Annotated in this window: 58 protein-coding genes, 1 tRNA gene and 2 pseudogenes (2 of these 61 running past the window's edge); 30 read left to right on the forward strand and 31 right to left on the reverse strand. The window is 59.1% G+C overall.

What is annotated here, in order from left to right; genetic code table 11:
• From ACR3EN_RS14730 to ACR3EN_RS14760, 7 genes are all read right to left on the reverse strand, one after another.
• Positions 1-1,776: the 5' portion of an AMP-dependent synthetase/ligase gene (locus tag ACR3EN_RS14730; protein WP_480822208.1), read on the reverse strand. 105 nt of this gene lie to the left of the window's left edge; only the first 1,776 of its 1,881 coding nucleotides appear in the window; it begins with the start codon at positions 1,774-1,776; the stop codon falls past the left edge of the window.
• A gap of 5 nt (positions 1,777-1,781) precedes the next feature.
• Entirely contained in the window at positions 1,782-2,555 is a 774-nt protein-coding gene (locus tag ACR3EN_RS14735; protein WP_480822210.1) for an ABC transporter ATP-binding protein, read from the reverse strand.
• The gene (locus ACR3EN_RS14740; protein WP_480822212.1) at positions 2,552-3,316 is read right to left on the reverse strand and encodes an ABC transporter ATP-binding protein; all 765 of its coding nucleotides are present in this window, start codon (positions 3,314-3,316) and stop codon (positions 2,552-2,554) included. Before ACR3EN_RS14740 ends, ACR3EN_RS14735 begins: the two co-directional genes overlap by 4 nt.
• Positions 3,313-4,410 carry a branched-chain amino acid ABC transporter permease gene (locus ACR3EN_RS14745; protein WP_480822214.1) on the reverse strand — a complete coding sequence of 366 codons (1,098 nt, stop codon included), beginning with the start codon at positions 4,408-4,410 and terminating at the stop codon, positions 3,313-3,315. The genes ACR3EN_RS14740 and ACR3EN_RS14745 overlap by 4 nt, the downstream gene beginning before the upstream one ends.
• A gap of 5 nt (positions 4,411-4,415) precedes the next feature.
• Entirely contained in the window at positions 4,416-5,291 is an 876-nt protein-coding gene (locus tag ACR3EN_RS14750) for a branched-chain amino acid ABC transporter permease (protein WP_480822216.1), read from the reverse strand.
• Between the two features lie 42 nt (positions 5,292-5,333).
• Positions 5,334-6,362, reverse strand: coding sequence for a zinc-binding dehydrogenase (locus ACR3EN_RS14755; protein WP_480870769.1), 1,029 nt, complete (start codon positions 6,360-6,362; stop codon positions 5,334-5,336).
• A 183-nt stretch (positions 6,363-6,545) separates the two neighbouring features.
• Entirely contained in the window at positions 6,546-7,100 is a 555-nt protein-coding gene (locus tag ACR3EN_RS14760; protein WP_480822220.1) for a hypothetical protein, read from the reverse strand.
• Positions 7,101-7,168: 68 nt separating this feature from the next.
• On the opposite strand from ACR3EN_RS14760, the gene ACR3EN_RS14765 reads away from it, so the two are divergent.
• Positions 7,169-7,309, forward strand: a complete 141-nt coding sequence (locus ACR3EN_RS14765) for a hypothetical protein (RefSeq protein ID WP_480822222.1) — start codon at positions 7,169-7,171, stop codon at positions 7,307-7,309.
• A 27-nt stretch (positions 7,310-7,336) separates the two neighbouring features.
• Here the strand turns inward: ACR3EN_RS14765 and ACR3EN_RS14770 are convergent, their stop codons facing one another.
• Positions 7,337-8,179, reverse strand: coding sequence for a class I SAM-dependent methyltransferase (locus tag ACR3EN_RS14770; protein ID WP_480822224.1), 843 nt, complete (start codon positions 8,177-8,179; stop codon positions 7,337-7,339).
• Positions 8,180-8,298: 119 nt separating this feature from the next.
• A tRNA-Ser gene (locus ACR3EN_RS14775) sits at positions 8,299-8,388 on the reverse strand.
• A 123-nt stretch (positions 8,389-8,511) separates the two neighbouring features.
• Between ACR3EN_RS14775 and ACR3EN_RS14780 the strand changes: the two genes are divergently transcribed.
• The 9 genes and pseudogenes from ACR3EN_RS14780 (at position 8,512) to ACR3EN_RS14820 (ending at position 15,969) form a co-directional block, all read left to right on the forward strand.
• On the forward strand, positions 8,512-9,345 hold the full coding sequence (locus ACR3EN_RS14780; protein WP_480822226.1) for a DUF2059 domain-containing protein: 834 nt from the start codon (positions 8,512-8,514) through the stop codon (positions 9,343-9,345).
• Complete coding sequence (locus ACR3EN_RS14785; protein ID WP_480822228.1) at positions 9,345-10,151, forward strand: DUF2059 domain-containing protein; 807 nt, start codon at positions 9,345-9,347, stop codon at positions 10,149-10,151. Before ACR3EN_RS14780 ends, ACR3EN_RS14785 begins: the two co-directional genes overlap by 1 nt.
• Before the next feature lie 220 nt (positions 10,152-10,371).
• The gene (locus ACR3EN_RS14790; RefSeq protein WP_480822230.1) at positions 10,372-10,983 is read left to right on the forward strand and encodes a 50S ribosomal protein L21; all 612 of its coding nucleotides are present in this window, start codon (positions 10,372-10,374) and stop codon (positions 10,981-10,983) included.
• A gap of 11 nt (positions 10,984-10,994) precedes the next feature.
• Positions 10,995-11,263, forward strand: a pseudogene (rpmA, locus tag ACR3EN_RS14795) (50S ribosomal protein L27).
• Positions 11,264-11,358: 95 nt separating this feature from the next.
• Positions 11,359-11,967 (forward strand): LysE family translocator, encoded by a 609-nt coding sequence (locus tag ACR3EN_RS14800; protein ID WP_480822232.1) that lies wholly within the window; start codon positions 11,359-11,361, stop codon positions 11,965-11,967.
• Positions 11,964-12,500, forward strand: coding sequence for a GNAT family N-acetyltransferase (locus ACR3EN_RS14805; protein ID WP_480822234.1), 537 nt, complete (start codon positions 11,964-11,966; stop codon positions 12,498-12,500). The genes ACR3EN_RS14800 and ACR3EN_RS14805 overlap by 4 nt, the downstream gene beginning before the upstream one ends.
• A 38-nt stretch (positions 12,501-12,538) precedes the next feature.
• Complete coding sequence (obgE, locus tag ACR3EN_RS14810; RefSeq protein ID WP_480822236.1) at positions 12,539-13,573, forward strand: GTPase ObgE; 1,035 nt, start codon at positions 12,539-12,541, stop codon at positions 13,571-13,573.
• Entirely contained in the window at positions 13,561-14,667 is a 1,107-nt protein-coding gene (gene proB / locus ACR3EN_RS14815) for a glutamate 5-kinase (protein ID WP_480822238.1), read from the forward strand. The genes obgE and proB overlap by 13 nt, the downstream gene beginning before the upstream one ends.
• 39 nt (positions 14,668-14,706) lie before the next feature.
• Complete coding sequence (locus ACR3EN_RS14820; RefSeq protein ID WP_480822240.1) at positions 14,707-15,969, forward strand: glutamate-5-semialdehyde dehydrogenase; 1,263 nt, start codon at positions 14,707-14,709, stop codon at positions 15,967-15,969.
• On the opposite strand, the gene ACR3EN_RS14825 is transcribed toward ACR3EN_RS14820, so the two are convergent.
• Positions 15,966-16,562, reverse strand: coding sequence for a histidine phosphotransferase family protein (locus ACR3EN_RS14825; RefSeq protein ID WP_480822242.1), 597 nt, complete (start codon positions 16,560-16,562; stop codon positions 15,966-15,968). The two genes, ACR3EN_RS14820 and ACR3EN_RS14825, sit on opposite strands and share 4 nt — an antisense overlap.
• 43 nt (positions 16,563-16,605) lie before the next feature.
• Between ACR3EN_RS14825 and ACR3EN_RS14830 the strand changes: the two genes are divergently transcribed.
• The 5 genes from ACR3EN_RS14830 to tsf all read left to right on the forward strand — a co-directional run bounded on the left by ACR3EN_RS14830 (position 16,606) and on the right by tsf (position 20,411).
• Positions 16,606-16,788 (forward strand): DUF3553 domain-containing protein, encoded by a 183-nt coding sequence (locus tag ACR3EN_RS14830; RefSeq protein WP_010440107.1) that lies wholly within the window; start codon positions 16,606-16,608, stop codon positions 16,786-16,788.
• A gap of 105 nt (positions 16,789-16,893) precedes the next feature.
• On the forward strand, positions 16,894-17,649 hold the full coding sequence (olsB, locus tag ACR3EN_RS14835; protein ID WP_480822425.1) for an L-ornithine N(alpha)-acyltransferase: 756 nt from the start codon (positions 16,894-16,896) through the stop codon (positions 17,647-17,649).
• Positions 17,639-18,490 carry a lyso-ornithine lipid O-acyltransferase gene (gene olsA, locus ACR3EN_RS14840; RefSeq protein WP_480918435.1) on the forward strand — a complete coding sequence of 284 codons (852 nt, stop codon included), beginning with the start codon at positions 17,639-17,641 and terminating at the stop codon, positions 18,488-18,490. The genes olsB and olsA overlap by 11 nt, the downstream gene beginning before the upstream one ends.
• A 168-nt stretch (positions 18,491-18,658) precedes the next feature.
• A complete protein-coding gene (rpsB, locus tag ACR3EN_RS14845; RefSeq protein ID WP_480822247.1) occupies positions 18,659-19,459 on the forward strand; it encodes a 30S ribosomal protein S2 in 801 nt (266 codons plus the stop codon).
• Between the two features lie 76 nt (positions 19,460-19,535).
• Positions 19,536-20,411: a translation elongation factor Ts gene (gene tsf, locus ACR3EN_RS14850; protein WP_480822249.1), complete on the forward strand. Its 876-nt coding sequence runs from the start codon at positions 19,536-19,538 to the stop codon at positions 20,409-20,411.
• A 373-nt stretch (positions 20,412-20,784) separates the two neighbouring features.
• Here the strand turns inward: tsf and ACR3EN_RS14855 are convergent, their stop codons facing one another.
• The 3 genes from ACR3EN_RS14855 to ACR3EN_RS14865 all read right to left on the reverse strand — a co-directional run bounded on the left by ACR3EN_RS14855 (position 20,785) and on the right by ACR3EN_RS14865 (position 23,115).
• Positions 20,785-21,537 (reverse strand): autoinducer binding domain-containing protein, encoded by a 753-nt coding sequence (locus ACR3EN_RS14855; protein WP_480822251.1) that lies wholly within the window; start codon positions 21,535-21,537, stop codon positions 20,785-20,787.
• Positions 21,534-21,983 carry a type II 3-dehydroquinate dehydratase gene (gene aroQ, locus ACR3EN_RS14860; RefSeq protein WP_480822253.1) on the reverse strand — a complete coding sequence of 150 codons (450 nt, stop codon included), beginning with the start codon at positions 21,981-21,983 and terminating at the stop codon, positions 21,534-21,536. Before aroQ ends, ACR3EN_RS14855 begins: the two co-directional genes overlap by 4 nt.
• A 130-nt stretch (positions 21,984-22,113) precedes the next feature.
• Positions 22,114-23,115: an NADPH:quinone oxidoreductase family protein gene (locus ACR3EN_RS14865; protein ID WP_480822255.1), complete on the reverse strand. Its 1,002-nt coding sequence runs from the start codon at positions 23,113-23,115 to the stop codon at positions 22,114-22,116.
• Between the two features lie 112 nt (positions 23,116-23,227).
• Between ACR3EN_RS14865 and ACR3EN_RS14870 the strand changes: the two genes are divergently transcribed.
• Genes ACR3EN_RS14870 through ACR3EN_RS14885 form a run of 4 tightly spaced genes read left to right on the forward strand, consistent with a single transcriptional unit; the run spans position 23,228 to position 27,236 of the window.
• A complete protein-coding gene (locus ACR3EN_RS14870; RefSeq protein WP_480822257.1) occupies positions 23,228-24,046 on the forward strand; it encodes an SDR family NAD(P)-dependent oxidoreductase in 819 nt (272 codons plus the stop codon).
• Positions 24,047-24,070: 24 nt separating this feature from the next.
• Positions 24,071-25,099 (forward strand): phosphotransferase family protein, encoded by a 1,029-nt coding sequence (locus ACR3EN_RS14875; RefSeq protein ID WP_480822259.1) that lies wholly within the window; start codon positions 24,071-24,073, stop codon positions 25,097-25,099.
• A 3-nt stretch (positions 25,100-25,102) separates the two neighbouring features.
• Positions 25,103-26,320, forward strand: a complete 1,218-nt coding sequence (locus ACR3EN_RS14880) for a serine hydrolase domain-containing protein (RefSeq protein ID WP_480870771.1) — start codon at positions 25,103-25,105, stop codon at positions 26,318-26,320.
• Positions 26,321-26,369: 49 nt separating this feature from the next.
• Positions 26,370-27,236: an acyl-CoA thioesterase gene (locus ACR3EN_RS14885; protein ID WP_480822263.1), complete on the forward strand. Its 867-nt coding sequence runs from the start codon at positions 26,370-26,372 to the stop codon at positions 27,234-27,236.
• On the opposite strand, the gene ACR3EN_RS14890 is transcribed toward ACR3EN_RS14885, so the two are convergent.
• Positions 27,233-28,000 (reverse strand): SDR family oxidoreductase, encoded by a 768-nt coding sequence (locus tag ACR3EN_RS14890; protein WP_480822265.1) that lies wholly within the window; start codon positions 27,998-28,000, stop codon positions 27,233-27,235. The two genes, ACR3EN_RS14885 and ACR3EN_RS14890, sit on opposite strands and share 4 nt — an antisense overlap.
• 119 nt (positions 28,001-28,119) lie before the next feature.
• Positions 28,120-29,349 carry an acyl-CoA dehydrogenase gene (locus ACR3EN_RS14895; RefSeq protein WP_480822267.1) on the reverse strand — a complete coding sequence of 410 codons (1,230 nt, stop codon included), beginning with the start codon at positions 29,347-29,349 and terminating at the stop codon, positions 28,120-28,122.
• A 96-nt stretch (positions 29,350-29,445) separates the two neighbouring features.
• On the opposite strand from ACR3EN_RS14895, the gene ACR3EN_RS14900 reads away from it, so the two are divergent.
• Entirely contained in the window at positions 29,446-30,357 is a 912-nt protein-coding gene (locus ACR3EN_RS14900) for a LysR family transcriptional regulator (RefSeq protein ID WP_480822269.1), read from the forward strand.
• Here ACR3EN_RS14900 and phoB read toward each other — a convergent pair.
• From phoB to ACR3EN_RS14950, 10 genes are all read right to left on the reverse strand, one after another.
• On the reverse strand, positions 30,354-31,043 hold the full coding sequence (phoB, locus tag ACR3EN_RS14905) for a phosphate regulon transcriptional regulator PhoB (protein WP_480822271.1): 690 nt from the start codon (positions 31,041-31,043) through the stop codon (positions 30,354-30,356). The two genes, ACR3EN_RS14900 and phoB, sit on opposite strands and share 4 nt — an antisense overlap.
• 12 nt (positions 31,044-31,055) lie before the next feature.
• Positions 31,056-31,757 (reverse strand): phosphate signaling complex protein PhoU, encoded by a 702-nt coding sequence (gene phoU / locus ACR3EN_RS14910; protein WP_480822273.1) that lies wholly within the window; start codon positions 31,755-31,757, stop codon positions 31,056-31,058.
• A gap of 16 nt (positions 31,758-31,773) precedes the next feature.
• Positions 31,774-32,571, reverse strand: coding sequence for a phosphate ABC transporter ATP-binding protein PstB (gene pstB / locus ACR3EN_RS14915; RefSeq protein ID WP_480822275.1), 798 nt, complete (start codon positions 32,569-32,571; stop codon positions 31,774-31,776).
• Between the two features lie 12 nt (positions 32,572-32,583).
• Entirely contained in the window at positions 32,584-33,915 is a 1,332-nt protein-coding gene (gene pstA, locus ACR3EN_RS14920; protein ID WP_480822277.1) for a phosphate ABC transporter permease PstA, read from the reverse strand.
• Positions 33,912-35,384, reverse strand: coding sequence for a phosphate ABC transporter permease subunit PstC (gene pstC, locus ACR3EN_RS14925; protein WP_480822279.1), 1,473 nt, complete (start codon positions 35,382-35,384; stop codon positions 33,912-33,914). The genes pstA and pstC overlap by 4 nt, the downstream gene beginning before the upstream one ends.
• A gap of 87 nt (positions 35,385-35,471) precedes the next feature.
• On the reverse strand, positions 35,472-36,512 hold the full coding sequence (locus ACR3EN_RS14930; protein WP_480822281.1) for a substrate-binding domain-containing protein: 1,041 nt from the start codon (positions 36,510-36,512) through the stop codon (positions 35,472-35,474).
• Between the two features lie 148 nt (positions 36,513-36,660).
• Positions 36,661-37,692: a sensor histidine kinase gene (locus ACR3EN_RS14935; protein ID WP_480822283.1), complete on the reverse strand. Its 1,032-nt coding sequence runs from the start codon at positions 37,690-37,692 to the stop codon at positions 36,661-36,663.
• Between the two features lie 6 nt (positions 37,693-37,698).
• The gene (locus ACR3EN_RS14940) at positions 37,699-38,220 is read right to left on the reverse strand and encodes a gamma carbonic anhydrase family protein (RefSeq protein WP_480822285.1); all 522 of its coding nucleotides are present in this window, start codon (positions 38,218-38,220) and stop codon (positions 37,699-37,701) included.
• Positions 38,217-38,858, reverse strand: coding sequence for a guanylate kinase (gmk, locus tag ACR3EN_RS14945; protein ID WP_480822287.1), 642 nt, complete (start codon positions 38,856-38,858; stop codon positions 38,217-38,219). The genes ACR3EN_RS14940 and gmk overlap by 4 nt, the downstream gene beginning before the upstream one ends.
• Before the next feature lie 16 nt (positions 38,859-38,874).
• A complete protein-coding gene (locus ACR3EN_RS14950; RefSeq protein WP_480822289.1) occupies positions 38,875-39,765 on the reverse strand; it encodes a YicC/YloC family endoribonuclease in 891 nt (296 codons plus the stop codon).
• Positions 39,766-39,997: 232 nt separating this feature from the next.
• Between ACR3EN_RS14950 and ACR3EN_RS14955 the strand changes: the two genes are divergently transcribed.
• Positions 39,998-40,672 carry a PAS domain-containing protein gene (locus tag ACR3EN_RS14955; protein ID WP_480822291.1) on the forward strand — a complete coding sequence of 225 codons (675 nt, stop codon included), beginning with the start codon at positions 39,998-40,000 and terminating at the stop codon, positions 40,670-40,672.
• Positions 40,673-40,723: 51 nt separating this feature from the next.
• Here the strand turns inward: ACR3EN_RS14955 and ACR3EN_RS14960 are convergent, their stop codons facing one another.
• A complete protein-coding gene (locus tag ACR3EN_RS14960) occupies positions 40,724-42,094 on the reverse strand; it encodes a class II 3-deoxy-7-phosphoheptulonate synthase (RefSeq protein ID WP_480822293.1) in 1,371 nt (456 codons plus the stop codon).
• 169 nt (positions 42,095-42,263) lie between these two features.
• Here ACR3EN_RS14960 and ACR3EN_RS14965 point away from each other — a divergent pair, with 169 nt between their 5' ends.
• Positions 42,264-43,268 (forward strand): GlxA family transcriptional regulator, encoded by a 1,005-nt coding sequence (locus ACR3EN_RS14965; protein WP_480822295.1) that lies wholly within the window; start codon positions 42,264-42,266, stop codon positions 43,266-43,268.
• Positions 43,269-43,275: 7 nt separating this feature from the next.
• Here the strand turns inward: ACR3EN_RS14965 and ACR3EN_RS14970 are convergent, their stop codons facing one another.
• A complete protein-coding gene (locus ACR3EN_RS14970; RefSeq protein WP_480918436.1) occupies positions 43,276-44,364 on the reverse strand; it encodes a PQQ-dependent sugar dehydrogenase in 1,089 nt (362 codons plus the stop codon).
• 155 nt (positions 44,365-44,519) lie between these two features.
• Between ACR3EN_RS14970 and ACR3EN_RS14975 the strand changes: the two genes are divergently transcribed.
• From ACR3EN_RS14975 to ACR3EN_RS15005, 7 genes are all read left to right on the forward strand, one after another.
• Positions 44,520-45,701 carry an ABC transporter substrate-binding protein gene (locus ACR3EN_RS14975; RefSeq protein WP_480529161.1) on the forward strand — a complete coding sequence of 394 codons (1,182 nt, stop codon included), beginning with the start codon at positions 44,520-44,522 and terminating at the stop codon, positions 45,699-45,701.
• Positions 45,702-45,828: 127 nt separating this feature from the next.
• Entirely contained in the window at positions 45,829-46,617 is a 789-nt protein-coding gene (locus tag ACR3EN_RS14980; RefSeq protein ID WP_480822299.1) for an ABC transporter ATP-binding protein, read from the forward strand.
• Positions 46,614-47,444, forward strand: a complete 831-nt coding sequence (locus ACR3EN_RS14985; RefSeq protein ID WP_480822301.1) for an ABC transporter ATP-binding protein — start codon at positions 46,614-46,616, stop codon at positions 47,442-47,444. The genes ACR3EN_RS14980 and ACR3EN_RS14985 overlap by 4 nt, the downstream gene beginning before the upstream one ends.
• Before the next feature lie 2 nt (positions 47,445-47,446).
• Positions 47,447-47,869: a hypothetical protein gene (locus ACR3EN_RS14990; protein WP_480822303.1), complete on the forward strand. Its 423-nt coding sequence runs from the start codon at positions 47,447-47,449 to the stop codon at positions 47,867-47,869.
• Positions 47,869-48,879: a branched-chain amino acid ABC transporter permease gene (locus tag ACR3EN_RS14995; protein WP_480822305.1), complete on the forward strand. Its 1,011-nt coding sequence runs from the start codon at positions 47,869-47,871 to the stop codon at positions 48,877-48,879. The genes ACR3EN_RS14990 and ACR3EN_RS14995 overlap by 1 nt, the downstream gene beginning before the upstream one ends.
• Positions 48,876-50,189, forward strand: coding sequence for a branched-chain amino acid ABC transporter permease (locus ACR3EN_RS15000; protein ID WP_480822307.1), 1,314 nt, complete (start codon positions 48,876-48,878; stop codon positions 50,187-50,189). The genes ACR3EN_RS14995 and ACR3EN_RS15000 overlap by 4 nt, the downstream gene beginning before the upstream one ends.
• Positions 50,190-50,375: 186 nt before the next feature.
• Positions 50,376-50,630 (forward strand): hypothetical protein, encoded by a 255-nt coding sequence (locus ACR3EN_RS15005; RefSeq protein ID WP_480822309.1) that lies wholly within the window; start codon positions 50,376-50,378, stop codon positions 50,628-50,630.
• A gap of 40 nt (positions 50,631-50,670) precedes the next feature.
• On the opposite strand, the gene ACR3EN_RS15010 is transcribed toward ACR3EN_RS15005, so the two are convergent.
• Positions 50,671-52,218 carry a helicase HerA-like domain-containing protein gene (locus tag ACR3EN_RS15010; protein WP_480822311.1) on the reverse strand — a complete coding sequence of 516 codons (1,548 nt, stop codon included), beginning with the start codon at positions 52,216-52,218 and terminating at the stop codon, positions 50,671-50,673.
• Between the two features lie 443 nt (positions 52,219-52,661).
• Here ACR3EN_RS15010 and ACR3EN_RS15015 point away from each other — a divergent pair, with 443 nt between their 5' ends.
• Positions 52,662-53,255, forward strand: a complete 594-nt coding sequence (locus ACR3EN_RS15015; RefSeq protein ID WP_480822313.1) for an invasion associated locus B family protein — start codon at positions 52,662-52,664, stop codon at positions 53,253-53,255.
• Positions 53,256-53,303: 48 nt separating this feature from the next.
• On the opposite strand, the pseudogene ACR3EN_RS15020 reads toward ACR3EN_RS15015, so the two are convergent.
• The 3 genes and pseudogenes from ACR3EN_RS15020 to lpxD all read right to left on the reverse strand — a co-directional run.
• Positions 53,304-54,510: pseudogene (locus ACR3EN_RS15020) on the reverse strand (beta-ketoacyl-[acyl-carrier-protein] synthase family protein).
• A 9-nt stretch (positions 54,511-54,519) separates the two neighbouring features.
• Positions 54,520-54,777, reverse strand: a complete 258-nt coding sequence (locus ACR3EN_RS15025) for an acyl carrier protein (protein ID WP_480822317.1) — start codon at positions 54,775-54,777, stop codon at positions 54,520-54,522.
• 32 nt (positions 54,778-54,809) lie between these two features.
• A protein-coding gene (gene lpxD / locus ACR3EN_RS15030) for a UDP-3-O-(3-hydroxymyristoyl)glucosamine N-acyltransferase (RefSeq protein WP_480859294.1) crosses the window boundary here: on the reverse strand, positions 54,810-55,397 show its 3' portion. The gene runs 504 nt beyond the window's last position; 588 of the gene's 1,092 nt are visible here — the last part of the coding sequence; its start codon lies off the right edge, out of view — the gene reads right to left on this strand; its stop codon occupies positions 54,810-54,812.

The following is a 55,397-nucleotide window of genomic DNA, read 5'->3' on the forward strand; positions in this document are numbered from 1 at the left end:
ATCGATCAGGCGGAAATCCTTGATCTGCTCGACCCGCGCGAACTCTTTGTTTACGCTGTTAATTTCCGCGCTGATCAGGTCGGTCACTTCGGGCGCGGCGCAGAGCGAGGCGAAGTTCGAGAAGGGAATCTTGCGCTCCTGCGCGAATTTCTCGACGTTTTCCTGATCGATCATCACCAGCGCGGTCAGATACTTGCGCCGATCTCCTATGATCACCGCGTCCGAGATATACTGGCTGAATTTCAGCCCGCTTTCGATCTCGGCCGGCGTGATGTTCTTGCCGCCTGCGGTGATGATGATGTCTTTCAGGCGACCAGTGATGGTGACGAAGCCATCCTCGTCAATATGCCCCATATCCCCGGTGCGCAGCCAGCCGTCGCAGGTGAAGGTCTCGGCGGTTTTGGCGTTGTTGCGCCAGTAGCCCTGAAAGACGTTCAGGCCTTTGACCTGAATCTCGCCGTCTTCCGAGATGCGGATGTCATTGCCCGGTACCGGCTTCCCGATCGTCCCGACCTTGTTGGCCACAAGCGTATTCAGTGCGGCAATACCGGCGGTTTCGGTCATGCCGAACCCCTCGACGATGGGCACACCGATTGCCCAATACCACCTGAGCAAATCCGGTGAGATCGGGGCCGCCCCCGAACCACCGCGCCGTATCTGGTCGAGGCCGAGCATGCGGCGCAGGTTGCGCAGGACCAGCCGGTCCCACAGCCAGAACCGCAGGCTGACAGTCGCGGGCACAGGCTTGCCTGCAAGGATGCAGTCGGCCCGCGCCATGCCTGCCTTCAGCGCCTGCGCAAAGGCGAAACGCCCGGTCGGTGTGGCCTCTTTCGCCATGAACATAACCTGCGAATAAATCTTCTCCCACACGCGCGGCACGGCGGTGAAGGTGTCAGGTGACACCTCTTGCAGGTTTGCAAACACGGTCTCTGGGCTTTCGGCGAAATTCACGGTGCTTTTCGTGGCCAGCGGGTAATAGATCGACACATCGCGTTCCAGGATATGGCAGAGCGGCAGGAAACACAGCTGTTCGTCTGTCGCGAGCGAGGGCAGGGCATGCGATCCGCTTTCGATGGCGGCCATGATGTTTTCATGGCTCAGCATCGCGCCCTTGGGGTTGCCGGTCGTGCCAGAGGTATAGACCAGTAGGGCGGTATCCTGTGGGGAGGCAAGGGCGATCTCGGCCTCGAACGCACCGGGGTCGTCGGCTTGCTGGCCAAGGGCATACAGATCTCCGATCATCATGCAACGGGGATGGTCAAGGTCATGCAGCCCTTCGTCTTCAAGGATGATGACCTTCAGCAGATCGGGCAGGTCCGCCTCGACCTCAAGAAACTTGTCCAGCTGTTCTTCGTCCTCAACGATCAGGAAGCGGCTATCGCTGTCATTGATCAGGTACTTCAGCTGGCTGGCGGAATCCGTGGTGTAGATGCCCGACGCGATCCCCCCGACACATTGGATGCCCATGTCGAACCACGCCCATTCCTTGCGGTCCTCAGACAGGATCGAGACGACCTCGCCGCGCTGCAAACCCAGTTTGCGCAAGGCCAGCCCGATACATTTGGCGTGTTGCCAGTAGTCGGCCCACGAGTAAGATTTCCAGATGCCGAAATCCTTCTCGCGATGCGCGGTCCGCTCACCTAGTTCGGCACAGCGTTTCTGGAACAGCTCGCAGATTGTAGTGCAGCCATCGACGCGCAAGGGGCGCTGTCCGGGCGTTGCGTTGAACTGCACGCCATTGATCGTGGTTTGCGGGGGCAGGGGTGTTGCGTCCATCCGGCTTACCTCCACGTCTTCTTACGCTTCCAGCGGCGGTTCTCCCGCGCGCCTTCTTCCTGAACACCCAGATAGAAATTCTGGATGTCCTCGGATTGCAGCAGGGTTTCCGCCGCGCCATCCATAACGATCCGCCCGATCTCCATCACATAGCCATGATGGGCCAGTTCCAATGCGGCATTGGCGTTCTGTTCCACCAGCATCATCGTCATGTTCTGTTCATCGTTCAGACGTTTGAGGATGCCGAAAATCTCCTGCACCAGAAGCGGGGACAGACCCAGCGAAGGCTCATCCAGCAGCATGATGCGCGGGTTTGCCATCAGGCCTCGCCCGATGGCAAGCATCTGTTGCTGCCCGCCGGATAAGGTTCCTGCCTCTTGGCCGCGACGTTCTTTCAGAACCGGGAAATAGGAAAACACCAGATCGCGGTCATGGTCGATCTGGCCTTTGTCCGTCAGGGTATAGGCCCCAAGGCTTAGGTTTTCATCCACGGTCAACAGCGGGAAAACCTCGCGCCCTTCCGGGACATGCACGATGCCTTGCTGCACGACCTTGTGGGGCTCGGCCCCCTGTATCTGTTGGCCGTCGAATGTAATGGTGCCTTTCTCGGGGTCCATCACGCCCGAGACGGTCTTCATCAGCGTCGTCTTGCCCGCGCCATTTGCGCCCAGGATCGAGACAATCTGGCCCTGATGCACGTCCACAGACACGCCGCGAATGGCCATGATCGGGCCATAGAAGCTTTCGATATTGCGGATGCTGAGGATCGGCTGGTTCATGAGGCTTTGCCCAGATAGGCCTCGACCACCGCCGGGTGGGACTGCACCTCAGCCGGGGTTCCCAGCGCCAGCTTTGCGCCGTCAGCCATCGCCAGCACCCGGTCGGACACGCCCGAGACCAGCCCCATATCGTGTTCCACCATCAGCACGGTGATCCCCATCTGCCGGCGGATGTCGTCGATCCACCAGCGCATATCGGTGGTCTCTTCCACCGACAGTCCCGAGGCGGGTTCGTCCAGCAACAACAGTTTCGGATCGGTGGCCAGCGCACGCGCAACTTCGACCACCTTGCGCACGCCATACGGCAGGCCCGAGATCATCTTGTCGCGGAAGGCCTGCAGGTCGAGGAAATCGATGATCTCTTCAACCTTCTCCCGGTTTTGGATTTCCTGCCTGCGGGCGGCGGGCGTGAACAGGATCTCCGAGATCAGGTTGGTTTTGCGATGCCGGTGTCGCCCGACCAGCAGGTTCTGCAGAACGGTCGCGTGTTCGAACAATTCGATATTCTGAAAAGTTCGCGCGACACCATAGGCTGCCACGCCTGAGGGTTTGACGCGCAGCAGGTCGTGCCCATCGAACCGGATCGCCCCGGCGAAAGGATCGTAGAACCGCGAGATCAGGTTAAAGACGGTCGACTTGCCCGCGCCATTCGGACCGACAATGGCGAACACTTCGCCCTGTCGCACATCGAAAGACAGATCATCCACCGCTGTCAGGCCACCGAATTTCAGGGTGACGTTGTCGAACTCCAGCAGGCTCATCTCAGACGCTCCGTCTTGAGATAGGATTTCTGCCGTTTGAACATATCCTTGCGGTAGAACGGAAACAGCTCAAACCAGGTTCGGATTTTCAGCCATCGGCCATAGAGACCCATTGGCTCGAACAGTATGAAGGCGATGAGGATCATGCCGAAGATGCCGAACTCCAGCCCCGGTATAGCGACGGTATTGCCGCCGAACAGGGCGGCTGCGTATTCCTTCGAGATCGAGAGGAACTGCGGCAGGAACCCGATCACGATTGCCCCCAGAAACGCGCCATGGATCGAGCCCAGCCCGCCGATCACGATCATCATCAGCAGTTGGATCGAGATCACGACGCTGAATGTCTCGTTGTTGAACGCCCCGGAGAACATTCCCATCAGCGCGCCTGCCAGCCCGGTAACGGCACAAGATAAAGCGAAAGAGATTGTCTTGGTGCGCGCGATATCCACGCCCATCGCTTGCGCCGACACTTCGGAATCGCGCACGGCGATAAAGCTGCGGCCCAAGGGCGCGCGCAGCAGGTTGATATAGCCCAGCGTCACGATCACGGCGACAGCCAGCACCAGCCAGAAGAAAAAATCAGGCGTCGTCCAACGGTCGACCAAGACACCGAAGATTTCCACACCGCCCAGAAACTTCCCCCCGACGCCGCCTGTTATGGGTTCGGCCAGCACGATGATGTCGTCCATCAACACCGACAGCGCCAGTGTGAAGATCGCCAGATAAATGCCGTGTAGGCGCAGGGCAGGGATGGCGACCGTCGCGCCCACAATGCCGGTCAACAGGCCCGCCAGCGGAAAGGCCAGCAGAAAGGGCACCCCGGCCTCGATCAGGATGACATTGGCATAGCAGCCAACCGCCAGAAAAGCCGCGTGGCCCAGACTGGCCTGTCCGGTATGGCCGGTCAGGATCATCAGGCCCAGCCCCGCGATGGCCCAGATCAGGACGTTGGTCAGCTCGCCCAGATAGAAATCATCCAGCCACCAGGGCGCACCAGCGACCACCGCCAAAAGGATCAGATAGAGGCCAAGCTGATAGCTGTCCTTCCAAGGGCGGATGTCCTGCATGTAGTTGGTTTTGAACACGATCCGCATGGCAATCAGACCTTCTTGACCCGCACTTGGCTGAACAGCCCGTGCGGTCGAAAGATCAGTACCGCCAGCAACAACGCATAAGGCGCGATCTGGCTGTATCCGGCGGCAATATAGCGGCTTGCGAAAGGTTCTATGACGCCGACGATCAGCCCTCCGGCCAGTGCGCCGGGCAGGCTGCCGAACCCTCCGATCACCGCAGCCGCGAAGGCCTTGATGCCCAGCAACCCGGTGGTCGGATCGACGGATCCTTTGGCCGCGAACAATATCCCGGCAATCCCCGCGACAACGCCAGCCAAGGCCCAGATGAAACCCTGCACACGCTTGACCGGGATACCCATGTAATAGGCCGCCAACTGGTTCTGCGACGCGCCCTGCATCGCAAGCCCCAGCTTGGTTCGACTGAAGAACACGTAAAGCCCCCAGGTCAGCAGGATGGTCACGACGATGACGGCGACATCCTCCATCCCCAGCACCAGCCCTCCAAACCGCACCTCTTTCCCGGCCAGAGGGTTCTGCAGCGTGTGCGGCTCATGCCCCCAGATCAGACCGGCGACGAAGCGGATCACAAAGCCCAAGGCGATGGTCAGGATCACCACGGCGGTCTGGCTTTCGCCAAACAGGCGGCGGATGATCAGCCGATCGACCAGATAGCCAAGCGCCCCCATGATCCCCAGCGAGATCGGCAGCGCCAGCCAGAAGGGCAGCCCCATATATTCAGCATTGGTCAGACCGATCGTCACGAACGCGCCCAGCATCATGAAATCGCCCTGCGCGAAATTCACAGCCTCGGTCGCCTTGTAAATCAACACAAAGCCAAGTGCGATCAGGCCATAGACACAGCCATTTGCCAGCCCGCTGATTAGCAGCTGTGCGTTATCCAATCTCACCCTCCCTCAGCCGGTTAAGTCCGGCGCTTTGTTCTACTATGGCGTGATGATCACCTTGCCGTCACTCTTTTTCAGCGCATCCGCGAGATTTGGCAGCACGTCCCGCAGCGAAAGCCGGGCCGAGACGTCGGTTTTCCAGCGGCCATCGGCAAACCGGGCTTGAACTTCGGCCACAACGCGCATCTGGTCGGCAGGCGGAGTGTCCATCATCCAGCGGGTCAGCCAAAAGCCTTCGATCCGCTTGCTCATGAAAATCAGCTGACCCATCTGCGTGAGCCGGGGCAACTCGGTGCTGAGCTTGCCATAACACACCCAACGCGCGCCGTTTGGCATGGCGCAGAAAAGTTGCTCGGAGAGTTGGTCCGCCACGGCATCCAGAAAGACGCGCGGTTTCAGGGTCGCGCTGAGATTGCCGAACCTGTCCGAGATGTCCGGATCGCCGGTGACCAGCACCTCAGCGGCCCCAAGCTCTTTCAGAGTTTCCACCGTCTCTGCCCGACGCACCAGTGCGATCGGCTTCAGCCCCAGATCCCGCCCCAGACTGCACATCAGCTTGCCCAACTGGCTGGTCGCGGCTGAGACAACAAAAGCCTCTCCGGCATTGCGCGCGACATCCACCATCGCCATTGCCGTCAGCGGGTTCACGATCTGCGCCGCACCATCCTCGTCCGAGATCTCGGGCCTGAGGGGGATGCACATCTGCGCCTGCGTCACAACATATTCAGCCCATGCGCCGGAACCCGCCGCGACAAAGGCGACGCGCTGACCTTGCAAGGCTTCGGCCCCGTTTCCCGTTGCGACCACATCGCCGCAGCCCTCAAACCCGGCAGCGATACCCTTGACGCGGGGCTGGCCATATTCGCCTTTGATGAAGTGAATATCCGACGGGTTGACCGATGCTGCGCGCAACCGGATCAGAACCTGCCCCGGTCCCGGAGCGGGCACCGGCAGTTCGGCCTCAGCCAGCCATTCGGCGGCATCCGTCAGAGTTGGCCCCGTGGCAGTGCCCGAATACCCCTCGTGGGTCTGAACAACAGCAAACATCGAGGCGGGCAGGGCGGTCATAGGGTGATCCTTTGGTTTGAGCGTTGAGAGCGCCGGTGTGCGAGGAACTCTCTGACAATTCAGCGCAATTCCACAGTCTTTACGAGATGAGCCAAGCAAAAGGGCGGCGCGAGGTCAATCGCACAGGGGAATAACGTCGCGGCATCGGTGGGCCGGCGTGGGTCCGCCGGCCCGGTGTCGCGATTATTGCTGCGACAACAAGGTGCGCAGGTCCTGAATCTTGGCCACCACTGTCTCGGGTGCGGCTTTGATGTCGTCGAGGATCTGGATCACCTGGGTTTTGACGCCTTCAGCCAAGGTACTGTCCTGTACGGACTGAACCATCGCGTCATAGTCAAAGTTCTGTGCGGTCAGCATTCCGTCCTGCACCCAGCTGTTCAGCAGCTCCTGCCCCTGATTTGCGAGTGAAGCCAGCTGGTCTCCGGCTTGAGTCGCGGCCTCACCGGCCTGCTCGGCAAGCGCGGTGGCCTCTTCGCTGGCTTGTTCGGTAACCGAAGAGGCGGCCTCACTTGCCTGATCCGCCAGAGAAGATGCCGCCTCGGACGCTTGTTCAGTTGCTGTATTCACCGCATCGGTCGCGGCTTCCTGCAGTGCCGAGGCTGCTTCGCCTGCCGCTTCACCGGCATCTTCAGCAGCTGCCTGCAGCTTCTCAGCAGGCGTTGGCTCTGGCTTGGTGGCGTAGTAATATGCGCCCGCGCCGATGGCGGCGATGGCAACGATAAGCAATAGACGTGACATGACTGTCTCCTTCAAATGATCTGTCGCCGAGATGGGATGAAAATAGCCCGCCGCAAAGGGGAAAACCCGTGAAATTTCAGCACAATCCGGGTTTGGGCCGCTGTACGCTGATGACGCGCGATTCAAGTGGCGGGTTCATGCCGCCACCGGGCTTTGGTGTCGATTTTCAGACCGGGGGACTTGAAAACGCCATTGCTCAGCACGGCTGATTGTGTGCCGCAGCCTGCGCAATTAAGTCAGCGTTTTTTCGCAATAACCGCAAATTCAGGGTGCTGCGCCGAAAACGGCTGCCCACAGACATCCTGATAGGTATGCGTCACCGCAAAGCCGCTCTCGGCCAGTTCGCTGGTCAGGCTGTCCGGGCTGAAATACTGCAGCCAGTTATACACGGTTTCCTGCCTGCCGCTTTCGGTGAAGATCGAGTACTTGTCCAGCACGACGGCCTCGGCATCGTATTTGAATGTGTTCACGAAGCAGTAGTACTCTTCCTCGCACCAGAAGTGGTCCAGTTGGTTGCGCTCGTAAGAACTGACTTCTTCGCGGGTATCGAAGGCCGCCATCGAATACACGTCCAACACCAGTCCACCGTCGTCGCGAAGACATTCGCGCACTTTGGCCAAAAGCGTTTTCCGCTGAGGTCGACTGAGGGCGCAGAAATCACACATGATCAACGTGACAAGATCGAACCGTTCCGCAGGCGTGAACTGAAGGTAATTCGCTTGCACATAATTGATGTTCAGCCCGTCGCGTTCGGCCTGATCCCGTGCATGACGCAAAGAGCTTTGCGAAATATCTACTCCGGTCACCTGTGCACCCGTCGCTGCGAAGCGAGAGGTATAAAGCCCCGGCCCGCAACCGAAATCACAAACAGACTTGCCCGCATCCAATTGAAAGCGCTCGGCGAACCAATTGGCGGATCTGTCGATGAACTCGTGGTTGCGGGATGCAAGATCCAGCGTCTCGTTCAGATGAAACGCCAACATCTGACGCGCGCGATAGGCATCAGCCCAAAGCGCATCGACGGTGTTATGGCCAAAAAGCGCTGGCCTTTCGTTTATCGCCTCAAGCTGCTGAAACATAATCCTAACCTCCTTCAAGGTGTTCACGCGGAACAGGGCAAGCCGCTTCGCCACCTTCATGTGCTGGATAGAGTGGATCAAGTCTTGCAGACCGCCTCAAGATCGAAACAGCGGCAAAGTGGCGGAGAGACAGGGATTCGAACCCTGGGTGGGCTTGCACCCACAACGGTTTTCGAGACCGCCCCGTTCGACCACTCCGGCACCTCTCCGCGGGGGTCTGTGAGGGGGGGATTTAGTGAGGAACGCGCAGGGGTGCAAGCAGAAAATTCCTCAATTCAGTGATCGCGGGATTTTCCATTGCCAGAGCGCCGAAAACACCTAGGCTATTTCCTATGACCTATACTCTGCGCCATATCGCCTGTTGCCTTCTCGTGCCTCTTTTAGTTGCCGCCTCGGCTGCAAACGCCGCCAATCGCGACCGGATCGAAGCCTTCCTGACCACGACAGGCTTTGATGTCGCGCTTGAGAGTATCGCGCTGGCGTCCGCCTCGGCGCCCCAGATGCTGGGGATCGATGCGGACGGGTTTGGCTCGGACTGGGCGCGCCTGACCGAAGAAGTGTTCGATACCGAAAGCATGCATGAAACCGCCGTTGCGATTCTTGAACAGACGCTCAGCGACGAAGCGCTGACACACGCGGTGGAGTTCTATGCCTCGGATCTGGGTCAGCGTCTGGTCGTGGCCGAGAACGCCGCGCATCTGGACGAAGATGACGCAAGCAAGCAACAACAGGGGCAAGAGATCGTTTCCGAGCTCATCCGGACCGGCTCGGCGCGTGTCGAGAGTTTGAAGCGGATGAACCGCGCCGTGGATGCCAGCGGGACCTCGTTACGGGCCTTGCAAGAGATCCAGGTCAGGTTCCTGATGGCCGCCAGCGCGTCAGGCATAATCGAACTGCAACTGAATGGCGATGAACTGCGCGAGATGTTGAGACGCAACGAAGGCGAAATGCGCCGATCGTTGCAGATTTCAGCGCTGGCGGGGGCGGCGCATACCTACAAGGATTTCTCGGACGCCGATGTTGATGCCTATGTCGAAGCGCTGGAGCAGCCCTTGATGCAAGAGGTTTATGAGCTGCTGAATGCGATCCAATACGAGATCATGGCCATGCGGTTTGAGGTTCTGGCCACGCGCATGGCTGAATTGCGGCCTGCACAGGATATCTGATGCGGGTGCTGGCTGCTGCAACGGCGCTTGTTCTATGGGCTGTCCCGGCGGTGGCCAGCGAACAGGCGACACGATTGATGCAGGCCATGCATCTATCCGACTTCATCGACATTCTCAGCTCAGAAGGCCGCGCGCAGGGTCAATCGATCAACCAGTCGATGTTGGGCGGTGCGGGAGGCTCGTATTTTGAAGCGCAGGTTAACCAGCTTTACGACCCGGTTTGGATGCAAGAGACGCTGTCGGGCGCTGTCGAAGACATCATGACCGATACACAACTTGAGCAAGCGGCAATCTTCTTCGAAAGCGATCTCGGCCAGACGCTTGTTTCGCTGGAAAACTCGGCCCGCCGCGCGCTGGCCGATGAAACAATCGAAGAGATGGCGCGCGCAGCTTACAATCAAGCAGACCGTGACGATGGGTTTTTCCGGTTGGTGGACGAGTATGTGCAGGTCAATGACCTCATCACGCAGAATGTGCAGGGCACCCTGAGCGCTGATCTGAACTTCTATCGCGGTTTGGCCAGTGGGCAGGACGTCTTGACCAATGAGGAAGCGTGGTTGCAAGAGCTGTTTGACCAGCAGGATGAAACAACGCAAGAGACGACCGAATGGATGTACGCGTTCCTGCTGTTGGCCTACAGGCCACTCACCGAAGCCCAGATGCGCGAGAATATTGCCTTTTCGCGGACGGAAACCGGACGTGCCTTGAATCAAGCTTTGTTTGAAGGGTTTGATCAGATGATCAACCAGATTTCATACCAGCTGGGCGCGGCGGTTGCGCAGGCCATGCAGGCCTCGGACCTATAGGTTCTGAATTGGGTTGACTTTACCCCCGAATGTTTGGATAAGCCCGCATCCCGGCCGGATTCTCCGCGCCGGGTCTCGTTATTATTGACCCGGCGGGCTGATCCGTTGGGTTGTCACACAGCCCGAAAAGGGCGCGCTGTTCGAGGTGGCTTTCAAGTTTCTTGGAGCCAAAAACGCCCGGGAGGGGACCACAGAACGCGGGTTAGAAAAGGAAAGACGCATGTTTGCGGTCCTCAAGACTGGCGGCAAGCAGTACAAGGTTCAGGCGGGCGATGTGCTCCGCGTTGAAAAACTGGCTGCCGACGCAGGTGAAAAAGTTCAATTCAACGATGTTCTGATGCTGGGCGGCGACGCTCCGGTTGTTGGCGCACCTTTCGTTGAAGGCGCAGGCGTACAGGCCGAAGTGATCGAACAGATCAAAGGTGACAAGGTCATCAAATTTGTCAAGCGCCGTCGTAAGCATAGCTCGAAGCGTACCGTTGGCCACCGTCAGAAGCTGACTCTGGTCAAAATCACCGACATCCTGTCGTCGGGCGCTGACAAGTCGGGCATCAAAGCTGCAACCGGATCTGTTCCGGCTGGCGAAGCGGCACCAGTTGCAAAACCTGCCAAGAAAGCAGAAGCCAAAGCAGAGGCACCCGCCGCTGCTGCCGCTGACGATCTGACCAAGCTGAACGGTGTCGGCCCTGCCGCTGCCAAAAAGCTGGCTGAGGCCGGTATCGAGAGCTTTGCCGCTCTGGCCGCCTTGTCGGACGAGCAGATTGCTGCTATCGACACCATCAAAGTGAAGCCCGAATGGGTTGAGCAAGCCAAAGAGCTGGCTCAAGGCTAAGGAGAGAGAGAATGGCACATAAAAAAGCTGGCGGTTCCTCCCGTAACGGTCGCGACTCAGCGGGTCGTCGCCTTGGCGTGAAGCTGTATGGTGGCCAGGCGGCCATCGCAGGCAACATCATCGTACGTCAGCGCGGCACCAAGTTCTGGCCGGGCGAAGGCGTAGGCATGGGCAAAGATCACACCATCTTTGCAACCACCGATGGCGCCGTGAAGTTCCACAAGGGACTTAAAACCGCACCTTCATTTCGGTCCTGCCAGTGGCGGAGGCCGCAGAGTAAGCCGAGACCCAGAAGGTTTAATAAAAAATTCATGGGGGACCGGCAGAAAATGCCGGTCCCTTTTTCGTTTTAACGCAGTCGTGATCCATACCCCGATGACCGTCGCAACCACCAGTTTCCTGATCTTTGCCGCCTCCCAGGTCGGCACGCCGGGACCGGCCAACATGGTCCTGCTGGGCACCGGTGCGCGCTATGGCTTTCGGGCGGCGCTGCCTTTTGTGGCGGGCGTGGTGCTGGGCAAGCAGCTGATCATTTGGCCCGTTGGGTTCGGGCTGATGCAGGTGGCCGAGCAGGCTCCGTTGGCGTTTGAGGCGCTGAAATACGCCTCGGCCGTGTATATATGCTGGTTGGCATGGAAAATCGCCAATCTGCGCTTGTCGCGCGGCACGGTTGAAGGCGACGCGCCAGGGTTTTGGGCCGGTCTGATCGTTCACCCGCTGAACCCCAAGGCCTGGGCCATGGTCATTGCCGGATTTACAGGCTTTGTCGCGGCGGGGACGTCGAGTTTTGAGGCGACGCTCACGATCGCTCTCTGTTTGTTGTTTTGCCAGATGGTGTTGCACCCGATCTGGACGTTTGCCGGGGACCGGATCGCCCATGCGGTTGAAGGTCGCCCTATTGAAAAATATCTGATGTGGACTTTGGCGGGTCTGACCGTCGCGTCCGTATTTTTCGTGTTGTTCGGAGGAGGAACGCACTCATGAAACTTGAGACGATAATCAATCAGCCGGTCATCGAAACCGAGCGGTTCGACCTGCGCCCCCTGCGCCGGTCGGATATGGGTCTCATCGAACATTATGCAGGTGATGAGCGTGTGGCGCGGATGACCACTCGGATTCCACACCCGTTGCCACCCGGCTCGATCGACGCGTTCGTAACCCGCTCGATGGCTGAAGACCGGGACGAGGATGTCTGGGCTATGGATGCCACAAAGGAAGGTGGGCCCGAGTTGATTGGCCTGATCTCGCTGACCCGGCTGGATCGCAATCAGTCTGAGGTCGGCTATTGGGTGGCTCCGGTCTATTGGAATACCGGCATCGCGTCGCTTGCGGTTGAGATGCTGGTAAACGCAAACCCGCTTGAGAATGCGACCATGTTCGCAAGTGTCTTTCAGGACAACCCGGCCTCGGCCCGGGTGCTGACACATTGCGGGTTCCAGTATCTTGGCGATGCCGAGACATATTCGGTGGCGCGCGATGCGAATGTGCCCACCTGGACGTATACAAAGAAACTCTGACTTGTGGCCGATGGGGCCTTTGCAGTAGGGGACAGACCATGAAATTTCTCGATCTTGCAAAGGTCTACATCCGGTCCGGGGCCGGCGGTGGCGGCTGCGTCAGCTTCCGACGCGAAAAGTACATTGAATACGGCGGCCCTGATGGCGGGGACGGTGGCAAAGGCGGGTCCGTCTGGGCTGAGGTCGTGGACGGGCTGAACACCCTGATCGACTTCCGCTATCAGCAGCATTTCTTTGCCAAGAACGGCCAGCCCGGGCGTGGTCAGCAGCGCACCGGCAAAGATGGTGACGACATCATCCTGCGCGTACCGGTGGGCACCGAGATTCTGGACGAAGACGAAGAGACCGTCATCTGCGACCTGACCGAGGTGGGCCAGCGGGTGTTGCTGGCCAAAGGCGGCAACGGTGGCTTCGGCAACCTGCATTTCAAATCCGCCACCAATCAGGCGCCACGCCGCGCTAATCCCGGGCAGGCGGGGATCGACCGCACCATCTGGCTGCGGCTGAAACTGATCGCGGATGTGGGTCTGCTGGGTATGCCCAATGCGGGCAAGTCGACTTTTCTGGCGGCCACGTCGAATGCACGACCCAAGATCGCCGACTATCCGTTCACCACGCTGCACCCAAATCTGGGCGTCGTCGGCGTCGACAACGTGGAATTCGTCGTGGCCGACATTCCCGGCCTGATCGAAGGCGCGCACGAAGGGCGCGGCATCGGAGACCGGTTCCTCGGTCACGTTGAGCGCTGTGCGGTGTTGCTGCATCTGGTCGATGGTACCTCGGACACGGTGGCCGAAGACTATCGCACTATCATCCATGAACTCGAAGCCTACGGCGGAGAACTGGCGGAAAAGCCACGCATCACGGTTTTGAACAAGGTCGACGCGCTGGATGATGAAGAACGAGATTTTGCCAAGACCGAACTTGAGGAAGCCGTCAGCGGCCCCGTCATGACCATGTCCGGCGTTGCGCATCTGGGCGTGACCGAGGTGCTGCGCGCCTTACGGGCACAGATCGACGAAAACCGTCTGCGCCAGAAACCCGCCGAGGAGGCCGCACCTTGGCAACCCTGACCGCGGCCAAACGACTGGTGGTCAAGATCGGCTCGGCCTTGCTGGTCGACCGGGATACGGGTTTGCTCAGATCGGACTGGCTGAAATCTCTGGCTCAGGATGTGGCATGGTTGAAAGAACATGGAACGGATGTCGTTCTGGTCTCATCCGGTTCAATCGCCTTGGGCCGCGGTGTGCTGGGCCTGCCAATGCAGAACCTGCCGCTGGAACAGTCTCAGGCCGCCGCGGCGGTCGGGCAAATCCGCCTGGCGCGCGCTTATGAAGAGGCGCTGACCCCGCATCAGATCAAGACCGCTCAGGTGTTGGTGACGCTGGAAGACAGCGCAGATCGGCGACGGTATCTGAACTCACGAGCGACGCTGGAAACCCTGCTAGGGCTGGGCGTTGTTCCGATTGTCAACGAAAACGATACAGTTGCCACGGATGAGATCCGATATGGAGACAATGACAGGCTGGCGGCGCAGATCGCGGTGACCATTGGGGCGGATCAATTGATCCTGTTGTCCGACGTGGATGGGTTCTATTCCGGCAACCCCAACGAGGACGCAACCGCCACCCGGTACGAGGTGATCGAACAGATCACGCCCGAGATCGAGGCGATGGCAGGCGATGCCGGCTCGGGGCTGTCCAAGGGCGGGATGAAGACCAAACTGCTGGCGGCAAAGATGGCCACGGCTGCGGGATGCGATATGGCGATCACCGAAGGGTCGCCTTTGAACCCGCTGAAAATGCTTGAAAACGGCGCGAATTGCACTTGGTTCACGGCAACACTTGATCCGCATGCGGCTCGCAAACGCTGGATCTCGGCAATGAAACCGCGTGGAGAAATTGTGATCGATGATGGCGCAGCGAAGGCGCTTTCCAATGGTAAAAGCCTGCTGCCCGCGGGGATAGTCGAGGTCACGGGTGATTTTGGCCGCGGCGATCCGGTGGCCATTCTGGACCCGCAGGCGCGCTGGCTGGCGCAAGGCCTCAGCCGCTATACTGCGCAAGAGGCGGACGCGATCAAAGGGCGGAAATCGTCCGAGATCGAGGCGACACTGGGCTATCCGGGCCGCGCGGCCTTGATCCACCGGGACGATCTGGCGCTGTGAGGGCGCGACCTGATATACTGAGACCGAAAGGCGCATGAGATGAAGGATTTCGACAACATTCCCGCAATGATGGCCGACCTTGGTGCGCGCGCCAAAACGGCCTCGGCCGAGCTTGCCTTTGCCAGTGCCGAACGTAAACGCGCGGCGCTGATCGCTGCTGCCGACGCGGTCTGGAACAACCGTGCGGATATCATTGAGGCCAACCAAAAAGACCTCGAGTTCGGGCGCGAGAAGGGCCTGAGCCCTGCGATGATGGACCGCCTGATGCTGGATGAAGCGCGTGTTCAGGGCATGGTCCACGGGCTGCGCGCCGTCGCCGATCAGGCCGATCCTGTGGGTGAGGTCATCGCGGAATGGGATATGCCTTCGGGCCTGAACATCCAGCGTGTTCGCACGCCGCTGGGTGTGATCGGCGTGATCTATGAAAGCCGTCCCAACGTGACCGCGGATGCGGGCGCGCTGTGCCTGAAATCCGGCAATGCGGTCATCCTGCGCGGCGGGTCCGAGAGCTTTCATTCCTCAACAGCGATCCATACCTGTCTGGTTGAGGGGCTGAAGGCCGCCAACCTGCCCGAGGACTCCATCCAGCTGGTGCCCACCCGTGATCGCGCGGCGGTGCAGGAATTGCTGACGATGACCGACTATGTCGACGTCATCGTCCCCCGTGGCGGCAAAGGTCTGGTGGGGCTGGTTCAGCGCGAAGCCCGTGTGCCGGTTTTCGCGCATCTGGAAGGCATCGTGCATATCTATGTCGACAAGGCCGCTGACCCTCAGAAAACGCTGGACGTGGTGCTGAACGCCAAGACCCGGCGCACAGGTATCTGTGGTGCGGCGGAATGCCTGCTGATCCATCAGGACGTTGCCGAAACCCTTGGCCGCGATCTGATCTCCTCGCTTCAGACCGCTGGTGTTGAAGTACATGCCGAGGGTGTACTGGCCCTCGACGGAACGACTGCAGCCACGGCCGAGGACTGGGGCAAAGAGTTTCTGGACAGCATCATTGCCGCCAAGCCAGTTGCCGATATCGACGCCGCGATTGCCCATATTCGCAAATATGGTTCCAACCACACCGATTGCATCATGACCGAAGATGCTGCTGCCGCCGCGCGGTTCTTTGAACGGCTCGACAGCGCAATCCTGATGCACAACGCCTCAACCCAGTTCGCCGATGGCGGAGAGTTCGGCATGGGTGCCGAGATCGGCATAGCCACCGGCAAGATGCATGCGCGTGGTCCGGTCGGGGCCGCTCAGCTGACCAGTTTCAAATATCTGGTGCGCGGCAACGGTACGACCCGCGCCTAAAACCGCAGGGTAACGCGGGTTGCGGTGGTTTCTGCCGCGACCTTGCGGCCCATCGCTACAGCTGTTTCGGCCAGCAGCGCAAACTGCACCTGCGCCGGGCTGAGTTTTTCACTGAAACGCCCGGTCGCGACGCCTTTCCACAGGTTGCTGTCGACGTTCAGCCTGTCGGCCACGCCCGTCACGGTCCAGCCGCCGCCTTGTGCGCTGATCTCGACCTCACCGCCCAAAGGCATCGCGCTTTCGCAACACATCATCGCCAGAAAGGCCAGCTTGACCTGATTGCGCGGCACCGCCTCGGTCAGGTTCCAGTTGACCCGGACCCGGCCCGCGCGCTCAACGTCGCGCAAAAGCTCGCTTACCTCGGCCCGCCCCAACGGCTGGTCACTGGCCGAGCCAAAGGCCACGCGAAAGAACCGGATGCGCGCACCCGCGCTGCCGACGCTGCCCGAGATCAACTCCATCTCGGGACCCTGCGCAGCGCCCACCATTTCCAGCAGCTCAAGCCCGTTGGTGATGGCCCCGATCGGGCTGATCAGATCGTGACAGATTCGCGACCCGATAAGCTCGGCCAGGTTGACGTCTGTTGCACCCATGCGTACCTCCTGCTGCATCTGCCGCAGGACCCGGAGCCCCGATATGACAGATCTGAATGCCATTCTTGCACCGGGCATGTATGTCCGCCACCCCGATTTCCCCGATTGGGGCGTTGGACAGGTGCAGTCCAATATCGGCGGCAAGATCACCGTTAACTTTCGCGAGCAGGGGAAAGTGGTGATCGACGGGACACGCATAGCCCTGATGCCGGTCTTTGATCCGTGAAACTGGTTTAGGAATGGTTAACAACCGGGGCGAAATGCGCGCTTGTTGCCTTTCGCCGCGCAAACGCGCTATCAGCGCGCAACAGGAACAATGGACACAGTTTGGATGCCGGACGCAGGCCGCTCATTCACCGTAAAACTCGTCGAGACAGAGGCGGAACTGCACGCCGCTCAGCGGCTGCGGTACGATGTCTTTGTGCGCGAACTGGGCGGTGGCGGCGCGATGGTGGACCACGAAGCCGGGCTCGAAATAGATCGGTTCGATCCTTATTTCGACCATATGATCGCGCGCGATGACGCGACGGCTGAAGTGATCGGCGTCTATCGGTTGCTGCCCGGCGATCGGGCGACTGAAGTGGGGCAGTTCTATTCCGAAGACGAATACGATCTGACCGTTCTGAAGCAAAGCGGTCGTAAGTTGCTGGAACTTGGCCGTTCCTGCGTGCACCCGAATTACCGTGGCGGCACCGCAATGTACCACCTGTGGAACGGGCTGGCAGCCTATGTCGCAGAGCGCAAGATCGAGGTTCTGTTTGGCGTCGCCAGCTTTCACGGCACGGACGTGCAGGCCTTGGCGCAGCCGCTGTCGATGCTGCATCACAACCATCTGGCCCCGCCCGATCTGAGAGTACGTGCGCAGCCGGACGTTTTTGAACCCATGGACCTGCTGGAGCCGGATGCGCTGGACCGGCGCGCGGCCATGGTGCAGGTGCCATCGCTGATCAAGGCCTATCTGCGGCTGGGTGGTTTCGTGGGCGAGGGGGCCTTTATAGATCATGCCTTCAACACGACTGATGTGTGCCTGATCCTCGACACCGCCCGCATGAACGAGCGCCAGCGGCGCATCTATAGTGGGACGTAACCCGGTGGCCGACCCTTCGTGGCAAAGTGATGATGCGCCCGATCCGATCACGCTGGGCCTGACCGGCTGGTTGCTGGTGGTTCTGCGCGGCGTGCCGCTGGCCATTCTGGTCTTTGGCGGGCTGATCATTCTGTTGACCATCCGCCTGATCGAGCGCCCTCTGTTCGGGGTGCAGCGCCCGGTCACGCCGTTCATCACTCAGTTTGTCTGTCGCAATGCGTTCCGAATCCTTGGGATCGGCTTTCGCACTTCGGGAGAATTGATGCAGCAACGCGGGGCTGTCGTGGCCAACCATACCTCGTGGCTGGATATATTTGCGCTGAATGCGCGCAAGCGTGTGTATTTCGTCTCGAAAGCCGAAGTGGCGAAATGGCCGGGGATCGGCTGGCTGGCGCGTGCGACGGGGACTGTGTTTATCGAACGTAATCCCAAGAAGGCGCGCGAGCAGACGCGGATTTTCGAGACCCGCTTGAAAGCGGGACACAAGCTGCTGTTTTTCCCCGAAGGCACATCGACCGACGGCTTGCGCGTTTTGCCATTTAAAACAACGCTTTTTGCCGCATTCTTCACAGATGAGCTGCGTGATCTCATGTATGTCCAGCCCGTCTCGGCGGTTTTCCATGCGCCGAGGGGACAGCCGGATCGCTTTTACGGCTGGTGGGGCGATATGGAGTTCGGGCCACATTTGCTGAAGACGCTGGGCGCGCGCAGGCAAGGGTGGGTCGAGTTGATCTATCACGCCCCGGCCAAGGTCAGTGACTTTGAAAACCGCAAGGCGCTGGCGGCCCATTGCGAACAGGCGGTGCGCCACGCACATTCCTTGGCGCGGCTTGAGAAATAAGGGCGATTGGCCCTTGCACCGTCGTCAAACCTGCCGTATACGCGCGCCATTCAAACCCGCAGGCGGGGTTTGGGCTGTATAGGGGAGAAATCCTTATCCGGCCCGCCGGTTGGAGCATCCGCTTCTTTCACCCCCGCCGAGGCGTAAACCGGAAAAGGAAAGTAAAGCATGGCTCTTCCCGAGTTCACCATGCGTCAGCTGCTGGAAGCTGGCGTTCACTTTGGTCACCAGACACAGCGTTGGAATCCCCGCATGTCGCCGTTCATCTACGGCTCGCGCAATGGTATCCACATCATGGACCTGACCCAGACTGTTCCGATGCTGGATCAGGCGCTGCAGGCCGTTCGTGACACCGTCGCTAAAGGTGGCCGCGTTCTGTTCGTTGGTACCAAGCGTCAGGCGGCGCAGCCGATCGCGGAAGCGGCTGAAAAGTCGGCCCAGTACTTCATGAACCACCGCTGGCTGGGCGGCACGTTGACCAACTGGAAAACCGTTTCCCAGTCGATCAACCGTCTGAACCAGATCGACGAAGCAATGGAATCGGGCGCCGAGGGCCTGACCAAGAAAGAGCGTCTGGGCATGGAACGTGACCAGCAGAAGCTGCAGGCTTCGCTGGGCGGTATCCGCGAGATGGGCGGCGTTCCTGACCTGCTGTTCGTCATCGACGTCAAGAAAGAAGCATTGGCCATCGCCGAAGCCAACAAACTGGGTATCCCGGTTGTGGCTGTTGTCGACACCAACTGCTCGCCCGACGGCGTTGACTACATCATCCCTGGCAACGACGACGCTGCCCGCGCAATCGCTCTGTACTGCGATCTGGCCGCACGTGCCGCTCTGGACGGTATGACCGCTCAGATGGGTGCTGCTGGCGTTGACCTGGGTGCTTTCGAAGAAGCGCCGGTTGAGGAAGTGGTTGCTGAAGACGCACCTGCAGAAGAAGCCGCGCCGGAAGCCAAAGCCGAAGCGTAAGCTGCCCGTCACGTAATTGACATATGGGGCAGGGTAGACCTGCCCCAAATCCGTTTGAATTGAGGAGAGCCAAGAGATGGCAATCACAGCAGCAATGGTGAAAGAACTGCGCGACTCGACCGGCGCAGGCATGATGGACGCGAAAAAAGCGCTGACCGAAACCGGCGGCAACATGGACGAGGCCGTTGACTGGCTGCGTACCAAAGGCCTGGCCAAAGCGGCCAAGAAATCGGGCCGTACCGCAGCAGAAGGTCTGGTTGCTGTTCACGTCAACGGCGGCAACGGTGTTGCGGTCGAGGTGAACTCGGAAACCGACTTCGTTGCGAAGAACGCTGAGTTCCAGGAAATGGTTGGCAAGATCACATACGCAGCGGAAGGTGTTGATGATATCGACGCTCTGCTGGCCGCTGATCTGGGCGGCAAAACCGTTGCAGACACTCTGACCGACAAGATTGCCACCATTGGTGAGAATATGTCGGTACGCCGCATGTCGAAACTGTCGGGTGACACGGTTGTGTCTTATGTCCACAACGCAGCCACCAGTGGCATGGGCAAGATCGGCGTTCTGGTTGCTCTGACCGGCGGCGACGAAGCGATCGGCAAGCAGGTTGCAATGCACATCGCAGCTGTGAACCCTGCGGCCCTGTCCGAGGCCGACATGGATCCAGCTGTTGTCGAGAAAGAAAAGCAGGTTCAGATGGACATCGCCCGCGAATCCGGCAAGCCGGAGCAGGTGATCGAGAAGATGATCGAAGGCCGCATGAAGAAATTCGTCGCCGAATCGACTCTGCTGAACCAGCAGTTTGTTGTGAACCCTGACCTGACCGTGGAAGCCGCTGCGAAAGAAGCAGGTGCAACCATCACCGGCTTTGTTCGCATGGAAGTTGGAGAAGGCATCGTGGTCGAAAAAGAAGACTTCGCAGCCGAGGTTGCCAAGGCCGCACAAGGCTAAGGCCAACCTGTTACTGAAAAACAAAAGAACCCGGTTGCCGCGCGCAGCCGGGTTTTTTTTCATGCCAAACAACTACTTGGCGCTGCACGCTGCGCGATAGGGACCTTGATATGATAGGGTGGGGATTGAGGGACCCCGCATGATGGGGATGGACAGGGTCCCTCAAAAATTCCAACAAAGCGACGCGGACGAATAGGCGCCCCTTAGTCAGAGCGATCAGAGAGCTTTGGTATCACAAAGGTCTGACCAAAACGTTCCCTGGCTAAAGCCACCACTCACGGAACTTCTTTAATGTGCAATTTCCCGTGAGGATTTGGAAGTCATGATTTCCTTACCCTAGGTCAATTTGACGCAAGTTAGCGTCAAATCGGCGTTAAGCTTCCATCACAAACATCTGATTCTGCAGCGCCGCTTTCAACACCGCCTGCGCGGTGGTCTCGACCGACAGAGCCTCGCGCGCCAGACGCAGGTGTTTTTCGACAGTGGCCGAGGTCAATCCCATCAACAACGCGATATCCTGTGTTGTCTTGCCGTCGCCGACCCACTGCAGCGCCTCGCGCTGGCGTTTGGTCAGCGCACGATTGGGTGCGTTATAGGGCAGGGTCAGGATCTTCAGATGCGCGACATTGTTCATCAGTAGGATGTCGTCGCCGTGTTCTTTCCAGACCTCGTCCAACTCTTCCTGCGTTCCTTCGTGCGCCGCAAGCGAGATCGCCCCCTTCGACCGCATCGAGACCGAGTTGAAACTGACCGTATAGCCGACAGTCACCCCGCGAGACTTGTTGAATTCATAAACCTTGAGCTCTTCCGCCGACATCACACCGCTCGACATCATATCGCGGATCATGCTCCAGCTGGCTGCGCCTTCATTATTCAAGGCCCATTTCAGCATCGGTGCGTGGAAATAAAGGCCGGATCGAATGAAACCTTCCAGATAGTCCGAGCAGTGATTGGTCAGAATCACAAAATCCTCAGGATCCCCAAGCGAGGTAGCCGTGCGATACTGCGTATAGCCATACAGCAACCGGTCAAACCCATACTCTGCCATCTGCCGGCAATGTGCATCCCACAGCTCCTCAAGGGTCTTGGTATAGCTCAGAAAGTTGAGGTATTCCCTGAGGTTCATGCGGTGTCCCTTTCGGCAAGAAAGGCAGCAAGCGCGTCCAGTGCCAACACATAGCCCTGGGCCCCAAAGCCGCAAATCTGCCCGATCGCAACCGGAGCGATGTAGGACTTATGTCGAAACGCTTCGCGTGCGTGGATATTGGACAAATGCACCTCGACCACGGGCACCTGGGCCGAAGATATGGCATCCATCAACGCGACCGAGGTATGGGTAAATGCCCCGGCATTCAAAACGATACCATCCTGCACCCCACGGGCACCGTGGATCGCATCGATAAGCGCACCTTCATGATTGCTCTGCAAATGCGTGACCGATAGCCCATGCATCTGACCATGCGAGACACACAGATCTTCGATCATTTTCAGTGTCGTATGGCCATAGACCTCAGGCTGCCTTGTGCCCAACAGATTGAGGTTCGGGCCATTCAGAACCAGAATTTTGTGCATCTTTTTTACTGTCCCTATCTCCCTTTTTTTCATAAACCCGAAACGGGTGGGCGTCCAGCGACCTCAATACCGGCAGGACAACCGCTTTGCCGAATATTGGCAGACGATTTATTTCTGAAAAGTGACTTGGTCACATACTGGGCATCGTAACCACGATTTTGCCAAGGACCGAACGTTGCTCCAAGACCGCCAGAGCCTCGGACGCGCGCTCAAGCGGGAACCGCGCGGTGATCCGTGGTGCGATCTTCTGGGCACCATACAGCGCGAAGAGTTGCGCAAGATTCTCGGCATGCCCCTTGGGATCGCGAAACACCGAAGCGCCCCAGAATACACCGACGATCTGGCAGCCTTTCAGCAAGGTCAGGTTCAGCGGCAGGCTCGGGATACCGGCCGGAAATCCAACAACAAGATAGCGACCTTCCCACGCCATGCTGCGCAAAGCGGGTTCGGCATATGCTCCGCCCACGGCGTCATAAACCACATCCACCCCTTCGCCCCCAGCCAACGATTTGATCTCGGACGAAAGCGCCTTCTGAGCATCCCGGTCCGGGTCGCGCGGATAGATCAGCGTTTCATCCGCGCCGATCTCTTTGCAGAACTCCGCCTTGTCTGCAGAAGACACCGCCGCGATCACGCGTGCACCCATCGCCTTGGCAAGCTCTATCGCAGCGGATCCAACACCACCGGCGGCACCCAACACCAGCACCGTCTCTCCGGCCTTCAAAGCCGCGCGATCTTTGAGCGCATGATAAGAGGTGCCGTAGGTAAAAACAAAACAGGCCGCATCATCGAATGGCATGGCATCAGGGATTTTCACCGCAGTCGCGGCCTTGATCGTCAAGTGGGTCGAGAACCCCCCATGTCCGGTAAGCGCCAGAATCCGATCGCCCGGCGCGAAGCCCTTTACACCATCGCCAACCCCAATCACTTCACCGGAAATCTCTCCGCCGGGCGCAAACGGGCGCGGTGGCTTCATCTGGTACAGATCGCGTATGATCAGGGTGTCGGGAAAATTCACACCAGCCGCATGCACGCGGATCAGCAATTCACCCCGAGCGGGCGCCGGATCGGGCAGGGTGCGCAGTTCAAGGGTTTCAGGGCCGCCTGCTGTGACGCTGAGTAATGTCTGCATGTTTTCTGTTGCCCCTTGCTTCGGTGGTCCTGAAATCGTTGGATTACAGGCGGGGGTTGTCAAGAAGATGACGTTCCACCTTCCGTAACGGTATCCGGGCAAAGGAGAGCTCATGACGCCTGAAGCATTGTTTTCATTGGATGGCAAAACCGCGCTGGTCACGGGCGGCGCGACGGGCATCGGCCGGATGGCCGCAGAAGCCCTGGTGCGTGCCGGTGCGCATGTGCTGATCGCCTCGCGCAAGGGCGATGCATGCGCAGATGTTGCGGCAGAGTTAAACGCATTGAATGCGCCGGGATCCGCCGAAGGGTTCGCCGCAGACATCGGCAGTGAAGACGGCATAGATGCGCTGGTGTCCGAAGTGAAGGGCCGCGTGGAAACACTTGAAATCCTGATGAATAATGCAGGCGTGACTTGGGGCGCACCAATGGGCCAGTTCCCGTATGCGGCATGGGACAAGGTGATGTCAGTCAATGTCGCGGGAATTTTCGATCTGACCCAAAAACTGCTGCCACTGCTGATAAAATCCGCCTCGGACGACGATCCGGCGCGTGTGATCAACGTGGGCTCGGTAATGGGGGAAACACCAATGGGGGACGGCGCTTACAGCTATTCTGCCTCAAAGGCGGCTGTGATCCATTTGTCCAAAATCATGGCCAAAGAGCTTGCACCCTACCGCGTCACGGTGAATGCGCTTGCACCGGGGCCGTTTGTGTCGCGCATGACGGCATTCGCCACCGAAGATGTCGACAAGCGCGAACGTGTCGGCAAATCCGTCCCGCTGGGCCGCGTAGGGCGCGCCGAAGATATCGGTGGCTGCGTGCTGTTTCTCTGTGGGCGCGGCGGCAGCTATGTGACCGGGGCGGTCCTGCCTGTTTCAGGTGGGATCAATGTGCAAAGCGGCGGCAACATATTTGCCGACGCGCTATAGCGGTTTCAAACGTTTGGGCTTGGGATGAGTGATCAACAAAACAGACTTAATATTAATGCAGTAGATGCCTATCTTAAACAACATCTCCCCGGCTATCAGGGCCCGCTTGAAGCAGAAAAATTCACGGTGGGTCAATCAAACCCAACCTATCTGCTGCGAACGCCAACCAAGACCTATGTTCTTCGGCGCAAGCCAGCGGGCGTCTTGCTGAAGTCTGCTCATGCGGTGGACAGAGAATTCCGCGTTCAAAACGCTCTGACCCGTTCCAAGGTACCAGTGCCGCGTATGCACTTGCTGTGCGAAGACGAGGATATCATCGGCTCGGCCTTTTATGTGATGGAACATCTGGACGGGCGTTCGTTCTTAGACCCCGTCATGAAAGGCGAGGACAACGCCACCCGCACAGGCATATTGCACGAGATGAACCGCGTTCTGGCCGAGCTGCACATGGTTGATATCGACACTGCAGGCTTGTCAGATTTCGGCCCTCCGGGAAACTACTTCGAGCGGCAGATCGGGCGCTGGACCAAGCAGTATCTGGCGTCGGAAACCGAAAGCATAAGTGAAATGAACAGCTTGATTGACAAGCTTGAACTTCAGATTCCAGCAGATGACGGTCAGAGAACACTGGTTCACGGCGACTATCGTATCGACAATATGCTGTTCGAAAACAATGGAACGACCTGTGTCGGCCTGCTGGATTGGGAGCTATCGACCATTGGCCACCCCTATGCGGATCTTGCGGCTGTGATCATGCAGTGGCAATTGCCACCGGGCAAGGAAGGGCGCGGACTGGCGGGGGTGGATCGGGACGCTCTCGGGTTGCCGTCTGACCAAGCGTTTATCGCCGAATATTGTCGCCGACGCAGCCTGCCGGGAATCGACAATTTCGGCTTCTATCTTGCCTTCAACTTCTTCCGTATGGCGGCGATTCTTCAAGGGGTCTACAAACGGTCGCTGGACGGCAACGCGTCAGACCCCGCACGGGCACGCGCCTTCGGTGCCTATGTACCGGTCTTTGCGCAACATGGCCTGTCGGCGCTGGAGGAATAGGCTATGACATTCGACGCAACAGCACTGCCGCGCATTCAGGACTGGATGCAGCGATATGTGGACGAGAGAAAATACGCCGGTAGCAGCTTGCTGATCCAGCAGGAGGGGAAAGAAGCGTACTTTCATTCCTGCGGCCGCCGCTGTCTGGAAAAGAACCTACCGTTTCAGCGTGATAGTCTCGTACGCATCTACTCGATGACCAAACCCGTGGCCTCGGTCGCGCTTATGATGTTGGTCGAACGGGGCATGTTCCATCTCGACGCGCCCGTGTCCGAGTTCCTGCCCGAGTTTCAATCGATGCAAGCCCTGATCGCGGACGCCACGCATCTGGACCAGACCGAGCCCGCGCCGACGCCAACCCTGCATCAGTTGCTGACTCATACCAGCGGGCTGAGCTATCCGTTTAATCCGGGGTTGCTGCCCAAGGCGATGGATGAGCTGGATTTGATATTCTCACCGGCGCAGGGCCCTCTTGCGGATCGTGTGAAGCTGCTGGCCACGTTGCCATCGGCTTTTCAGCCCGGTCAGCGGTGGGAGTACTCGGTTGGTATCGACGTGATCGGTCGCGTGATCGAGGTCGCATCAGGACAGCCGCTGGACCGTTTTCTGGCCGAACATATATTCGTGCCCCTGGGCATGCATGAAACCGGTTTTTCGGTGCCGGACGGGGCAGGGGATCGGTTCGCCTCGCTCTACACTCCGCTGGAAGGCGATGCGATGGCGTTGAACACAGCCAAAACGGGGGGCGATACACTGCGCCTAGTGGACTGTGCAGGCAAGTCGCCGTTTGAAGCCGCAACCACTTTTTCTGGCGGTGGCGGGTTGATCAGCACGATTGACGATTACGGCCGTTTCGCTGAGATGCTGCGCAAAAAGGGCGCCGGGAAAAACCAGCGGATACTGGGGCCAAAGACCATAGAATTCATGATGCGCAATCACTTGCCGGGCGACATTGCATCAATGGGACCGCAGAGCTTTGCCGAACAACCCATGGAGGGTACAGGGTTTGGTATCGGGGGGGCCGTGGTGCTTGACCCGGCGCGCCTGCGGTGTCCGGGCTCGGTCGGTGATTTCGGTTGGGGCGGCATGGCCTCGACCTATTTCTGGGTGGACCCAGTTCACGATTTCTCGGTGGTTTTCTTTACCCAGCTGTCGCCGTCCAGCTCATACCCTTCGCGGGCCGAGTTGAAGGCGCTGGTGCATGGGGCCCTCGTTGAATGATCCCAGCACGGATGATAGCGGAAGATGCGACCATACCGGAGACCCGCATATGACCGAAGCCGAACGCATTCTGCTTGACCTACTCGACATCGAAACGCTTGAGGTTGACCTGTTTCGCGGCACAGGCTCTGGCGGGGAAACACCCACACGCATCTTCGGCGGGCAGGTGATCGCACAGGCGTTGGCCGCAGCCTACAGAACGGTCGACGACAGGCTGTGTCATTCCTTGCATGCCTATTTCATCCGACCCGGTGATCCGTCAATTCCGGTTATTTATCAAGTAGATCGCGCGCGGGATGGCGGGTCTTTCACCACCCGTCGGGTTGTCGCGATCCAACACGGAAAGCAAATCCTGAACCTTTCAGCCTCGTTTCACAAACAGGATGACGGTTGGGATCACCAACATCCAATGCCCGCAATTGAGGCGCCCGAAACGCACCCCTCACGCGACGAATTACGACAGCGATACCTCGATCGGGTACCGGACGCGCTCAGAACCGAGCTTCTGCGTGAGCGCCCGATTGAAGTGCGGGATGTTGCGCCGCTGGACCTGTTCTCACCGGAAAAAGCGGAAGACCGCAACCATGTCTGGTTTCGCATGAAGGCCGCCGCGCAGGCCGATGGGGTTACACAACACCTGCTGTTGGCATATGCGTCTGACATGAGCTTGCTGAGTTCCGGCATGCGACCGCATGGCCTGAGCTGGTTCACCGGAGAGATTGACGGTGCCAGTCTGGATCACGCGATCTGGTTCCATGCACCGGTGCGGTTTCAGGATTGGCATCTCTATGCGATGGAATCACCGTGGACGGGGCAGGGGCGCAGCTTCAACCGAGGGTCAATCTATGCGCAGGACGGTACCTTGGTTGCATCCGTGGCACAGGAAGGCTTGCTGAGACGCCGAAAAAGACGTTAGATTTCTCTGCTAAACTTTTGATTTAACTTCGACATCCCCTCAATCCAACGGTCGTAGTCAGCCGCCTTCAGACGCAGATAGTCCAGCACCTGAGGATGCGGCAAAATAAGAAACCGTTCGTCCGCCAGCGCCTCGACGCAGGTTTGTGCCACCGCGGCGGGCTCAAGCATACCGTCGATCGCCGCGACCGAGTTCTCATGTCCGCGCGTCATATCCGAGCGCACCGCCTGAGGGCAAAGAACCGAAACCCTGATCCCTTTGTGCGCGTAGGTCAAGGCCAGCCATTCGGCGAACCCCACGGCCGCATGTTTCGTCACGCCATAAGGCGCGGCACCCGGTTGATTGAGCAGCCCGGCAGCCGACGCGGTCACCATAAGATATCCGGCGCCACGTGCGATCATACGCGGTATCAAATGGCGCGCGGTCCAGACATGCGACATGACGTTGATCTGCCAGATACGATCCCATTCAGCGTCAGCAACATCAAGCCCGCCAAGTGTCAGGATACCAGCATTCGCACAAAACAGGTCTATCGGCGCGATGGTGTCTTCGACAGTTTCGATCAGGTCGCGGATATCGTCTTCAACCGCAACATCACAGCGGATTGCATGGCCGTCGATTTGCCCCGCAACGCACTGCGCGCCGGCCAAATCGATATCCGCGCAAACGATACGCGCACCTTCTTCGGCAAAACGCTCGGCAAGCCCTTTGCCAATTCCGCCGGCAGCGCCGGTGACGACAACTGTCTTATCTTTCAGATGCATCTCTGTCTCAGCTCATGTCCAGAATGCAGCGTAACAGGTTGAAAAACCACCGCTAGTGCAGATGTCCTAACGGTGGTTCTGATTTTACATAATCATGATTATACGTTTTATAGAATGCTTCAATAAAACGCCTGCAACCCAGTCTGTGCCCGCCCCAGGATCAGCGCGTGCACGTCATGCGTCCCCTCATAAGTGTTCACCGTTTCCAGATTGATCATGTGGCGCACCACTTGGAATTCCAGCGAGATACCGTTGCCGCCGTGCATGTCCCGTGACATACGCGCGATGTCCAAAGCCTTGCCGCAATTGTTGCGTTTGATGATCGAGATCATCTCGGGCGCAGCTTCAGCCTGATCCATCAGACGTCCGACACGCAGGCTGGCCTGCAGACCCAGAGCGATTTCCGTCTGCATCTCGGCCAGTTTACGCTGGAACAGCTGTGTCTGCGCCAGAGGTCGATTGAACTGTTTGCGGTCCAGACCGTATTGCCGCGCGCCGTGCCAGCAGGCCTCGGCGGCACCCATGACGCCCCAGCTAATGCCATAGCGTGCGCGGTTCAGACAGCCGAACGGTCCTTTCAGGCCCTGAACATAAGGCAACAGCGCCTCTTCACCGACCTCTACCCCATCCATAACGATCTCGCCGGTGATTGAGGCCCGAAGGCTCAGTTTGTTCTCGATTTTCGGCGCGCTCAGGCCTTTGATGCCTTTGTCCAGAACAAAGCCGCGGATTTTGCCGTCATGGGCATCCGACTTCGCCCAGACAACAAACACATCGGCGATCGGAGCGTTCGAGATCCACATCTTGGTCCCGGTCAGACGATAGCCGCCATCGATCTTCTCGGCCCGGGTTTTCATCGCGGCGGGGTCCGAACCGGCATCCGGCTCGGTCAGGCCAAAACAACCGATCCATTCACCGCTCGCCAGTTTCGGCAAATATTTGCGGCGTTGTTCTTCGCTGCCATAAGCATAGATCGGATACATCACCAGCGAGCTTTGAACGGACATCATCGAGCGATAGCCGGAATCCACGCGCTCAACCTCGCGCGCGACCAAGCCATAGCTTACGTATCCCGCGCCGATGCCGCCGTATTCCTCGGGGATTGTCGTTCCCAACAGGCCCATTTCGCCCATTTCACGGAAGATTTCCGGGTCGGTTTCCTCATTCTGGAACGCCTGCGTAACACGCGGCTGCAGTTTTTCCTGAGCATAAGCACGGGCGCTGTCGGCGATCAGGCGTTCCTCTTCTTCCAGTTGGTCGGCCAGGCGAAACGGATCATCCCAAGTGAAGTTGCCCAGTTCAGGCGCGTCTTTGGCCCGCAGAACAGGTTTGGTCTCTGGCGCGTTCATACTGTGTCTCCGAATATGGTGTCGCGCGCAGCATAATCTGATATTTACGCAAAAAACAGCGAGACATTTGCACATTTCCATGAGTAAAACGCATAGATGAGCATGCGCCGCCCTATCCTGCCCCCGATTTCCGCCCTGCGCGCCCTAGAGGCGCTGGACCGGCTGGGGTCAGCCTCGGCGGTTGCCGATGAAATGGCATTGACGCAGAGCGCGGTCAGCCGGCAGTTGCAAACGCTTGAGGCCCATCTGGGCGCAGAGCTCGTCAGCCGTGACAGAAAGCGGTTATCGCTGACCAAGGCTGGACGGGATTATGTACAGGAAATTCGGCCTGCTTTGGCGCAAATCGCGCAGGCGGCGCTGAAACTGCATGTCTCACCGGTTGGTGGGACCTTGAACCTTGCCATCCTGCCCACCTTCGGGATGCGCTGGCTGGTGCCGCGCCTGCCGGACTTCGCGCGTTTGCATCCCGATATCACCATCAATATGACCACACGGCTGAGGCCGTTCAACTTTGCATCAGAACCTTTTGATGCTGCGCTACATTTCGGCGAACCCGATTGGCCGGGTACGGATCGGTTGCTGCTTAGGATGGAACGCGTGCTGCCGGTCTGCGCGCCCGAATTGTTGCCGCAGGGGGCGCCGTCATCTCCTGGCGATTTGCTGAAATTGCCATTGCTGCATATCCAGACGCGTCCGCAGGCCTGGCAGGACTGGTTTCGACAGATGGGAGTCACGCCGCCGCACCCGCTGCCCGGCACGGTGCATGATCAGTTCAACACAATAAACCAGGCCGCGCTGCATGGCCTGGGCGTGGCACTGCTGCCGAATTATTTGATCGAACAGGACCTGGCCACCGGCAAGCTGGTCGCGGCCTTTCCGGACGCCATCGAGACGATCGGCGCCTATTATCTGGTTTGGCCTCATGACAAATCAAACGACGAGTCGTTGCGTCAGTTCCGACATTGGCTCGCCTCTCAGGCCCAGACCGACGAAGCGTTGCCGCGTTAGCCCAAAGCGTACCCTGCCCCGCGCACCGTGCGCACCGGGTCTTCGCCGCCATGCTGGGTCAGAGCCTTGCGCAAGCGGCCGATGTGGACGTCCACGGTACGGGTATCGACATAGATATCGCGGCCCCAGACCCGATCCAGCAACTGCTCACGGCTCCAGACCCGGCCCGGTTTTTCCATGAAGGTGCTGAGCAGGCGGAACTCGGTCGGGCCGAGCTTCAGCGGCTTGTTGTCCCGGCTCACTTTATGGGTCTCGGAATCAAGGATGATGTCATCGAATTCCAGACGGAGGCCCACCGTCGCCGGGCGCACCCGGCGCAGTTGCGTCCGCACGCGGGCCATCAGTTCAACCACCGAATACGGCTTGACCACATAGTCATCCGCGCCGGTTTCCAGACCCCGCACCTTGTCGACCTCTTCGGAGCGCGCCGACAACATGATGATCGGGATCGAGCGGGTATCTGGCCGCGTCTTAAGGCGGCGGCAGACCTCGATCCCGCTGAGGTTTGGCATCATCCAGTCCAGGACGATGATATCCGGGCGGTCTTCTTCAACCAGCAGCAACGCCTCTTCACCATTTTCGGCGCGCGTGACGCGAAAACCCTCGGCGTCCAGATTATAGGCCAGCACCTCTCGCTGAGCCAATTCGTCCTCAACCACCAGCACCGTCGGTTGCTCAGCAGACATGATGTCGGCCTCCTAGATCGTTTGCGAGGTGTTGTCGGCCTTGGGGCGCGCCTCTGAGGGGCGCTCGCCAGTGACCAGATAGACGACCTGCTCGGCGATGGCGGTGACGTGATCACCCATGCGTTCGATGTTCTTGGCGATGAAATGCAAATGCATGCAGGACGAGATGTTGCGCGGATCCTCTGCCATAAATGTCAGGAACTCGCGAAACAGGCCATTATACATCTGGTCCACCTCGAGATCGCGTTCGATCACATCCTCTGCCAGTTCGGCATCGCGCTGGATATAAGCGTCCAGCGCGTCGCGCAGCATCAGCTCGACCTCACGCGCCATCCGGCGCAGGGCAGCAGCGCTGCCGTTGATTTCACCGGCATTGACCAGAACCGTGGTCCGTTTGGCGATGTTCTTGGCGTAATCGCCAATCCGTTCAAGGTTGCCCGACACTTTCAGAACCGACAACACCAGACGCAAATCGCCTGCCGTTGGCGCCCGCAGCGCGATCAGACGCGCGGTTTCTTCGTCGATCACCTCTTCCAGAGCGTCAATGGCCTTGTCGCCCTGACGCACCTCTTTCGCCAGTTCCTCGTCACGGGTTTCCAGCGACCGCGCGGCCCCCATGATGGCGGCCTCGACCAAACCGCCCATCTTCATGATATGCGCCTGAATGGCCTCGAGATCCCGGTCGAAAACCGATGCAATATGTTGTTCGCTCATTGCAGTATTCCTGTGCTCAGCCGATCCGGCCGGTGATATAGCTTTCGGTCCGGGGGTCTTCGGGGTTCGTGAAGATCTGCCCGGTTTCACCAAACTCAACCAAGTTACCCAGATGGAAGAACGCCGTCTTTTGACTGACCCGCGCAGCCTGCTGCATCGAATGCGTCACAATCACCACCGAATAGCGCGAGCGCAGCTCGTCAATCAGCTCTTCAACCTGCGCGGTTGCAATCGGATCAAGCGCCGAGCACGGTTCGTCCATCAGCAGAACCTCGGGCTCGGTCGCCACGGCGCGGGCGATGCATAGACGCTGCTGCTGACCGCCCGAAAGGCCGGTGCCGGGCGCATCCAGACGGTCCTTGACCTCATCCCAGATCGCGCCACGGCGCAGGGATTTTTCCACGATCTCGTCCAGTTCCGCCTTGTTCTTTGCAAGCCCGTGGATTCGCGGGCCGTAGGCCACATTATCGTAGATCGACTTGGGAAACGGGTTGGGTTTCTGAAACACCATACCCACCTTGGCGCGCAGCTGCACCGGGTCGACGCGCTTGTCATAGATGTCTTCGCCGTCCAGCAGAATGTCACCCTGCACCCGGCAGATATCGATGGTGTCGTTCATCCGGTTCAGGCAGCGCAGAAAGGTCGACTTCCCACAGCCCGAGGGGCCGATAAACGCGGTGACGGTCTTGTCTTCGATTTCGACGTCAACGTCCTTGATGGCGTGGGTATCGCCGTAATAGACCTGAACCCCTTTGGCGTTGATCTTGATGTCTTTGGAGTCCACGGCTCTCTCCACTCGTGTCATGTCGTTCATGTTGGCCTCCATTTACCAGCGGCGTTCAAAGCGGCGGCGCAGGATGATAGCGATGATATTCATGGTCAGCAGGAACATCAAAAGGATGATAATGCCGCCCCAGGCTTTCTCATAAAAGCCGACGTCGGCACGTGCGGCCCAAGTGTAAATCTGTGCTGGCATCGCCGAGTTCGGCTCGGTGAAACCAGCAAGGAAGCCATCGGGATAGCCACGGGCGACAAAGCCAACCATCCCGATCAGCAACAGCGGTGCGGTTTCCCCCAGCGCCTGCGCCAGACCAATGATCGTTCCGGTCAGGATACCGGGCGCGGCCAGCGGCAGAACATGATGGAACACAGCCTGCATTTTCGAGGCCCCTACCCCCAGCGCCGCGTCCCGGATCGATGGTGGCACGGCTTTCAGCGAAGCGCGGGTCGAGATGATGATCGTCGGCAACGTCATCAGCGTCAGCACCAGACCACCGACCAGCGGGGCCGATTGCGGCAGGTGCATGAACTGGATGAACACCGCCAGACCAAGGATACCGAACACGATGGACGGAACCGCAGCAAGGTTCGAGATGTTCACCTCAATCAGGTCGGTGAAGCGGTTCTGCGGCGCGAATTCCTCAAGATAGATCGACGCGGCCACACCGATGGGCAGCGAAAGCGCCAGCACCACCAGCATCATGAAAAACGAGCCGACGACCGAGGCCCCAATGCCCGCGCCACCGGGGTTGTCCACCCCCGAGTCCGCGCCGGTGATGAAGGGCCAGTTAAAGGCTTGTTTGATGATACCGGCCTCTTTCAGCGCATCGACCAGATCCAGATCGCTCAGCTGCAGGAAACGGCTGTCTTGCAACGTATCCCGCGACACGCGGCCCTTGAAGTACCCGTCTACCCGGCTTGAGGCCGCCAGATCGAACATGATCGGCTCACCCAGCGCGCTTGGATTATCGGCATAGAATGTACGGATTGTTCCGCCCACCTTGCCCAGCAGACGCTCGATCGCGGCCTCGTCGAAATCGACGCTGATGCCGCTTTCGGCGAGTTCTTTGTTCAGCGCGGAAATAAACAGATCGGAATAGGCCTTGGTCTTGAACAGCGTCCCTTCAGCCTCATCGCGCTGCGCGGGCGTCAGGGTGAACTCCACGCTGACGACCGTGCGCTGGAAGGCCGGTATCCCTTGGGACAGGATCGAGGCAAAGAGCACGATCAGAAAGAACAGGCCCGTCGCGATGGCCACGATCCCATAGGCGCGAAAGCGCTTTTCGGCGGCAGCGCGTTTCTTGGTGCGCGCATCCGTTGCGGTTAGCGAGATCGCATGGCGACCGGATTCGGGGCTTTGCATGCTGGCGTCGGTCATTCGTACTGCTCCCGATACTTGCGCACGATATAAAGGGCGAAGACGTTCAGCCCCAGCGTGAGGACGAACAGGGTCATGCCAAGCGCGAAGGCGACAAGCGCTTCGGGTGAGGCGAAATCTGCGTCACCCGTCAGCTGGCTGACGATCTTGGCGGTCACAGTGGTCATGGCCTCGAACGGGTTTAGGTCAAGGCGCGCTGCGGCCCCCGCCCCCAGAACCACGATCATCGTCTCGCCGATGGCGCGCGATGCCGCCAGCAGAATCGCCCCGACGATCCCGGGCAAGGCGGCTGGCAGAACCACCTGACGGATAGTCTCGGACTGCGTGGCACCCAGCCCGTAAGATCCGTCGCGCATCGCCTGCGGCACGGCATTGATAATGTCATCGGACAGAGAAGATACAAACGGGATCAGCATGATCCCCATGACCAGCCCGGCGGTCATCACCGCGGTACCGGCTTTCATCCACCCCAGCCCATTGTCGCCGAAAACGCTCAGCAGCAGCGGTCCGACCGTCAGCAGCGCAAAAAGGCCGTAGACGATGGTCGGGATACCGGCGAGCACTTCCAGAAGCGGCTTGGCAAACGAGCGCACGCGAGGTGACGCATATTCACTGAGATAGATTGCTGCAAACAAACCGATGGGTACGGCGACCAGCAATGCGACCAGAGAAATGTAGAAAGTGCCCCAAAGCAGCGGTATGATACCCAGGTCCGAGGCACCACCACGGCCCGAGAAGCTGGGCGCCCAGGTGGTTCCAAAGAAGAAATCCGTCGCGGGATATAGCTTGAAGAATTCCCAGGTGTTGAACACAAGGGACAGCACGATCCCGACCGTGGTCAGAACCGCAACCGACGCCGCCGCCAGCAGCAGCACGCGAATGCCCTGTTCGACCACGTTGCGGGCGCGGTAATCCAAATGCGTCTGAAACCAGCTGAATGCAGCACCGAGCAGGGCAACCACAATAACGGCAATCGACATAATCGAATAGCCGGTGGCGTTCATAACCCGATAGCTTTGTGCGGCGCGCAGGACAGGTTGGGTGATGCTAGAGGTTACAACCTGTCCGGCATCTTTAAGCCGCGTGGTCATATCGGTAACGTCAGCCCGTGCATTTCGGGCCATATCATCGGTGATGGCACCACTTGCCACCGCATTGTCCAGACCCGCCGCGGTCCGACGCACCTCGGCCATAACAAGGCTGAGCGAGGACCCTTCTTTCACCGCGGTTTCGGGGATCATTCCCGAAACCTGAGAATTTACCACAAGTGGCTGCACCAGCAGCCAGATGATCAGCAGACCAAAGGCCGGTACGATTGTTTTCAGCGCAACGTTCGCGCCATAAAAAGATGGCAGGGAATGCAGATTGCGGCTGTCGCCTCCGGCGCTCTGAAGGGCGCGTGTCCGCCCCAGTACATAGCCGATTGCCGCGATCGCAAGCACGATCAGTATGAGCCAAAGAATCGGCATGGCGCCCCCACAGGTCTTGATCGGGATTTGGGAAAAAACGGGGGTGACGAAACCGCCACCCCCGATGATTTCAAACGGGGATTGGGATCAGCTGCCCGAACCCATGGTCACTTCGTTCGCAATTGCGTCCTGAGTTTTTGCCAGCTCGGGATCGGCAACCAGGCCATAGTTGGCCAGCGGACCCGAACCACCTGCAATCTCGTCAGCGGTGAAGAACTGAGCGTATTCTTTCAGGCCGGGGATCACGCCGATATGCGCTTTCTTGACGTAGAAGAACAGCGGGCGCGAGACAGGGTATTCACCCGAGGCGATGGTCTCGGTCGACGGTGCGATACCGCCCATGGTGGCCACTTTCAGCTTGTCGGTGTTGTTCTCGTAGAACGCCAGACCGAACACGCCGATGCCGTTGGGGTTGGTGTCGATGCGAGCCAGGGTCTCGGTGTAGTCACCGTCGATGTCGACCGACTTGCCGTCGGTACGCACGTCCAGGCAGGCGTCTTCGGCGTCATCTTCGCTCATGCCGCCAGCGATCATGGCTTCCATGGCGCCGGTGGTTTCGCAACCTGCCAGCAGAACCTTGTCTTCGAACACTTCGCGGGTGCCGTGCTTGGTGCCCGGGATGAACATGGCGATTTCAACATCTGGCAGGTCGCCGTTGAACTCGGCCCATGTGTTAAAGCTGTTGTCGACCAGCGCGCCGTCTTTCATGACTTTCGAGCCGATGGCGTTGTAGATGTCAGCCGGCTCGAACGCGGTGAAGGCCGGGCCAGTCTGCTGGCTTGCAAATACGATGCCGTCATAGCCGATGCGGACTTCCATGATGTCGGTCACGCCGTTTTCGGCACAGGCTTTGATTTCTTTTTCGCGGATGGCGCGGGAGGCGTTTGCAACGTCGATGGTGTTTTCGCCGACACCTTCACAGAAACGCTTCAGACCGGCCGAAGAGCCGCCCGATTCAACAACCGGCGTCGGGAAGTCAGTGTTTTCGCCAAACAGCTCGGCGACGATCGACGCATAAGGCAGAACGGTGGACGAGCCAGCAACCTGAACGTTGTCACGTGCAGCAGCAGCGGTTGCGGAAACGGCGGCGATTGCCAGCGCAGAAGCCGACAGTTTAACAAAGGACATTTCAGTCTCCTTGAAAGGATATGTGCTGATCATCCCCATGATGATCTGCGCGAACCCCTAGAAGGCGCTCGTAAGCCTTTTGTGACAAGTGTGTAACGGTTTTATGACAAGATAGGATTTTCTCAGAATCTCTTAACTTGACGATGGGTCAGCGCGGCAGGATGACCGTAAATACGGCCCCTTGCCCCAGCTCACTTTCGACGCGCAGCCGACCGCGATGGCGATTGACGATATGTTTGACGATCGCCAGCCCCAACCCCGTGCCGCCCAGCTCGCGCGAGCGGTGGCTGTCGGCGCGATAGAATCGCTCGGTCAGGCGCGGCAGATGGGTGGCGTCGATACCCGGTCCCCGGTCGATGATCCTGATCCGTACGGCAGGGCCACGCATGGCGGTATCGCGCTCGGACAGTGTCACGACCACCTCGACCGACCCACCGCTGCCGCCGTATTTGATCGCGTTCTCGACCAGATTGGTGACGACCTGCCGCAACTGGTCGCTGTCGCCGACCATCTCGACCGGTGTGTCCGGAGCATCCAGCGACAGTTGCACCCCGGCATCATCGGCCAGAGGCCGCAGCGTGTTCAAGGTCGACTGGATCAGGCCAGTCAATTCCAGGGGCTCTTTGGGCCTCACCCGTTCTTCGCTTTCGACCCGGTTCAGCGATAGCAGGTCGCCCACCAGCCGGTTCATCCGGTTGGCCTCATCCGCCATGATCTGCAGAAACCGCTCGCGCGCGGCGGTATCGTCGCGCGCCGGGCCGCGCAGGGTTTCGATGAATCCCATCAGCGCGGTCAGCGGCGTGCGCAATTCGTGGCTGACATTGGCCACAAAATCGCGCCGCATCTGGCCAGCCTGTTCCAAATGCGTGACGTCCTGAAACACCGCCAGAACCGCGCCAGCGCTGGGCACGTAGCGGCACTGCACCTCGAAAGTCGTATCCTGCGCGCCGTCATTGGACAGGTGCCGCGCCGTGCGCCCCTGACGCGCGCGCAGACTTTGTTCAATCGCCTCAATCACCTGCGGTTGCCGCAGGATCGTGGCAAAGTGCCGCCCTTCGATCACCGGACCCAGCAGCGTCCGAGCCTCGGTATTTGCGGCGACGATCCGCTCGGACTGGTCCACCAGTAACGCGGGCATCGGGATGGCTGCTACCAGCTCGGCAAGAGAAGCGTCGGTCATGCGTTTTCAGACCGGTTTCAGCGTTTCGCGAAACTTGCGCATGTTTTCTTGATAATGCAGCGCGCTTAGCGTCAGGCGGTTGGCGGTATCCTGATCCACCTGCCGTACCACCTTGCCGGGCGACCCCATGACCAGCGAATTGTCGGGGATGTCTTTGTTCTCGGTGATCAAAGCCCCTGCCCCGATCAGACAGTTCTTACCGATCTTCGCACCGTTCAGAACGATCGCCCCCATCCCGATCAAAGTGTTTTCACCGATGGTGCAGCCGTGCAGCATCACCTTATGCCCTACGGTGCAATTGGCACCGATCGTCAGCGGGTATCCGGGATCGACATGCATCACGCAGTCTTCCTGCACATTGCTGCCCGCGCCGACACGAATCTCTTCGTGATCAGCGCGGATCGTGCAGCCGAACCAGACCGAGGCCCCCTGCTCGATCACAACTTTCCCGATCAGGTTGGCATCCGGGGCGATCCATGTGTCTTCGTGGATTTGCGGCGTGTGTTCGCCTAAGGCGTAAATCGTCATGACTGCCCCTCAAATTCTGTCTGCAAGGCACGGATGTGGTTCTGCAGGCGTGGCTGCTGAATGCGGCGCATCCGTTCGGCGCTGACGATGGTTTTCAGCTTTTCCTCGGTCGCATCCAGATCATCGTTGATCAGGACATAGTCGTAGTAGCCCCAGTGGCTGATTTCGTCCCAGCTTTTCAGCATCCGTTTGGCGATCACCTCTTCGCTGTCCTGTCCCCGGCCTTCCAGCCTGCGCCGCAGTTCGGGGATCGAGGGCGGCAGAATGAAGATCGACAGTGCGTGCTTGCCCAGATCCGAGTTTCGGATCTGCACTTCCCCCTGCCAGTCCACGTCGAACAGCACGTCGCGGCCTTTGTTGATCGACTCGCGCACCGGCTCGGCAGGTGAGCCATAGAAATTGCCGAAGACGTGGGCGTGTTCCAGCATCTGGCCGTCGGCCACCTGTTGTTTGAACGCGTCTTCGGACAGGAAATAATACTCGCGCCCATGTTCCTCGCCGGGACGCGGCGCACGGGTGGTGGCCGAGATCGAGAATTCCAGATCGCTGTCCCACTGCATCAAACGACGCGCCAGCGTGGATTTGCCCGCGCCCGAGGGCGAGGACAGGATGATTAATAGACCTCGGCGATCCGCCATGAGTATGCCCCCGTTTCTATTCCACGTTCTGAACTTGTTCGCGCATCTGATCAATCACCGCCTTCAGCTCCAGCCCAACTGAAGTCAATTCGGCATTTTGCGATTTCGAACAGAGCGTGTTGGCCTCGCGATTGAATTCCTGCATCAGGAAATCCAGCTTGCGGCCGACCGGACCGTCTTGTTGCAACAGCGCGCGGGCGGCCACGACATGCGCGGCTAAGCGATCGATCTCTTCCGTGATGTCGGCCTTCACGGCGATCAGCGCCAGTTCCTGCGCCACCCGTTCGGCATCGACGCCCTGCGCATTGTCGACCACGCGCGCCAGATTGTCCTTCAGGGCCTGTGCCATCTCGTCCCGCCGCTGCTCGGCGAGAAGGCCGGCCTTGTCCGTCAGCTGCGCGATCTGGTCCAACTGACCTTCCAGAATACCCGCCAGCGCCTGCCCCTCGGCTTGCCGCATGTCGAGGAACGCAGCCAAAAGTCCTGCGAACTCGGCCTGCAACTGCGCGACCAGCGGCGCGGGATCATCCTCTTCGCTGCCAGCCTCAAGCATACCTTTCAGTGCCAGAAGTTCGCTGGCTTTAGACGGAGCCAGCGCAATACCACGGGCACCGGCCATTGTTTCGGTCTGGGCAAGGGCGTCCAGCGCGGCCTCCATCGCCGAGATGTTGATCTTGATGTCTGACGCGCTTTCTTCCCGGTTCAGCCGCAGCGAGAGCGTGACATTGCCCCGGCTCACTTGCTTCGACAGATCGGCGCGCAGCGCGGCCTCAAGCCCCGTCAGCCAGTCCGGCACGCGCAGGCGCATATCCAGCCCCTTGCCGTTTACACTGCGCAGCTCCCACCCCCAGCTATGCGGACCAAACGCCCCCTTGCCCGAGGCAAATCCGGTCATGGATCTGATCATGCCTGCCCTTTCCGTCAAAACCGCTCGCCGCACCTAATGCCATCGGCGGGTGGGGGGCAAGACCTTGCTCATTTCCGGCTGAGGGCGGATCGGTTAACCATTCGTTAAAGAATTGCTCCAAAATTGTATTAACCCATGTCAATTTGACAGTCGGAAACGCTGGTGAAGGCCAGCTTTGCCCGGTAGATGGCATTTTACGAAAATCGCGACTGATTGACGGTAGGGTGATGAAATGAAAACCTTTTTTGGAACTGGTGCTGGCTCAGAGTTCGGAAAGATCGTCGCAATGGACCGATTTGACAGCGGGCGCAGCCTGTCCCCCATCCGTCAGGCCGAGGCCTATTGGACCGCCCTGCTCAGGGGCGAAGATGTGCCGATGCGGTCGCAGATCGATCCGCGCGGGCTTGAGAATATTCTGGAATATACCTTCATTCTCGAACGCATCGCGCCGGGTCTGGCACGGTTTCGGCTGGCTGGAAGCCATCTGAACAAGCTAGCCGGGATGGAGGTACGGGGCATGCCGCTAACCGCGTTCTTTGAACCCGGCGCGCGGGATGATGTCCAAAGCCACCTGGACCGCGTCTTCTCGACCCCTGCCATGGCCGAGCTTGGGTTGGTCTCGAAGGGCAAACTCGGCCGTGCCAACCTGCAGGCACGGATGATCTTGCTGCCGCTCAAAAGCGATCTAGGCGATGTCAGCCGGGTGCTGGGCGTGATGGTCAGCGACGGCGCAATTGGCGCAACGCCGCGGCGGTTCTCGGTCGCGGATCAGCGTGTGCGGGCGGTGTCCGATCTGAGCCGGCGGCCAATATCCACACCAGAAACGGCAATGGGTTTCGCCGAAGACCCCAGTGAATTCACCGGTCGCCCACGTCATCTGAGACTGGTGTCCTCACGAGAGGATTAAGTAAAACGGCGGGTTCCTGACCCGCCGTTTCAATTTGTTCTGAGTGATCGCTTAGCTTGCCGCGCGTTTGTTACGGTCGCGGCGGAGCTGGGTCAGCTCTTCGGCCACGAGGAAGGCCAGCTCCAGCGATTGCGACGCATTCAGACGCGGATCGCAGGCGGTGTGGTAGCGGTCCGACAGGTCCTCTTCGGTCACCGCCCGCACACCGCCGGTGCACTCGGTGACGTCCAGACCCGTCATCTCGAAATGAACGCCGCCGGGGATCGTGCCCTCGGCCTGATGCACGCCAAAGAAGTCGCGCACCTCGCGCAGGACCGAGTCAAAAGGCCGGGTCTTGTAGCCTGTGGCCGACTTGATCGTATTGCCATGCATCGGATCGCAGACCCAGGTGACCTTGGCCCCCTCTTCTTTGACAGCCTTGATCAGGCGGGGCAGATGCTCACCCGCTTTGCCGGCGCCGAAACGTGCGATCAGGGTCAGGCGACCCTCTTCGTTTTCGGGGTTCAGTTTGGACATCAGAATCTTGAGGTCTTCTGCACTGGTCGTCGGGCCACATTTCAGGCCGATCGGGTTCAGAACGCCGCGGGCGAATTCAACATGCGCGCCGTCAGGCTGACGGGTGCGGTCACCGATCCAGATCATGTGGCCGGACCCCGCCAGCCAGTTGCCGGACGTGGAATCAAGCCTCGTCAGCGCCTCTTCATACTCCAACAGCAGTCCTTCATGGCTGGTGTAGAACTCAACTGACGAGAATTCATGCGTGGTGTCGGCGGTAATTCCCGCAGCACCCATGAAATCGATCGAGTCCTGAATGCGGTCGGCAATCTCGGAGTACTTCTGAACATCCTGCCCGTCGGCAAAGCCCAAGGTCCAGGAATGCACGTGGCTCATATCAGCGAAACCACCGGTCGAGAAAGCCCGCAGCAGGTTCAGCGTGGCGGCGGCCTGCGTGTAGGCCTGCAGCATCTTGGATGGATTCGGAATGCGGGCCTCGGGCGTGAAGTCCAACTCGTTGATGATGTCACCACGGTAGCTGGGCAGTTCCACGCCATCCACAACCTCGGTCGGGGCGCTGCGCGGCTTGGCGAATTGACCCGCCATACGGCCCACTTTGACCACCGGGACCTTAGCCCCATAGGTCAGCACCATCGCCATCTGCAGCATCACCTTGAACGTGTCACGGATCGCATCCGCGCTGAATTGCTCAAAGCTTTCAGCGCAATCGCCGCCTTGCAGCAGGAACGCCTCACCCCGGCCTGCGGCCCCCAGATGCTGCTTGAGCCGCCGCGCCTCGCCCGCAAAAACCAGCGGGGGATACTGCGAAAGCTGCGCCTCGACTTTGGCCAGCGCGGCCGCGTCGGTATAGTCTGGCATCTGAACCCGGGGCTTATTGCGCCAGTTCGTTTTTTGCCATTCGGTCATAGCCTTGATCTCCGCTGAGGTATTTCAGGTGGTCTCTATACAAAAAGCATTGATGAGAGACCATATCCCATTTGCGCCTCTTGACGCCGCAAACAAGCTTTGAACATGTTGGCAGGCACATCCGCCGCCGTGCTATACCCGGCGCGCACCGAATCAAGGACACATCGCCATGCAAGAGCAACGCCAAGTTGTCACCGTGGATAACGACGCGGGCAAGCCGCATAATTTTGTATTTGTACTGCTGGATAAGTTCTCGCTGTTGTCCTTCGCATCAGCTCTCGACAGTCTGCGTATCGCCAACCGTATGGCGAACCGGGATCTCTATACATGGACGCTGGCCGGTGAAGGCGGCGAAGTGGTGCATTGCTCGGCGGGAACGACGTTCAAGCTGGATTCGGATCTGTCGGAATTGCAGCGCGACGAAGTGATTATGATCTGCGGCGGCGTCGACGTGCAGGCGGCAACCACCAAACGCGTGTTGAACTGGGTCCGTCGCGAGGCGCGCAAAGGGCTGAAGATCGGCGGTCTGTGTACCGCGGCTTACACGCTTGCCAAGGCGGGTTTGCTGGATGGCAAGCGGGCCACGATTCACTGGGAAAACTCGGACAGTTTTTCGGAAGAATTCGACTCGGTCGAGTTGACCAAATCGGTTTTTCAGGTTGATGGAAATCGGATGACCACCGCGGGCGGGACCTCGTCAATTGACCTGATGCTCAAGATCATCGCGGATGACTATGGTGAAGACCTTGCCAACGCGGTTGCGGATCAGATGATCTATTCCTCGATCCGCACCGATCAGGACACGCAACGCTTGTCGACGCCCACGCGCATCGGCGTCCGGCACCCGAAGCTGAGCCAGGTCATTCTGATGATGGAAAAAAACATCGAAGAACCGATCTCGCCCTCGACCCTGGCCAAAGACGTCGGAATGTCGACCCGGCAGCTAGAGCGGCTGTTCCGCCGCTACCTGAGCCGCTCACCCAAGCGGTACTACATGGAGTTGCGCCTGCACAAAGCACGCAATCTGCTGATGCAGACGGATATGAGCGTTATCAACGTAGCTCTGGCCTGCGGTTTTGCATCACCTAGCCATTTCTCGAAATGCTACCGGGCGCACTATAACACCACGCCTTATCGTGAGCGTGGGGCGCAAAGCGGGCGGCTTTCGGTTTAACCCGGTGTCATCCGGTACACCGCCCCTGCCCGACCGAGATAAACCAGATCGACCCGTCCGGGGCCTCGACGATGTCGCGCACGCGCTCGGTTTCGGTGCCCTTGACCTGTTCAACCTCGCGCAGCGACGCACCTGAAAGGCGCGATATATAGTCGAACTTGAGCGAGCCTACGAACAGGTCACCCGCCCAATCCGGCCACAGTTTTCCGGAATAAATCATCAGACCCGACGGCGCGATCGACGGATCCCAATAGTGTTGTGGCTGCTCCAGCCCTTCTTTGGCAGTGCCTTCTCCGATCGCACCGCCGTTGTAATGCCGGCCATACGAGATTATCGGCCAGCCATAATTCCGTCCCGGCGCGATCAGGTTAATTTCGTCGCCTCCACGCGCCCCATGTTCGGCAGTCCAGAGCCGACCGCGGGCATCCAGATCGGCGCCCTGCGGATTGCGATGCCCATAGGTCCAGATTTCTGGCTTGACCCCGGCCTGATCGACAAAAGGATTGTCGGATGGCACCGTCCCATCGCGATTGACCCGAATGATAGACCCGATGTGGTTCGACCTATTCTGTGCTTCGGGCCGGTCACCGCGGTCTCCGATGGTTACAAACAGTGTACCGTCATTTGCCTCGACCACGCGCGAACCGAAATGGCGCCCACCGCTGCCACCGGGGCTCGCCTCGAATATCACCCGAAGATTGGTCAGACGTTTGCCGTTCTCAGACAGGCGCGCAACCGCAAGCGCAGTGCCCGCACCGCCCCCTGTTTGGGGTTTCGAGAAGGTCAGAAAGACCTCGCGCGTTTGAGCGAAATCCCGCGCGATGGTCACATCCAGCAAGCCGCCTTGCCCATTTGCAGCGACTTTGGGAACCCCGCGAACCTCTTGCGACGCGCCATCTGAAATATAAAGCAGGCGTCCGTCGCGCTCGGTCACCAGAAAAGAACCATCTGGCATGATCCCGACCGCCCAAGGCGTATCAAGGCCGGTTACCACCGCATCCACGCGCACTGGACCCTCAGAGGTTTCCAGAATATCGGCGCGGGCAAGACCAGCGGTGAACAGCAAGGCAAGAATCGCAAATGCTCGGAACGTCATGATCTCTCCTTCGGGCGCACTGTCCTATCGTCATGAGAATAAATAGGTTTGTGATCTGCAAAAACACGTTTGCGTTAGGACTTTTCTTTTCTGCATTGCTTGCCTAGGGTCATGCCCAGAACGAAGACGTTCATACAACAATAGGGAGTAACCATATGAAAAAGCTGCTGACTGCTACTGCAGCCACTGCCTTGCTGGCGGGCACCGCAATGGCCGAAGATGTGAAACTGGGCGTGCTGTTCGGCTTCACCGGCCCGATTGAATCGCTGGCGCCAGCGATGGGTTCGGGTGCCGAGATGGCGATGGCCGAGGTCACCGAATCCGGCAAGCTGCTGGATGGCGCAACCGTCACCGGAACGCGCGCCGACACGGGCTGCATCGACAACGGTCTGGCCACCTCGAACGGTGAGCGCATGATCGCTGACGGCGTTGCCGGCATCATTGGCGGCGACTGCTCGGGCGTCACGGGCGCGATACTGCAGAACGTCGCGATCCCGAATGGCATGGTGATGATTTCTCCGTCGGCCACCTCGCCCGGTCTGTCGACCATGGAAGATAACGGCCTGTTCTTCCGCACCGCCCCGTCGGATGCGCGTGAAGGTCAGGTGATGGCCGACATCCTGAACGATCGTGGCATCAGCTCGATCGCTCTGACCTACACCAACAACGACTACGGCAAGGGTCTGGCGGACGCGATCCAGTCGTCGTTTGAAGCTGCAGGTGGCGAAGTGACCATCGTCGCCGCGCATGAAGACGGCAAGGCCGACTACTCGGCTGAAGTCGGCGCACTGGCCTCGGCCGGTGGCGACATTCTGGTCGTTGCGGGCTATCTGGATCAGGGCGGTCTGGGCATCATCCAGTCGGCGCTGGACAGCGGCGCGTTTGACACGTTCGGTCTGCCCGGCGGCATGATCGGTGACTCGCTGCCCAACAATGTGGGCCCCGACCTGAACGGCTCTTTCGGTCAGATCGCCGGATCGGGTGGTGAAGGTGCTGAAAAGTACTTTGCGATGGCCGAAGCTGCGGGTTTCGACGGTTCGTCGCCCTACTCGCCCGAGTCGTATGACGCCGCTGCTCTGTTCATGCTGGCCATGCAGGCTGCAGGTTCGACCAGCCCGGCAGAGTATGGCGCCAAGATCATGGACGTTGCCAACGCTCCGGGCGAAAAAATCTATCCCGGTGAACTGGCTAAAGGTCTGGAACTGCTCGCTGCAGGTCAGGACATCGACTATGTCGGCGCGTCTGGTGTTGAGCTGATCGGCCCCGGTGAAAGCGCGGGCTCGTATCGCGAGATCGAAGTCACCGATGGCGAGAACAAGACCGTCAACTTCCGTTGATCTGGGGTAAGACGTCATAAGTCCAAACAGCCCGGGCCTTGTGTCCGGGCTGTTTCAATGAGAGAAGGCCGCACCCTTCATACAGGGATGGGACAAGAACGCCGGAAAACGGCGGCTAGGGGAAAAGATGATCGTCGTCGAAGACGTGCACAAGCATTTCGGCGGGTTTCATGCGGTGGACGGGGCATCGCTGGAAATCCAAAAGGGCTCGATCACCGGTCTGATCGGGCCGAACGGTGCCGGAAAAACCACCCTGTTTAACGTGATCGCGGGTGTCTTGCCGCCGACCAGCGGCAAGGTGGTGATGGATGGTGAGGATATCACCGGCCTGCCCCCGCATGAGCTGTTTCACAAGGGCTTGCTCCGCACCTTCCAGATCGCGCATGAGTTCTCATCGATGTCCTGCCGCGAGAACCTGATGATGGTGCCCGGCGCGCAATCGGGTGAAACGCTTTGGAACACATGGTTCGGACGCAAGCGTATCGCCGACGAGGAACGCGCGATGCGGGCTAAGGCGGACGAAGTGCTAGAATTCCTGACCATCGAACATTTGGCTGATCACAAGGCCGGTCAGGTCTCGGGCGGGCAGAAGAAACTGCTGGAGCTTGGCCGCACCATGATGGTCGACGCCAAGATCGTGTTTCTGGACGAGGTCGGCGCGGGCGTGAACCGCACCCTGCTGATGACCATCGCCGACACGATCCTGCGTTTGAACAAGGAACGCGGCTATACATTCGTGGTCATCGAGCACGATATGGATTTCATCGGCAAGATCTGCGACCCGGTCATCTGTATGGCCGAAGGCAAGGTGCTGGCCGAGGGCACTCTGGACGAGATCAAGGCGAACGAGCAAGTGATCGAAGCCTATCTGGGCACCGGCCTCAAGAACAAAGACAAGCTGGAGGCGGGCGCATGAGCGACAACCCCTACCAGGACGACAAGGGCAACAAGGACGCCTCGATCACCAACACGCATGGCGTGGGCACCATGACCCCCGCCCATCGTAAAAGCGGTGAGACGCACCGGGTTGAGGGCGGCCCTTTCCTGATCGGCGACACCATGACCGGCGGCTACGGCAAAGGGCCGGACATCCTGCACGACTGCACGATCGCCGTCGACAAAGGTGAAATCGCGGTGATCGTCGGCCCCAATGGCGCGGGCAAATCCACCGCGATGAAGGCCGTGTTCGGAATGCTGGATGTACGCTCGGGCGCGGTGCGGCTGGATGGAGAGGATATCACCGCACTCACCCCGCAGGACCGCGTGATGCGCGGGATGGGTTTTGTGCCGCAGACCTCGAACATATTCACCTCGATGACGGTGGAAGAGAATCTTGAGATGGGCGCCTTCATCCGCCGCGACGACATTTCTGAGACGATGGAGCAGGTCTATGACCTTTTCCCAATCCTCCGCGACAAGCGCAATCAAGCCGCGGGAGAGCTGTCAGGCGGTCAACGCCAACAGGTCGCCGTGGGCCGCGCGCTGATGACTCAGCCCAAAGTGCTGATGCTGGACGAACCGACCGCCGGTGTCTCGCCCATCGTGATGGATGAGCTGTTCGACCGGATTATCGAAGTGTCCCGCACCGGATTGCCGATCCTGATGGTCGAACAGAACGCCCGTCAGGCGCTGGAGATCGCGGACAAGGGATATGTGCTGGTTCAGGGGCGCAACGCCTATACCGGCACGGGCAAGGAACTGCTAGCCGATCCCGAAGTGCGCAAGAGTTTCTTGGGGGGATAACGATGAAAACCAGTCTTCTCAGCCTTTCTTGTGGTTGCTTACTGGGTAGCGTCGTTTTTGCCGAGGGCACAACAGTCCCAACGGAACAGCATGCAAGCGGAGTGGTTCTTCATTGTAAGTTCGAGGATGACCGGAAGGTGAAGCTAGTGTCGCTCGATGATGGAGTTGTTTGGCACGAAAATGGCGAAGATTACCCTACAAGTAATTGGGCTAGTATTCGCACAACGGATGATCCAATCCTGTCGGTGTTTGCCTATGGCACCGGTATTGGGAGTCCAAGGCTCGATGTGTATCAGGGCGTTACTCACGCCGACAAGCCCAACTATGAACTCGGAACAGCAGTCTTGAGCGACACTCTGGTAGGCCGAGATCAGCTGTTCATACGGACCGTCGAAGGCTTTTGCCAATCGGAGCAAAGTAAATAATGGACTTCCTCAACGCCCTTGTGGCGCTCTCCAACTTCGTTCTTGTTCCCGCAATCGCCTATGGCAGCCAGTTGGCGCTGGGCGCTCTGGGGGTGACGCTGATCTATGGCATCCTGCGGTTCTCGAACTTTGCCCATGGCGACACGATGGCCTTTGGCGCGATGATCGCGGTGCTGGTCACGTGGGGCCTGCAAGCGGCAGGCGTCAGTTTCGGGCCGCTGCCGACCGCTCTGCTGGCCCTGCCCTTTGCCATTCTGGGCTGTATCGTTCTGGTGCTGATCACCGACCGGCTGGTTTACAGGTTCTACCGTGAACAGAAGGCAAAACCGGTCATTCTGGTGATCGTGTCCATGGGCGTTATGTTCATCATGAACGGCCTTGTGCGGTTCATCATCGGACCGGACGATCAGCGCTTTTCGGACGGTGCGCGGTTCATCGTCTCGGCACGGGATTTCAAGGCGATGACCGGGCTGCGTGAGGGGCTGGCGATCAAGACCTCTCAGGGCATTACCGTGATCGTGGCCGTCGTCGCCGTGGCGCTGCTGTTCTGGTTTCTGAACAAAACCCGCACCGGAAAATCGATGCGCGCCTATTCGGATAACGAGGATCTGGCGCTGTTGTCCGGCATCAACCCCGAGCGTGTGGTGATGATCACATGGATCATCGTCGCGGCGCTGGCGACCACGGCGGGTGTGTTGTACGGCCTCGACAAAAGCTTCAAGCCTTTCGTCTATTTCCAGCTTCTGCTGCCCATCTTCGCCTCGGCCATCGTAGGGGGCCTCGGCAACCCGATTGGAGCTATCGCGGGTGGGTTCATCATCGCGTTTTCCGAGGTGACCATCACCTATGCGTGGAAGAAAGTGCTGACCTATCTGGCGCCAGAGAATCTGGAGCCGTCGGGATTGGTCCAGTTCCTGTCAACCGATTATAAATTCGCCGTCAGTTTTGCGATCCTGCTGATTGTGCTGCTGTTTAAGCCGACGGGCCTGTTCAAGGGGAAAGTGATATGAGCGAGCCCGTCAAAAACACGCTGCTTTTTGTTGTCGTCGGCGCTCTGATCCTGCTGACCGGTTTCACGCAAAGCTGGAACGCCGCGATCCTGATCCTGAACATGGGGCTGATCTCGGCCATCATGTCGATTGGGGTGAACCTGCAATGGGGTTTTGCGGGCCTCTTCAACGTCGGCGTCATGGGCTTTGTCGCGCTCGGTGGTCTGGCGGTCGTGCTCGTTTCGACCCCTCCAACGCCCGGAGCGTGGTCGGCAGGCGGCTATGGTGTCGTGCTGGCCCTGCTGCTGGGGGCGGCGACGGTTGTGGCAGCGGTGATGGTGGCGCAGAAAATGCCCAAAGGGCGCGTGCAGACGCTGGCGATCATCGGCATCCTCGTCGTCGGGTTCTTTGTCTATCGCGCGATCTTTGACCCCAGCATCGCCGCGATCGAGGAAATCGATCCCGCCGTCGCAGGCAATATCGGCGGTCTGAACCTGCCGGTCCTGCTGGCATGGCCGGCCGGAGGTTTGCTGGCCGCGGGTGCCGCGTGGCTGATCGGCAAGACCGCGCTGGGTCTGCGTTCGGACTATCTGGCGATTGCAACGCTGGGGATTGCAGAAATCATCATCGCGATCATGAAGAACGAGGACTGGCTGGCCCGTGGGGTCAAGAACGTCTACGGCATCCCGCGCCCCTCGCCCGTTGTCGGTTATGAGGTCGAGCTGCAGCAAGACCCTGCGTTCATTGCACGGGCTGAATGGTTTGGCATTGATCCGGTTACGGCATCGACGCTTTCGGTCAAGCTGGGCTATTCGTTGCTGTTCCTCATCGTGCTGCTGGTGTTGCTGTGGATGGCACAGATGGCACTGAAAAGCCCATGGGGCCGCATGATGCGCGCCATTCGCGACAATGAGGTCGCGGCCGAGGCGATGGGTAAGGATGTCACCCGCCGTCACCTGCAAATCTTCGTTCTGGGATCCGCCATCTGCGGCATAGCGGGTGCGATGATGACCACACTGGACGGGCAGCTGACGCCGGGCACTTACAACCCGCTTCGCTTTACCTTCCTTGTCTGGGTGATGGTGATCGTTGGCGGATCGGGCAATAATTTCGGGGCCGTTCTGGGCGCGTTCCTGATCTGGTTCCTGTGGGTTCAGGTCGAACCCATCGGATTGTGGCTGATGAACCTGATCACCGCCGGAATGCCCGATGGAAGCGCGCTGAAAACGCATCTGATCGACAGTGCGGCCCATATGCGTCTGTTTACCATGGGCCTGATTCTGCTCATTGTTCTCAGGTTCAGCCCAAGGGGCCTGATCCCCGAGAAATAGACGCGTTTCTCGCAGAATTTATCAAACCGCGCAGGTCAAACTGCGCGGTTTGTTGATTGTTGACGGTTTGTTTTGTAGACGACCCTTTACCAATTCCGGTTTGGCAGGATGACCGCAATGTCCGGCCTGTTGGATTGGCGAACCTACCAACACCAAGTTAACCATTGCATAATTTGTTGAGGCACCATGAACCGACCACTCAAAACCGCTCTGGTCATGATCCCGCTTGCGGCCATATTGACCGGATGTATCCCTTCGCCCGAAGATCTGGAAACCACTCCGGTTCAGGTCCAGACTCCGAAAGGTGTGGTGACCTGCCAGCTGTACCGTCATGACCGGGTGACCTGGGACCGCGCCATTGATTTCCCCGCCACCAAAATGTCGGTGGCAGAGGCGGACAATTACTGCCGTCAGGAAGGTCAACGCCGCCTGAAACGTTGATCGGTTCAGCGCCCGTACACCCGGGCGCTGATCTCTTTCGTTAGCGATTGCGGAACAACCCGCCCAGAATACCGCGTACGATACGGCGGCCGGTTGTTCCCTTCAGCTCTTTGATCACCGCCTCGCTCATCGCCGTTGCAAAGGTGTCTTTCTGGCGCGACATCCGGGCGGATGACCGACCGACGCGACTGCCGGAATAGCGACGCGCCGAGGCATATTCCCGTTCCATCGGGCTTTGCTGTTCCAGAGCATCATCTGTTTCGGCCGCTGCCGCAGCCTGTGCAGCCGCATCAGCGCGCGCCTGCAAAATCTCGAAGGCCGATTTACGATCCACCGGCGTCCCGTATTTCGCCTGCATCGGCGATGCATCGACAACCGATTGGCGCTGCGCTTTGGTAATCGGCCCAAGCTGCGACCCCGGTGGCCGGATCAGTGTCCGCTCGACCATGCCGGGAACGCCCTTCTTCTGCAGCATCGAGGTCACCGCTTCGCCAACGCCCACTTCGCGGATCGCGGCTTCGGTATCGAAGGCAGGATTCTCACGATAGGTTTCAGCAGCCAGACGCAGGTTCTTGCGATCACGCGCGGTGAAGGCCCGCAAGGCGTGCTGAACCCGATTGCCAAGCTGGCCAAGGATATCTTCGGGGATATCCGCCGGGTTTTGCGTGATGAAATAGACGCCAACACCTTTCGAACGGATCAATCGAGCGACCTGTTCCACCTTGTCGACCAGCACTTTGGGGGCGTCCTCGAACAACAAATGTGCTTCATCGAAAAAGAAGACCAATCTTGGTTTCTCGGGGTCCCCAACCTCGGGCAACTCCTCAAACAGCTCGCTTAGCAGCCATAGCAGGAAGGTCGCATAAAGACGCGGCGCACCCATCAGTTTGTCCGAAGCGAGGATATTCACCATGCCGCGCCCTGCCTCATCGGTGCGCATCAGGTCCGACAGTTCCAGCGCCGGTTCACCAAACAAATTTGTCCCGCCCTGATTCTCGATCACCAGCAGCCGTCGTTGAATGGCTCCGATCGAAGCTGTCGAGACATTACCATAGCGCAGCGACAACTGCGCCCGGTGCTCGCCGATCCAGACCAACAAAGCCTGCAGGTCCTTCAGGTCCAGTAGCGGCATCCCTTCTTCATCCGCGACGCGGAAGGCGATGTTCAGAATCCCTTCTTGCGCCTCGCTCAGCTCCAGCAGCCGCGACAGCAGCAGCGGCCCCATCTCGGTCACGGTGGTGCGTACGGGGTGGCCCTGTTCGCCGAAGAGGTCCCAGAACGTCACCGGGCATGCCGCGTAGGAAAACGTGTCAAACCCGATCCGGGTCGCGCGATCCTGAAAGGCCTGGTGCAGCTTGTGCTCCTCACTGCCCGGCAGCGCCAGGCCGGACAGATCGCCTTTGACATCGGCAAGAAAAACCGGAACACCTGCCTGCGAAAAGCCCTCGGCCAGAATTTGCAAAGTCACAGTTTTGCCGGTCCCGGTTGCCCCCGCGATCAAACCGTGGCGATTGGCATACTTCAACGCAAGCCCCTGCGGGTGCGTGTAACCTTCGCCCGCACCGCCAATAAATATCTCGTTTTCCATTCAATACCTGTTCCGAAGTCTACGATCCGCCCCAAGCATACAAAGTTAACCTTTGGCTGCGAGGGTAAATCTGGTCTCGTTTCGGCTTGCGCTGTGACGGGGCCATTTCCTCCCTGTCGACTGGCCGTGCCTTAGGGCACGGCTTTTTTCCGAAATATGACAAATTTCGGGCCTGTTGGTTCAATTTCTTCGGGATAGCAGTTGACCACCGGTGTCCCCTTTCGTAACGTCCGTGCATAAATAAGTCGGCCAGTCCGACGGGGAGAAAATTTTCATGAAGGGGGCCGCTCCACCGGCTCCCTTCTTCTTTGTGCCAATACTGTTTCGGCTTGCTTTCGGCAAAAAAGCGTCCATTTCCACTTTGGCCCTGCGGTTTGACACTGACACCAAAGACGCGTGGTGATAGACCGGGCAAAAAGCTGGATCAGCAAGATGAGGCATTCATGATCAGGAAACTTCTTCCCCTTACTTTGGTGGCTGCAGGATTGGTATCCGGCGCAGCCTTCGCGCAGGAAACCACGGACGCCCCCGAAAGCGGGGCTGAGGTTGGCAGCGGACTGGATCTGGGTCAGGCCGGTCCCCGGATTGGTGAGCAATATGTGCGCGAACAGACCGGTGACTGGAATGTCTCGTGCATCAAGACAGAAGGTGATGAGGATCCCTGTGCCCTTGTGCAGGTTCTGAACAACCAGCAGGGCGATCCGATTGCCGAAGTCTCGATTGGCAAGCTTCCCGCAGGTGGCGCCGCAGTGGCATGGGCCAACGTGGTCGTGCCACTTGAAACGTTGCTGCAGGCGCAACTGGCGCTTTCGATCGATGGCGCACCGCGCAAACTGTACAACTATCACCACTGCGTCCCGGTTGGCTGCGTGGCTCAGCTTGGTCTGACCCAAGGCGACATCGATGCGATGAAAGCGGGTTCCAAGGCGGTTCTGTCACTGGTTCCGGCGCGTTTCCCGGATCAGATTCTGAACATGGATATGTCGCTCAGCGGGTTCACCGCAGGCTTTGACGGCGTAAATGTGTCCGTCCAATAAGCGTCCAACAGTCTAGCGAGAAGCCGCCGTTCCGACACGGCGGCTTTTTTATACCCGCTTCAACGCCAAGACAGCGTTCAGGCCCCCAAACGCAAATGCGTTGCTCAGCGCGACATCCACCTTGGCCTCGCGCGCCTCATTAGGAACCACATCCAGCGCGCATTCCGGGTCGGGCTCTTCATAGCCGATGGTGGGCGCAATCACCCCATCCCGCAGCGCCATAATACAGGCCAGCAACTCGACCGCGCCGGTCCCTCCGATCAAATGGCCGTGCATTGATTTCGTGGATGAGATCATCAGGTCATCGGCATGGGGGCCGAACACGTCAGCAACCGCCGCGCATTCCGTCTTGTCGTTTGCCGCTGTTCCGGTGCCATGCGCATTGATGTAACACACATCACTGGCATTCAGCCGCGCATCCTGCAGCGCCCCGGCCATTGCGCGTGACGCCCCTTGTTTACTGGGCATCACGATATCAGCCGCATCCGAGGACATTGCAAAACCCACGACCTCGCACAGAATATCTGCGCCGCGCGCGGGCATGCTCGTATTCCTCGAACACAAAAATACCGGCACCTTCGCCTTGTACCATTCCGTTGCGGTTGGCGCTGAAAGGCCGGCAAGCGTCTTTCGACATGACCCGCAACCCCTCCCACGCCTTGACCCCGCCAAAGCACAACATTGATTCCGAACCGCCCGTGATCATCGCAGGCGCAGCCCCACTGCGGACCAGTTGAAAGGCCTGTGCCATCGCGTGGTTCGAAGAGGCGCACGCGGTCGAGACCGTGAAGCTGGGGCCTTTGAGGTTATGTTCCATCGAAACATGGCTCGCGGCGGCATTGTTCATCAGCTTCGGAACAACAAAAGGGTGAACCCTGTTTTTGCCATCCTCGTAGACCGAGCGGTAATTGTCGTCCCAGGTCGACACGCCTCCGCCAGCGGTGCCCAGAACCACGCCAGACCGTGCGGCTGTCTCGCCGGAAAACACGATGCCCGATTGTTCAATCGCTTCTTTGGCTGCGGTCAGGGTGAACTGGGTGAACCGGTCGTACAGTGTCATCTGTTGACGGTTGAACCGCCCCTCGGCCTCGAAACCGCGGACCTGGCCGCCAATCTTGATCGACAGACGGTCCACATCCCGGAACTCAAGCTCGGAGATGCCACAACGGCCCTCGCGCATCGCCTCCAGAGTATCTGGCACGGAATGGCCCAACGAATTGATGGTGCCCGCACCGGTAATGACAACGCGTTTCATGGCCCGGCGTCAGACCTTTTCCGCCACAAGCTTTTCGATACCCGCAATGATTGCGGCGACATTTGTGATATCGAAATCGCTGGCCGTCGGTTCATTGGCATTGAAGGGTACCGAGATGTCGAACTCTTCTTCGATGGCAAAGATGCTCTCGACCAGACCCAGGCTATCAATGCCCAGATCTTCGAGCGTGCTTTCGGGCGTCACATCCGAAGGCTCCAGCACAGCCTGTTCGGCAATGATTGCAATGACGCGGTCGCTGATGCTCATGTCGATCCCCTGATTTTCGCGTTGGGGATGATTTAATCACTCGGCGGCTGTTTGAAAACAGCCTTTTTCAACGCCTCGACGTCACGGGCCATACGCGGCAGACGGCGTTGCGACTTGTATATTTCAGTATGGCTTTCCATCTTGATACCGGGATAGCCCATGATCACACGGCCGGCGGGCACATTTGACAGAATTTTCGTGCCACCACCGGAAATAACCCCGTCACCGATGAAAATGTTGTCGACCACCCCAGTCTGGCCGCCCAGCACGACGTTATTGCCAATCTCAACCGACCCGGACACACCGGTCTGCCCACACAGCAGGCAATCGCGCCCCACGCGGGTGTTGTGGCCCACATGCACAAGGTTATCCAGCTTGGATCCGCTGCCGATCACCGTATTGCGAATGGTGCCATTGTCGACGGTGCAGTTCGATCCAACCTCGACGTCGTCACCGATCTCAACCGCGCCCAGCGAGTGGATACGCAGCCAGCTTTGCGCCTTGGCGTCGCCCTGATCCCCCAGCGTTTTGCGGGCATTTTCCGCGCCCGAAACCTCTGGTGTCACATAGCTGAATCCATCGCCACCGATACGAGCACCCGGCTGCGCGGTAAAACGATC

The organism is Ruegeria sp. G7, from assembly GCF_056535465.1.

Coding starts and splice junctions, on each gene's coding strand:
- pstA (WP_480822277.1), bottom strand. CDS start 33,915: ATGACCGACGCCAGCATGCAAAGCCCCGAATCCGGTCGCCATGCGATC.
- tsf (WP_480822249.1), top strand. CDS start 19,536: ATGGCAATCACAGCAGCAATGGTGAAAGAACTGCGCGACTCGACCGGC.
- pstB (WP_480822275.1), bottom strand. CDS start 32,571: ATGAACGACATGACACGAGTGGAGAGAGCCGTGGACTCCAAAGACATC.
- ACR3EN_RS14995 (WP_480822305.1), top strand. CDS start 47,869: ATGGACTTCCTCAACGCCCTTGTGGCGCTCTCCAACTTCGTTCTTGTT.
- ACR3EN_RS14955 (WP_480822291.1), top strand. CDS start 39,998: ATGAAAACCTTTTTTGGAACTGGTGCTGGCTCAGAGTTCGGAAAGATC.
- obgE (WP_480822236.1), top strand. CDS start 12,539: ATGAAATTTCTCGATCTTGCAAAGGTCTACATCCGGTCCGGGGCCGGC.
- ACR3EN_RS14975 (WP_480529161.1), top strand. CDS start 44,520: ATGAAAAAGCTGCTGACTGCTACTGCAGCCACTGCCTTGCTGGCGGGC.
- ACR3EN_RS14865 (WP_480822255.1), bottom strand. CDS start 23,115: ATGCAGACATTACTCAGCGTCACAGCAGGCGGCCCTGAAACCCTTGAA.
- ACR3EN_RS14820 (WP_480822240.1), top strand. CDS start 14,707: ATGAAGGATTTCGACAACATTCCCGCAATGATGGCCGACCTTGGTGCG.
- ACR3EN_RS14965 (WP_480822295.1), top strand. CDS start 42,264: ATGCAAGAGCAACGCCAAGTTGTCACCGTGGATAACGACGCGGGCAAG.
- ACR3EN_RS14745 (WP_480822214.1), bottom strand. CDS start 4,410: ATGCGGATCGTGTTCAAAACCAACTACATGCAGGACATCCGCCCTTGG.
- ACR3EN_RS14880 (WP_480870771.1), top strand. CDS start 25,103: ATGACATTCGACGCAACAGCACTGCCGCGCATTCAGGACTGGATGCAG.
- ACR3EN_RS14935 (WP_480822283.1), bottom strand. CDS start 37,692: ATGACCGACGCTTCTCTTGCCGAGCTGGTAGCAGCCATCCCGATGCCC.
- ACR3EN_RS14960 (WP_480822293.1), bottom strand. CDS start 42,094: ATGACCGAATGGCAAAAAACGAACTGGCGCAATAAGCCCCGGGTTCAG.
- ACR3EN_RS15010 (WP_480822311.1), bottom strand. CDS start 52,218: ATGGAAAACGAGATATTTATTGGCGGTGCGGGCGAAGGTTACACGCAC.
- ACR3EN_RS14950 (WP_480822289.1), bottom strand. CDS start 39,765: ATGATCAGATCCATGACCGGATTTGCCTCGGGCAAGGGGGCGTTTGGT.
- ACR3EN_RS14790 (WP_480822230.1), top strand. CDS start 10,372: ATGTTTGCGGTCCTCAAGACTGGCGGCAAGCAGTACAAGGTTCAGGCG.
- ACR3EN_RS14940 (WP_480822285.1), bottom strand. CDS start 38,220: ATGACGATTTACGCCTTAGGCGAACACACGCCGCAAATCCACGAAGAC.
- ACR3EN_RS14890 (WP_480822265.1), bottom strand. CDS start 28,000: ATGCATCTGAAAGATAAGACAGTTGTCGTCACCGGCGCTGCCGGCGGA.
- ACR3EN_RS14990 (WP_480822303.1), top strand. CDS start 47,447: ATGAAAACCAGTCTTCTCAGCCTTTCTTGTGGTTGCTTACTGGGTAGC.
- ACR3EN_RS14900 (WP_480822269.1), top strand. CDS start 29,446: ATGAGCATGCGCCGCCCTATCCTGCCCCCGATTTCCGCCCTGCGCGCC.
- rpsB (WP_480822247.1), top strand. CDS start 18,659: ATGGCTCTTCCCGAGTTCACCATGCGTCAGCTGCTGGAAGCTGGCGTT.
- ACR3EN_RS14805 (WP_480822234.1), top strand. CDS start 11,964: ATGAAACTTGAGACGATAATCAATCAGCCGGTCATCGAAACCGAGCGG.
- ACR3EN_RS15000 (WP_480822307.1), top strand. CDS start 48,876: ATGAGCGAGCCCGTCAAAAACACGCTGCTTTTTGTTGTCGTCGGCGCT.
- ACR3EN_RS14875 (WP_480822259.1), top strand. CDS start 24,071: ATGAGTGATCAACAAAACAGACTTAATATTAATGCAGTAGATGCCTAT.
- ACR3EN_RS14785 (WP_480822228.1), top strand. CDS start 9,345: ATGCGGGTGCTGGCTGCTGCAACGGCGCTTGTTCTATGGGCTGTCCCG.
- olsB (WP_480822425.1), top strand. CDS start 16,894: ATGCCGGACGCAGGCCGCTCATTCACCGTAAAACTCGTCGAGACAGAG.
- phoB (WP_480822271.1), bottom strand. CDS start 31,043: ATGTCTGCTGAGCAACCGACGGTGCTGGTGGTTGAGGACGAATTGGCT.
- ACR3EN_RS14800 (WP_480822232.1), top strand. CDS start 11,359: ATGACCGTCGCAACCACCAGTTTCCTGATCTTTGCCGCCTCCCAGGTC.
- phoU (WP_480822273.1), bottom strand. CDS start 31,757: ATGAGCGAACAACATATTGCATCGGTTTTCGACCGGGATCTCGAGGCC.
- ACR3EN_RS14855 (WP_480822251.1), bottom strand. CDS start 21,537: ATGAACCTCAGGGAATACCTCAACTTTCTGAGCTATACCAAGACCCTT.
- ACR3EN_RS14980 (WP_480822299.1), top strand. CDS start 45,829: ATGATCGTCGTCGAAGACGTGCACAAGCATTTCGGCGGGTTTCATGCG.
- ACR3EN_RS14770 (WP_480822224.1), bottom strand. CDS start 8,179: ATGTTTCAGCAGCTTGAGGCGATAAACGAAAGGCCAGCGCTTTTTGGC.
- ACR3EN_RS14930 (WP_480822281.1), bottom strand. CDS start 36,512: ATGTCCTTTGTTAAACTGTCGGCTTCTGCGCTGGCAATCGCCGCCGTT.
- ACR3EN_RS14830 (WP_010440107.1), top strand. CDS start 16,606: ATGACAGATCTGAATGCCATTCTTGCACCGGGCATGTATGTCCGCCAC.
- ACR3EN_RS14885 (WP_480822263.1), top strand. CDS start 26,370: ATGACCGAAGCCGAACGCATTCTGCTTGACCTACTCGACATCGAAACG.
- ACR3EN_RS14740 (WP_480822212.1), bottom strand. CDS start 3,316: ATGAGCCTGCTGGAGTTCGACAACGTCACCCTGAAATTCGGTGGCCTG.
- ACR3EN_RS14735 (WP_480822210.1), bottom strand. CDS start 2,555: ATGAACCAGCCGATCCTCAGCATCCGCAATATCGAAAGCTTCTATGGC.
- ACR3EN_RS15015 (WP_480822313.1), top strand. CDS start 52,662: ATGATCAGGAAACTTCTTCCCCTTACTTTGGTGGCTGCAGGATTGGTA.
- ACR3EN_RS15005 (WP_480822309.1), top strand. CDS start 50,376: ATGAACCGACCACTCAAAACCGCTCTGGTCATGATCCCGCTTGCGGCC.
- ACR3EN_RS14985 (WP_480822301.1), top strand. CDS start 46,614: ATGAGCGACAACCCCTACCAGGACGACAAGGGCAACAAGGACGCCTCG.
- ACR3EN_RS14755 (WP_480870769.1), bottom strand. CDS start 6,362: ATGACCGCCCTGCCCGCCTCGATGTTTGCTGTTGTTCAGACCCACGAG.
- aroQ (WP_480822253.1), bottom strand. CDS start 21,983: ATGCACAAAATTCTGGTTCTGAATGGCCCGAACCTCAATCTGTTGGGC.
- pstC (WP_480822279.1), bottom strand. CDS start 35,384: ATGCCGATTCTTTGGCTCATACTGATCGTGCTTGCGATCGCGGCAATC.
- ACR3EN_RS14970 (WP_480918436.1), bottom strand. CDS start 44,364: ATGACGTTCCGAGCATTTGCGATTCTTGCCTTGCTGTTCACCGCTGGT.
- gmk (WP_480822287.1), bottom strand. CDS start 38,858: ATGGCGGATCGCCGAGGTCTATTAATCATCCTGTCCTCGCCCTCGGGC.
- ACR3EN_RS14870 (WP_480822257.1), top strand. CDS start 23,228: ATGACGCCTGAAGCATTGTTTTCATTGGATGGCAAAACCGCGCTGGTC.
- ACR3EN_RS14825 (WP_480822242.1), bottom strand. CDS start 16,562: ATGGGTGCAACAGACGTCAACCTGGCCGAGCTTATCGGGTCGCGAATC.
- ACR3EN_RS14760 (WP_480822220.1), bottom strand. CDS start 7,100: ATGTCACGTCTATTGCTTATCGTTGCCATCGCCGCCATCGGCGCGGGC.
- ACR3EN_RS15025 (WP_480822317.1), bottom strand. CDS start 54,777: ATGAGCATCAGCGACCGCGTCATTGCAATCATTGCCGAACAGGCTGTG.
- ACR3EN_RS14895 (WP_480822267.1), bottom strand. CDS start 29,349: ATGAACGCGCCAGAGACCAAACCTGTTCTGCGGGCCAAAGACGCGCCT.
- ACR3EN_RS14780 (WP_480822226.1), top strand. CDS start 8,512: ATGACCTATACTCTGCGCCATATCGCCTGTTGCCTTCTCGTGCCTCTT.